At 70.1% G+C, this 57,124-nt stretch carries 44 protein-coding genes and 2 pseudogenes (1 of these 46 running past the window's edge); 21 read left to right on the forward strand and 25 right to left on the reverse strand.

The genetic code is table 11. The features are described 5' to 3' along the window. The 4 genes from ACWD4O_RS07255 to ACWD4O_RS07270 form a co-directional block, all read right to left on the reverse strand. A protein-coding gene (locus ACWD4O_RS07255) for a SpoIIE family protein phosphatase (protein ID WP_451278250.1) crosses the window boundary here: on the reverse strand, positions 1–1,458 show its 5' portion. It extends 195 nt beyond the left edge of the window; only the first 1,458 of its 1,653 coding nucleotides appear in the window; the start codon lies at positions 1,456–1,458; its stop codon lies off the left edge, out of view. Between the two features lie 85 nt (positions 1,459–1,543). Continuing rightward, a complete protein-coding gene (pulA, locus tag ACWD4O_RS07260) occupies positions 1,544–6,964 on the reverse strand; it encodes a pullulanase-type alpha-1,6-glucosidase (protein ID WP_451278252.1) in 5,421 nt (1,806 codons plus the stop codon). Between the two features lie 182 nt (positions 6,965–7,146). Further along, positions 7,147–8,523, reverse strand: coding sequence for an alpha-amylase (locus tag ACWD4O_RS07265; RefSeq protein ID WP_451278254.1), 1,377 nt, complete (start codon positions 8,521–8,523; stop codon positions 7,147–7,149). Positions 8,524–8,690: 167 nt separating this feature from the next. Beyond that, complete coding sequence (locus ACWD4O_RS07270) at positions 8,691–9,836, reverse strand: FHA domain-containing protein (protein ID WP_451278256.1); 1,146 nt, start codon at positions 9,834–9,836, stop codon at positions 8,691–8,693. Positions 9,837–10,142: 306 nt separating this feature from the next. On the opposite strand from ACWD4O_RS07270, the gene ACWD4O_RS07275 reads away from it, so the two are divergent. Next, positions 10,143–11,915, forward strand: a complete 1,773-nt coding sequence (locus ACWD4O_RS07275; protein WP_451278522.1) for a serine/threonine-protein kinase — start codon at positions 10,143–10,145, stop codon at positions 11,913–11,915. 103 nt (positions 11,916–12,018) lie between these two features. Here ACWD4O_RS07275 and ACWD4O_RS07280 read toward each other — a convergent pair whose 3' ends face one another. The 4 genes from ACWD4O_RS07280 to ACWD4O_RS07295 form a co-directional block, all read right to left on the reverse strand. Then, positions 12,019–13,695 (reverse strand): glycoside hydrolase family 13 protein, encoded by a 1,677-nt coding sequence (locus ACWD4O_RS07280; protein WP_451278258.1) that lies wholly within the window; start codon positions 13,693–13,695, stop codon positions 12,019–12,021. A gap of 233 nt (positions 13,696–13,928) precedes the next feature. Further along, positions 13,929–14,840 (reverse strand): sugar ABC transporter permease, encoded by a 912-nt coding sequence (locus ACWD4O_RS07285; protein ID WP_451278260.1) that lies wholly within the window; start codon positions 14,838–14,840, stop codon positions 13,929–13,931. A 13-nt stretch (positions 14,841–14,853) separates the two neighbouring features. Next, on the reverse strand, positions 14,854–15,858 hold the full coding sequence (locus tag ACWD4O_RS07290; RefSeq protein ID WP_451278261.1) for a carbohydrate ABC transporter permease: 1,005 nt from the start codon (positions 15,856–15,858) through the stop codon (positions 14,854–14,856). Positions 15,859–16,047: 189 nt separating this feature from the next. Further along, positions 16,048–17,322, reverse strand: coding sequence for an extracellular solute-binding protein (locus ACWD4O_RS07295; RefSeq protein ID WP_450946820.1), 1,275 nt, complete (start codon positions 17,320–17,322; stop codon positions 16,048–16,050). Positions 17,323–17,723: 401 nt separating this feature from the next. Here ACWD4O_RS07295 and ACWD4O_RS07300 point away from each other — a divergent pair, with 401 nt between their 5' ends. Together ACWD4O_RS07300 and ACWD4O_RS07305 are read left to right on the forward strand one after the other, a co-directional pair. Beyond that, the gene (locus ACWD4O_RS07300; protein ID WP_351914795.1) at positions 17,724–18,758 is read left to right on the forward strand and encodes a LacI family DNA-binding transcriptional regulator; all 1,035 of its coding nucleotides are present in this window, start codon (positions 17,724–17,726) and stop codon (positions 18,756–18,758) included. Between the two features lie 131 nt (positions 18,759–18,889). Continuing rightward, positions 18,890–19,756 (forward strand): phosphatase PAP2 family protein, encoded by an 867-nt coding sequence (locus tag ACWD4O_RS07305; RefSeq protein ID WP_451278264.1) that lies wholly within the window; start codon positions 18,890–18,892, stop codon positions 19,754–19,756. Positions 19,757–19,839: 83 nt separating this feature from the next. Here the strand turns inward: ACWD4O_RS07305 and ACWD4O_RS07310 are convergent, their stop codons facing one another. After that, positions 19,840–21,414, reverse strand: coding sequence for an amidohydrolase (locus ACWD4O_RS07310; protein WP_451278266.1), 1,575 nt, complete (start codon positions 21,412–21,414; stop codon positions 19,840–19,842). After that, positions 21,411–22,964 (reverse strand): APC family permease, encoded by a 1,554-nt coding sequence (locus ACWD4O_RS07315; RefSeq protein ID WP_451278268.1) that lies wholly within the window; start codon positions 22,962–22,964, stop codon positions 21,411–21,413. Before ACWD4O_RS07315 ends, ACWD4O_RS07310 begins: the two co-directional genes overlap by 4 nt. 188 nt (positions 22,965–23,152) lie before the next feature. On the opposite strand from ACWD4O_RS07315, the gene ACWD4O_RS07320 reads away from it, so the two are divergent. Next, positions 23,153–23,773, forward strand: a complete 621-nt coding sequence (locus ACWD4O_RS07320) for a TetR/AcrR family transcriptional regulator (protein ID WP_451278270.1) — start codon at positions 23,153–23,155, stop codon at positions 23,771–23,773. A gap of 94 nt (positions 23,774–23,867) precedes the next feature. On the opposite strand, the gene ACWD4O_RS07325 is transcribed toward ACWD4O_RS07320, so the two are convergent. Next, entirely contained in the window at positions 23,868–24,737 is an 870-nt protein-coding gene (locus tag ACWD4O_RS07325) for a LysR family transcriptional regulator (RefSeq protein ID WP_451278524.1), read from the reverse strand. Positions 24,738–24,827: 90 nt separating this feature from the next. On the opposite strand from ACWD4O_RS07325, the gene ACWD4O_RS07330 reads away from it, so the two are divergent. Further along, positions 24,828–25,769 (forward strand): DMT family transporter, encoded by a 942-nt coding sequence (locus ACWD4O_RS07330; protein ID WP_451278272.1) that lies wholly within the window; start codon positions 24,828–24,830, stop codon positions 25,767–25,769. Between the two features lie 218 nt (positions 25,770–25,987). Here the strand turns inward: ACWD4O_RS07330 and ACWD4O_RS07335 are convergent, their stop codons facing one another. Further along, positions 25,988–28,984, reverse strand: coding sequence for a bifunctional [glutamine synthetase] adenylyltransferase/[glutamine synthetase]-adenylyl-L-tyrosine phosphorylase (locus ACWD4O_RS07335; RefSeq protein WP_451278274.1), 2,997 nt, complete (start codon positions 28,982–28,984; stop codon positions 25,988–25,990). A gap of 156 nt (positions 28,985–29,140) precedes the next feature. Here ACWD4O_RS07335 and ACWD4O_RS07340 point away from each other — a divergent pair, with 156 nt between their 5' ends. After that, the gene (locus ACWD4O_RS07340; protein ID WP_451278526.1) at positions 29,141–29,575 is read left to right on the forward strand and encodes a VOC family protein; all 435 of its coding nucleotides are present in this window, start codon (positions 29,141–29,143) and stop codon (positions 29,573–29,575) included. Between the two features lie 114 nt (positions 29,576–29,689). Here the strand turns inward: ACWD4O_RS07340 and ACWD4O_RS07345 are convergent, their stop codons facing one another. Further along, the gene (locus ACWD4O_RS07345) at positions 29,690–31,051 is read right to left on the reverse strand and encodes a glutamine synthetase family protein (RefSeq protein ID WP_451278276.1); all 1,362 of its coding nucleotides are present in this window, start codon (positions 31,049–31,051) and stop codon (positions 29,690–29,692) included. 321 nt (positions 31,052–31,372) lie between these two features. Here ACWD4O_RS07345 and ACWD4O_RS07350 point away from each other — a divergent pair, with 321 nt between their 5' ends. After that, the gene (locus tag ACWD4O_RS07350; protein WP_451278278.1) at positions 31,373–32,560 is read left to right on the forward strand and encodes a globin domain-containing protein; all 1,188 of its coding nucleotides are present in this window, start codon (positions 31,373–31,375) and stop codon (positions 32,558–32,560) included. A 100-nt stretch (positions 32,561–32,660) separates the two neighbouring features. Here ACWD4O_RS07350 and ACWD4O_RS07355 read toward each other — a convergent pair whose 3' ends face one another. Further along, a complete protein-coding gene (locus tag ACWD4O_RS07355; protein ID WP_451278280.1) occupies positions 32,661–33,221 on the reverse strand; it encodes a hypothetical protein in 561 nt (186 codons plus the stop codon). Between the two features lie 78 nt (positions 33,222–33,299). Here ACWD4O_RS07355 and ACWD4O_RS07360 point away from each other — a divergent pair, with 78 nt between their 5' ends. Then, positions 33,300–33,734, forward strand: a complete 435-nt coding sequence (locus tag ACWD4O_RS07360; protein ID WP_451278282.1) for a VOC family protein — start codon at positions 33,300–33,302, stop codon at positions 33,732–33,734. A gap of 38 nt (positions 33,735–33,772) precedes the next feature. Here the strand turns inward: ACWD4O_RS07360 and ACWD4O_RS07365 are convergent, their stop codons facing one another. Then, positions 33,773–34,039: a DUF6959 family protein gene (locus ACWD4O_RS07365; RefSeq protein ID WP_451278284.1), complete on the reverse strand. Its 267-nt coding sequence runs from the start codon at positions 34,037–34,039 to the stop codon at positions 33,773–33,775. 62 nt (positions 34,040–34,101) lie between these two features. Here ACWD4O_RS07365 and ACWD4O_RS07370 point away from each other — a divergent pair, with 62 nt between their 5' ends. Further along, entirely contained in the window at positions 34,102–34,290 is a 189-nt protein-coding gene (locus ACWD4O_RS07370) for a hypothetical protein (protein ID WP_451278286.1), read from the forward strand. Here ACWD4O_RS07370 and ACWD4O_RS07375 read toward each other — a convergent pair. After that, complete coding sequence (locus ACWD4O_RS07375) at positions 34,250–34,720, reverse strand: RrF2 family transcriptional regulator (RefSeq protein ID WP_451278288.1); 471 nt, start codon at positions 34,718–34,720, stop codon at positions 34,250–34,252. The genes ACWD4O_RS07370 and ACWD4O_RS07375 overlap by 41 nt on opposite strands. Positions 34,721–34,896: 176 nt before the next feature. Here ACWD4O_RS07375 and ACWD4O_RS07380 point away from each other — a divergent pair, with 176 nt between their 5' ends. From ACWD4O_RS07380 to ACWD4O_RS07395, 4 genes are all read left to right on the forward strand, one after another. Continuing rightward, on the forward strand, positions 34,897–35,562 hold the full coding sequence (locus ACWD4O_RS07380; protein ID WP_451278290.1) for a DUF3105 domain-containing protein: 666 nt from the start codon (positions 34,897–34,899) through the stop codon (positions 35,560–35,562). 115 nt (positions 35,563–35,677) lie between these two features. Next, the gene (locus tag ACWD4O_RS07385) at positions 35,678–36,292 is read left to right on the forward strand and encodes a DUF305 domain-containing protein (RefSeq protein WP_451278292.1); all 615 of its coding nucleotides are present in this window, start codon (positions 35,678–35,680) and stop codon (positions 36,290–36,292) included. Between the two features lie 241 nt (positions 36,293–36,533). Next, entirely contained in the window at positions 36,534–38,483 is a 1,950-nt protein-coding gene (locus ACWD4O_RS07390; protein WP_451278294.1) for a S53 family peptidase, read from the forward strand. A gap of 128 nt (positions 38,484–38,611) precedes the next feature. Continuing rightward, positions 38,612–40,366: an NAD+ synthase gene (locus tag ACWD4O_RS07395; RefSeq protein ID WP_451278296.1), complete on the forward strand. Its 1,755-nt coding sequence runs from the start codon at positions 38,612–38,614 to the stop codon at positions 40,364–40,366. 88 nt (positions 40,367–40,454) lie between these two features. On the opposite strand, the gene ACWD4O_RS07400 is transcribed toward ACWD4O_RS07395, so the two are convergent. Together ACWD4O_RS07400 and ACWD4O_RS07405 are read right to left on the reverse strand one after the other, a co-directional pair. Further along, positions 40,455–40,673 (reverse strand): hypothetical protein, encoded by a 219-nt coding sequence (locus ACWD4O_RS07400; RefSeq protein WP_451278298.1) that lies wholly within the window; start codon positions 40,671–40,673, stop codon positions 40,455–40,457. A 33-nt stretch (positions 40,674–40,706) separates the two neighbouring features. Continuing rightward, positions 40,707–40,928, reverse strand: coding sequence for a hypothetical protein (locus tag ACWD4O_RS07405; RefSeq protein WP_451278300.1), 222 nt, complete (start codon positions 40,926–40,928; stop codon positions 40,707–40,709). Between the two features lie 271 nt (positions 40,929–41,199). On the opposite strand from ACWD4O_RS07405, the gene ACWD4O_RS07410 reads away from it, so the two are divergent. Then, positions 41,200–41,838, forward strand: coding sequence for an HAD family hydrolase (locus ACWD4O_RS07410; RefSeq protein WP_451278302.1), 639 nt, complete (start codon positions 41,200–41,202; stop codon positions 41,836–41,838). A 19-nt stretch (positions 41,839–41,857) separates the two neighbouring features. Here the strand turns inward: ACWD4O_RS07410 and ACWD4O_RS07415 are convergent, their stop codons facing one another. Continuing rightward, positions 41,858–42,373 (reverse strand): N-acetyltransferase family protein, encoded by a 516-nt coding sequence (locus tag ACWD4O_RS07415; RefSeq protein WP_451278304.1) that lies wholly within the window; start codon positions 42,371–42,373, stop codon positions 41,858–41,860. A 151-nt stretch (positions 42,374–42,524) separates the two neighbouring features. Between ACWD4O_RS07415 and ACWD4O_RS07420 the strand changes: the two genes are divergently transcribed. From ACWD4O_RS07420 to ACWD4O_RS07430, 3 genes are all read left to right on the forward strand, one after another. Next, a complete protein-coding gene (locus tag ACWD4O_RS07420; RefSeq protein ID WP_451278306.1) occupies positions 42,525–43,769 on the forward strand; it encodes a helix-turn-helix domain-containing protein in 1,245 nt (414 codons plus the stop codon). A gap of 587 nt (positions 43,770–44,356) precedes the next feature. After that, positions 44,357–45,256, forward strand: coding sequence for a radical SAM protein (locus ACWD4O_RS07425; protein ID WP_451278308.1), 900 nt, complete (start codon positions 44,357–44,359; stop codon positions 45,254–45,256). 27 nt (positions 45,257–45,283) lie between these two features. Beyond that, a complete protein-coding gene (locus tag ACWD4O_RS07430) occupies positions 45,284–45,631 on the forward strand; it encodes a hypothetical protein (RefSeq protein ID WP_451278310.1) in 348 nt (115 codons plus the stop codon). Positions 45,632–45,975: 344 nt separating this feature from the next. On the opposite strand, the pseudogene ACWD4O_RS07435 reads toward ACWD4O_RS07430, so the two are convergent. Continuing rightward, positions 45,976–46,356: pseudogene (locus ACWD4O_RS07435) on the reverse strand (VOC family protein); the annotation flags it as partial. A gap of 319 nt (positions 46,357–46,675) precedes the next feature. Here ACWD4O_RS07435 and ACWD4O_RS07440 point away from each other — a divergent pair. Continuing rightward, positions 46,676–46,966 (forward strand): SCO0607 family lipoprotein, encoded by a 291-nt coding sequence (locus ACWD4O_RS07440; protein WP_451278528.1) that lies wholly within the window; start codon positions 46,676–46,678, stop codon positions 46,964–46,966. 71 nt (positions 46,967–47,037) lie between these two features. Here the strand turns inward: ACWD4O_RS07440 and ACWD4O_RS07445 are convergent, their stop codons facing one another. The 4 genes from ACWD4O_RS07445 to ACWD4O_RS07460 all read right to left on the reverse strand — a co-directional run bounded on the left by ACWD4O_RS07445 (position 47,038) and on the right by ACWD4O_RS07460 (position 52,000). Then, positions 47,038–48,282 (reverse strand): MFS transporter, encoded by a 1,245-nt coding sequence (locus tag ACWD4O_RS07445; protein ID WP_451278312.1) that lies wholly within the window; start codon positions 48,280–48,282, stop codon positions 47,038–47,040. Positions 48,283–48,450: 168 nt separating this feature from the next. After that, the gene (locus ACWD4O_RS07450) at positions 48,451–49,509 is read right to left on the reverse strand and encodes an endonuclease/exonuclease/phosphatase family protein (protein ID WP_451278314.1); all 1,059 of its coding nucleotides are present in this window, start codon (positions 49,507–49,509) and stop codon (positions 48,451–48,453) included. A gap of 181 nt (positions 49,510–49,690) precedes the next feature. After that, positions 49,691–50,329: a TetR/AcrR family transcriptional regulator gene (locus tag ACWD4O_RS07455; RefSeq protein WP_451278316.1), complete on the reverse strand. Its 639-nt coding sequence runs from the start codon at positions 50,327–50,329 to the stop codon at positions 49,691–49,693. A gap of 84 nt (positions 50,330–50,413) precedes the next feature. Then, positions 50,414–52,000 (reverse strand): MFS transporter, encoded by a 1,587-nt coding sequence (locus ACWD4O_RS07460; RefSeq protein WP_451278318.1) that lies wholly within the window; start codon positions 51,998–52,000, stop codon positions 50,414–50,416. A 184-nt stretch (positions 52,001–52,184) separates the two neighbouring features. Between ACWD4O_RS07460 and panB the strand changes: the two genes are divergently transcribed. The 3 genes from panB to ACWD4O_RS07475 all read left to right on the forward strand — a co-directional run bounded on the left by panB (position 52,185) and on the right by ACWD4O_RS07475 (position 55,063). Then, complete coding sequence (gene panB, locus ACWD4O_RS07465; RefSeq protein ID WP_450946848.1) at positions 52,185–53,051, forward strand: 3-methyl-2-oxobutanoate hydroxymethyltransferase; 867 nt, start codon at positions 52,185–52,187, stop codon at positions 53,049–53,051. Between the two features lie 141 nt (positions 53,052–53,192). Continuing rightward, on the forward strand, positions 53,193–54,218 hold the full coding sequence (locus ACWD4O_RS07470) for an ATP-binding cassette domain-containing protein (RefSeq protein WP_451278320.1): 1,026 nt from the start codon (positions 53,193–53,195) through the stop codon (positions 54,216–54,218). A gap of 26 nt (positions 54,219–54,244) precedes the next feature. Further along, positions 54,245–55,063, forward strand: a complete 819-nt coding sequence (locus tag ACWD4O_RS07475; protein WP_451278530.1) for an ABC transporter permease — start codon at positions 54,245–54,247, stop codon at positions 55,061–55,063. Positions 55,064–55,114: 51 nt separating this feature from the next. Here the strand turns inward: ACWD4O_RS07475 and ACWD4O_RS07480 are convergent. Then, positions 55,115–57,124, reverse strand: a pseudogene (locus ACWD4O_RS07480) (hypothetical protein); the annotation flags it as partial.

Genomic DNA, 57,124 nt, shown 5'->3' on the forward strand with positions numbered 1-57,124 from the left:
CAGCCCGTCGGTGACCATGAGAAGCCGGTCGGTGGGTTCGAGGAACAGCTCGGTCGGCGCGGGGTGCGGCACGCCCAGACCGAGCAGCGGGCCGGCCGCCTTGACGTAGTCGGCGCTGCGCGTGTCCCGGACGATCAGCGGCGGGATGTGGCCCGCGTTGGCGATCCGGGTGCGCCCGGTGCCGGGGTCGATCAGGGCCAGGCAGACCGTCGCCGTGACCTCGGGATGGTAGAGCTGGAGCATCCGGTCGAGGCGTCCGGCGAGCACGGCCGGGTCGCTCTCGTCGACGCAGTAGGCGCGCAGCGCGTGCCGGATCTCGACCATCACGGTGGCCGCCTCCAGCGAGTGCCCGACGACGTCGCCGACCACGGCCAGCACCCCTTCCCCGGTGCGCAGGGCCGCGTAGAAGTCGCCGCCGATCTCCGTCTCCCGGGACGCGGGCACATAGCGGACGACGACGTCGACGCCCGGCAGCTCGGGCAGCCGGTGCGGCTGCGGCAGGAAGCTGTGCTGAAGGGTGAGGGCGACATGCCGCTCGATCTGGTACATCAGCAGCGGCTCGGCGGCGAGCACGGTGGCCTGGGCGAGCCGGGCCAGCAGGGACTCGTTCTCCGGGTCCACCCTGCGGACACCGCGGGTCGGGGTGGCCAGACACACCGCGGCCCTGCCGTCCTGGGTGGGCATCACCACCAGCCGGGCGTCGTGCTGCACACCGGGCCGGAAGAACCCGGCGGGCCACAACGGCGCGGGCACGGTGGTGATCCGCACCCCCGCCTGACCGCGGGCGAGCCGCCGCAGCAGCGCGGTCACCGTCCGATGGGCGCCCGCGTCCGGCAGCCCGAGCGAGGTGCGGCTGCGCGAGGTGCCACGGTAGAGCTCGTCGTCCGGTCCGAGAACGAAGACGGCGGCGGTGACGCCGGTGAGCCGCGCCGTGCCCTCGGCCGCCGCGTCGGCGAGCTCCTGCGGGGAACGCGCCGACTGGATGGTGACGATCGCCTCCGACAGCGACGCCAGCCGCCGCGCCGCCGCCTGGTCGTCGGCCCGCAGCCGCGCGGCCCGCACGGCCGCCCGGACCACCGCGTCGATCTCCTCGGGCTCGGCCGGCAGCGCCAGATGGGACTCGCCGCCCGCTTCCAGCCCCTGACCGAGGTCGCCCGGGGCGGCCTCGCCCGCCGAGAAGTGCACGACCGGCAGCCCGGACATGTGCGGCCGGGCCTTGAGCCGGCGGCACAGCTCGAAGCCGCTCATGTCCGCCAGCTCCACGTCGACGAGGGCCACGTCCGGCAGGGTGCCCTTGCGCAGCCGTACGTCCAGCTCGACAAGTGCCTCGTTGCCGGTGCCGACCGCGACGACCTGGTGACCGGCGCGCCGCAGCACACCGCCCAGGGCGAACCGGCCGGCCGCCGTGTGGTCCACGACCAACACGGTCAGGTCCGTCCGTCTGCTGTTGACGCTCATGTGTCAACCCTCGGACTCCCCGGTGGAGCAGACCGAGTTCTTGGCCTGCTCCACCAAGGTAATGCCCCTGTCCAGAGCGCCCCCGTCAGCGAGTCGTGCGGGCGAACACCGCCACGCTCCGGCCCGGGACGGCGAACGTGCCGGACACCGACTCGTAGGAGGAGGACCTCACGGTGGAGTCCTTCCCCGCCGCCTGCACCGGGTGCAGCCGGTATCCCGTCCCCGCGAGCGCGGAGACCGTCTGCCGCTGGGCGGTCGGCGTCGCGTTGAAGACCACGACCAGGTCACCCAGCTCCATGGTGATCACCCCGGGCGTCTCCTCCTTGCCGGACAGCGGGAAGGACAGCGCCGACTGCACCTGCGCGGCCGTCCCGAGGGAGAACGCCTTCTCCGTCGTACGGATCTTCAGCAGATCCTGGTAGGCGGCGGTGGCCGCGGTGATCTGCGGGCAGCCCACGCCCACCGTCGCGGCAGCCAACAGGGGCTTGGCGTAAGGCCACTTGGACGCGTTGTCGGCGGCCGGCGGCAGTCCCCGCCCGAAGCCGTTGCCGGCCGAGCAGTTCCAGTGGATCGCGTTGAACCAGTCGCCGCTGTCGAAGGAGTTGCGGTCGAGGGACTTGGAACGCAGCAGGTCGGTGCCGGCCTGGGACAGCGCCGGGCCCTGGGAGAGGGTCGCGGTCGCCATGGCGAGGACCTGCATCCGGGCGCGGTCGTCCGCACCGGTCGTGGCGGGCAGCTTGTACGTCAGCGCGTCGAACAGCGACTCGTTGTCGTGCGCGTCGGCGTAGGCGAGGGCGTCGCCGGGCGCTTCCGCGTATCCGGCGGGTTGGCCGTTGTAGTCGACCTCGGCGCCGGTGACCTCCTTGCCGTCGGTGTCGGTGAACGTGTACTTCGCGAGGTTGCCGCTCAGCCCGACCTTGATGACGTCCTGGTAGTGCAGCAGACGGGCCTTCTGCTCGGCCGTGCTGCCGTTGCTCTTCGAGGAGTTGGGGTCGGTGTAGAGCCCGGACGCGAAGCCCTGGACGCCGGGGTCCTCGTCGAAGGGGCCGCCGCCGCGCACCGCGTCCCGGGCCCGGTCGGAGAAGGTGGCGACACCGGTTCCGGCCATGTTCTTCTGCGTGGCCTGGACGAACCGGGCGTCGTCGGCGACCTCGCCGAAGTTCCAGCCCTCGCCGTACAGGATGATCTTCTTGCCGTCGACGCCGTCCTTGGCGAGGGTCAGCGCGTCCAGGGCCTTGCGCACGGCGAGGATGTTGGCCTTGGGGTGGTGGCCCATGAGGTCGAAGCGGAAGCCGTCGACCTTGTACTCCTTGGCCCAGGTGACGATCGAGTCGACGACCAGCTTGCCCATCATGGCGTTCTCGGGCGCCGTGTTGGAGCAGCAGGTGCTGGTGGCGACCGAGCCGTCTGCGAGCAGCCGCTGGTAGTAGCCGGGGACGACCTTGTCGAGGACGCTGGTGTCGGCCTGACCGCTCGACGTCGTGTGGTTGTAGACGACGTCCATGACGACCCGCAGGCCGTCCTCGTTCAGCGCCTTGACCATCTTGCGGAACTCGACCGTGCGCCCGGTGCCGTCGGGGTCGGTGGCGTACGAGCCCTCGGGAACCGTGTAGTGGTACGGGTCGTAGCCCCAGTTGTAGGCGTCCTTCGCGGCGGTCTTCGCGATGCACTCCTGCTGCTGGTCGGAGTCGGCCGCGTAGGAGGCGAGGTCGCAGTCGGCGGTCGCCTGGTCGGACTTCTTCTCGGGGATGGTGGCGATGTCGAAGGCGGGCAGGAGATGCACGTACGACGTGCCCGACTTCGCGAGCTCCTTCAGGTGCTGGGAGCCGTCGCTGTCCTTGTCGGTGAAGGCGAGGTAGGTGCCTGGGTCACTGGCCGTCTTGTCCGCGACGGAGAAGTCGCGGATGTGCAGCTCCTGGATCTGGGCGTCCTTGAGAGGGATGGCCTTCGGCTTGGTGTACGTCGACCAGCCGCTCGGGGCGAGGGACTTGTCGTCCAGGTCGACGACGAGGCTGCGCTCGGAGTCGGCGGTCAGGGCCACCGAGTAGGGGTCGGTGACCTTGTTGACGACGACCTTGCGGACGCTGGGCGCCCAGACCCTCACGACGTACCGGTACTCCTTGCCCCTCCACGATTTGGGGCCGGTGACGGACCAGACGCCGGTGGTGGCGTTCCGCTTCATCCTCACCGTGGAGCCGTCGAGCTCCAGCGAGACGCTCTGCGCGGTCGGCGCCCAGACGGCCAGCGTCGGACGGCCGCTCCTGTCGAACGTCGGGCCGAGGTCGGCCTTGGTCGCGGCCGGGTACAGATCGTCGAGTACGCCGGCGATCTGCACGCCGGTCGCGGCGAGCACGGCACCGTTCACGGCCCGCTGGGAGGCGACGAGCTGGCCCCCCAGGGCCTCGCGCACCCGGTCGCGGTCACGCGGGTCGACGGACCAGGCGGTGTAGTTCTTCAGGTGCGGGAACTTCTCCTTCTGGGCGTCGGTGAGGGTGGTCTTCGACAACCGGAGCCAGCGCTCGTCGTCGCTGGTCAGCGCGCCGTCCTTCGTGGCGATGGAGCCGTCGCGGCTGTACAGGAGCTGGGTGGAGACCGCGGCGTCGGAGCCGTTCCAGGCGACCGTGTCCCGGTCGATCCAGACCGCCTTGGAGGTGGTCAGGTCGAGGGCGACCGCGGAGCCCGCGGGCTGTGGGAGCAGGTACTTCTCCTGGCCGTTCACCAGCCACACCTCGTGGCCGTTGGCCGTGAGGTCGAGCGACTGGTCGCTGGGCAGGTCCTTCTCGTCGCCCTTGTGGAGGATGTAACTGAGACTGGTGGCCCCGTCGGTGAGGGGTACCTCGTAGACCGCGCCATAGGCGTCGGTCCTCACCGGCTGCAGCGGGTTCGACCAGTCGGTGGGGTTCGCGGCGCCCGTCCAGACGTGCAGGCCCCAGCCGTCGTAGTTCCCGTCGGCGCGGTGGTAGTGCAGGACGGCCTTGGTCTTGTCCTGCGCGGGATAGTCGGGCCGCTCGGTGACGACGTCCGTCTTGCCCTGCTCGATCCAGACCTCGCCGGTCTTGGTGACGTCGATCGTGCGGTCGGCGGAGACGTCCTTGTTGCCGTCCTTGTCGATGACGAGGAAGCCGACGCTGGAAGCCCCGGGCTTCAACTTGACGTAGGCGAAGGCGCCGTAGGCGTCGCGGCCGACGAAGGGGTGGCTGTCCGGCCAGTTCGTGGCCTCGCCGTCGGCGAGGTCGCCCCAGGCGTACAGGCCCCAGTTCGTGTAGTCGCCGTCGGTGCGCTTGTAGTGGACGACCGCGTAGTCGCGGGAGGAGGCGGTGGGGACCTCCTCGGCGGGCGGGGCGCCACTGACGCTTTCAGTGGTCGCACTCGCCGTACGCCTCGCCGAGTCGATGACGACCGCCTTGTAGCGCAGGGCGGTTCCGGCCGGTACGTCCTCGCCGATGATCTGCGTGACCTTGTACGGGGCGTGGTCGGCGGAGCCGAGGGTCTGCCACGTGCCGTTGCCGACCTGGGCGGCGAAGACGACCCGGTTCAGTTGTCCGCCCTCGACGTCGGCGGTGAGTTCGACGGTGCCGGTGGCTCCGGCGGCCGGGGCCTTGAGGGTGATCGTCGGCACGGCAGCGGGTGCGGCCGGCCTGCCGGCCGCCTTCAGCACGATCGCGGAGCCCGCCGGGACGGTCACGGTGATCTTCTTGTCGGCGTCGGACTTCGACGTGGCTTCGGTGCCGTAGATCCCCCGGTAGGTCATGTTCGCCGAGCCGGTCGCGAAGGTCGCCGACTTCGCCGTGTCGGCGTTGTTGAAGGCGACGACGTACTCGGTCGTGTCCTTGCCGGTCCCGTTGCGGGAGAAGGCGTAGACGCCGGCGCCGTCGGCCGCGTAGCGCTCGGTCTGGACGCCGTCGGTGAGGGCGGGGTTCGCCCTGCGGAGCTCGGCCAGCGCGGCGATCTGCCGGTACAGGGGCGCGTCGGTGTCGTACGCGTCGCTCGCGTGGGTGCGGTCGGTGCCGATCTCGTCGTCGTCGAGGTAGTCGGCGGTGCGGGAGGCGAACATCGTCTGGCGGGCGTCCTTGTCGCCGCCGGAGCCGGTGAAGCCCTGCTCGTCGCCGTAGTAGACGACCGGGTTGCCGCGGCTGAGGAACATCAGCTCGTTGGCGAGCTTGTCCTTCTTGAGCAGTTCGGCGTCGGTGGCCTTCGGGTTGTCCTGGTTCAGGAAGTAGCCGATGCGGCCCATGTCGTGGTTGCCGAGGAACGTGACCTGCTCATAGGCGTTGGCCTTGTCGGTCGTGTACTTGTAGTCGTCGCCGAAGACCGACGCGAGCTGCTGCGCGCTGCCGCCCTGGGAGGCGTACTGGCGGGCCGCCTCCTGGAAGGGGAAGTCGAGCGTGGCGTCGAGGCGGCCCTGGGTGACGTACGGAGAGGTGATCGACGTGTCGGCGGAGTAGACCTCGCCGAACATGAAGAAGTCGTCCCGGCCCTGCTTGGCCGCGTACGCGTCGAGGGCCGTCGCCCACTGGGTCCAGAACTCCATGTCGACGTGCTTCACGGTGTCGATCCGGAAGCCGTCAATGTCGAAGTCCCGCACCCACCGCTGGTAGATCCTCTCCATCCCGCTGACGACCTCGGGACGCTCGGTCCACAGGTCGTCGAGCCCGGAGAAGTCGCCCTGTTCGGAATTCTCGCCGGCGAAGGTGGAGTCACCGCGGTTGTGGTACATCGTCGGGTCGTTGAGCCACGACGGGACCTTGACGTCCGTTTTGGCGGCCGTCACGGTCGGCGTGCGCGGGAAGGAGTCGGCGTCGACGGACGGGAAGGCCTTGGTGCCGTCCGCGTAGTCGGCGTCGTCGAAGGGCTCGCCGTCCTTCGTCAGGTACGGGAACGCGCCCTTGGACAGGTAGCCGTAGGACTTCTCTTCATAGTCGACGACGTCCGCCGTGTGGTTGGTGATGACGTCGAAGAAGACCTTCATGCCCTTGGCGTGCGCCTTGGAGATCAGGGTCTCCAGGTCCTTGTTGCTGCCGAAGTGCGGGTCGACCTGGGTGAAGTCGGTGATCCAGTAGCCGTGGTAGCCGGCCGAGGCGTTGCTCCCCGTCCCCTGCACGGGCTGGTTCTTGAAGATCGGGGCCATCCAGATGGAGGTGGTGCCGAGGCCCTTGATGTAGTCGAGGCGCTGGGTCAGGCCCTTGAGGTCGCCGCCCTGGTAGAAGCCCTTGTCGGTGGGGTCGTAGCCGGTGCTCAGCCGGGAGCCCGTGAGCCCGCCGCGGTCGTTGGCGGTGCTGCCGTTGGCGAAGCGGTCCGGCATGACGAAGTAGAACTGCTCGCGGGTGTCGTCGTGCCGGGCGGGTGCGGCGGCGAGCTTCGCGTCGGACGGAGGCGGGGGCGGAGTGGCGGCGCGGGCGGCCAGGGGCTGGACGAGGGCCGCGGCGAGCGCGGCGACGGTGACGGTGGCGACCCGTCCGGCATGGGCGCTGCGGCGCGTCGGCGGCGCCGGCCATCTCGGTATCACAGGCGGGAACTCCTCGCGATTACGGCTCTGTTGGGTCCGACCCCGCGCGACCGTATCGCCGCCGCAAGGCTTACAGCAAGAGTCCTGCAACCCATGGAAAGGACTTTCAGTACGCCTCTGTGCGACCGCGCGTCGCCGGATGGGCCAACGCGCGGTCACAGGGAGGGCCGGAAGACGGTGGCTCAGCAGCTCGACTTGCCGGCGTAGATCGCCAGCGCCGTGTTCGAGCTCAGGGTGGCCGTGAACTGCCCGCTGGAGTTCACCGTCACGCTCGTGTTGTTCTGCACGTTGCAGTACGTGCCCGCGGCCAGTGACGTCTGGTACGTCCGGCTCAGGCTGCTCGACTCATGGTTGATCGCCACGTAGCCCTTCGCGCCCCGCCCGAAGGCGATCGCGTCGGCGCCGTTGTCCCACCAGTCGGTCATCGACTCGCCGCGGGTGGCGTTGCGGAAGGCGACCATGCGCAGGATCTCCGGCCAGGCGTGCTGGCACTTCCAGCCGTCCTGCCAACAGGCGGTCACCGCCCCGCTGTTGGGCGGTCCTGCGTCCGTGTCCGACCACTCGTAGCCGGAGTTGACGTCCGGCGCGCCGTAGGGGTAGGCGAGCATGAAGACGTTGGCGAGCGTGTAGTTCGCGCCGTCCTTGTAGTTGAGCGTGGAGCCGTTGCGCTCGGTGTCGTGGTTGTCGACGAACACGCCCGCGGCCGAGCTGCTCAGATACCCCCAGCCCTCGCCGTAGTTCTTCAGGTAGGCGAGGTTCTCGTTGTTGAAGACGCGCTTGAGGTCGTAGGCGTAGCGAAACTCCTGGACGTCGCCGTTGCCCGTGTACTCGGTGGGCTGGACGGCCTCGCCGGAGCCGTAGATGACCTCCTGCTTCCAGTACGCCGAGGAGTTGGTCAGCCGGGACTTGATGTTGGCCAGGTCGGCGGTGTCGATGTGCTTGGCGGCGTCGATGCGGAAGCCGTCGACGCCGAGGGTGAGGAGGTCGTTCATGTACCCGGCGATGGCCTTGCGGACGTACTCCTCGCCGGTGTCCAGGTCGGCGAGGCCGACGAGTTCGCAGTGCTGGACGTTCCAGCGGTCGGAGTAGTTGGTGACGTAGGAGGTGCAGTCGTCGAAGTCGTAGGAGGAGTACAGGCCGGGGTAGTTGTACTTCGTGTACGACGATCCACCCGTGCCCGTGCCGCTCCCGGCCGACATGTGGTTGATGACGGTGTCGACGACGACCTTCACGCCCGCCGTGTGGCAGGTGTTCACCATGCTCTGGAAGGCGGCCCGGTCGCCGAGCCGGCCCGCGATCTTGTAGCTGACCGGCTGGTACGACGTCCACCACTGCGAGCCCTGTATGTGCTCGGCGGGCGGGGAGACCTGCACGTAGCCGTAGCCGGCCGGGCCCAGCGTGTTGGTGCACTCCTTGGCGACCGAGGCGAAGTTCCACTCGAAGAGGACGGCGGTGACGTCCTTGGTGCCGGGCGGGGTGGCGGACGCGGCGGTGGGGGCCATGACGGCGGCCGCGGCGGCCAGGGCGAGGGCGCCTGAAAGGGGTCTGCTGCTTGCCATGTGGGGTGTCCTTCTCCGTTGAAGGCTCTTGCTGAAATATTTCAGCAAACTTGCGGTGACGCAGATGTTAAAGGCCCGTCGCCCGAAAGGGCAGCGGGCCGTGTGAAGTTGATGCGGAAACTTGGGCAGCGGAAATGCACGGAGGGGTACAGAGGGGTACGGAGGGGTCAGACCCGGCGGGTGGGCGCCGCCGCGGTCGGCGGGACCGGTGTCCGGGCGGCCTCGGCGCGCCAGGCGTCGGCGAGTTCGGCGGGGAAGCGCCGGCCGCTGCGGGTGAGGACGACGCCGGGGGCGAGTTCGAGTTCGTCACCGGGGCGGAACGGCCGGTCGGCGCCCGGCGGCAGCTTCTCCCAGGGGCCGGGTCCGCCCCGGCGGCCGGCGTGCCGCATCCGGGTGCCGTAGCTGCTGACGTCACGGCACAGGACCGTGCCGCCGCGCGCGGAGACGGCCACATGCCTGCGGCTGACCCGCGCGGCGATCTCCGGGGACAGCAGACTGTGCAGGGCGATGCCCTCCGGGCCGGGCAGCCGTCCGACGTACGCCTCGGAGCCCTCGTCGAGGGTGTACCGGGCCACGCAGCCGCCGTCGATGACGACCTTGAGCTGGGCGCCGGCCGGCCGCACGCCCACATCCGTGAGCGGGGTGCCGTGGAGCTCGCAGGTGGGGACGCCGCGCCGGATGCGGGGCAGCAGGACCCGGTCGCCCCGGTGGAGGTCGTAGAGCGTGCAGCGGGGTTCCGGGCAGCTCCAGGCCCGCATGATGACGTCGGTCAGCGGGGTCCGGGACGGGCCGAGGAGCCCCTGCTTCTTCAGGGCCGACAGCTCCATCCGCCGGGAGATCTCGGCCTCCGTGCGCACCCCCATGTCCATCGGCACGAGCGCGACCCTCTGGTCGGGGCGGGGTTCGGGGCGCAGAAACTGCCAGGTGTTGCCCTGGATCCACGGGTGTTCGCCGCGATGGTCGACGTACTGGTCGCCGGTGACGACCCGGGTTCCGGTCATCCGGGCCAGTTCGAGGATCCGCTCGTCGGCGTCGCCCACCTCCTCCACCAGGCCCTCGGCGACCCAGCGGCGCAGCCGGCGGACCTCGTCCGGGTCGCCGAACTCCCGGTGCCCGCCCAGCAGACTGGTGTCGGCGACCAGGTAGACGGACACGTCGGGGTCGCCGGTGAGTTCCATCAGGGCCCGCAGAACGAGCCCCAGGCGGCGCAGGGACCGGGGTCCGCGGGGGCCGATGGAGGTCTGGCGTACGACGTTGGACAGCTCGACCAGATAGTCGGCACGCTCCGCCGACGCCGCCAGATGATGTTCCATCAACGCCTCGCTGTCCGTGTTGTCCGAGCCGCCCGGTCCATCCGAGCCGCCCGGTCTGTCCGGGCTGTCCGACGGCGGAGGGCCTCACCATACGACCGCCCGCCGGGGCCGTGCCATCGGGAAAAATCCCGCCAACTCCCGTGTTTCCCCTTGATCTTCGCCGATTTTCCTTGATCTCCCCGGATGCCTCCCGCAGGCTGGGACGCCCCGGTACGATCGCGCTTCGCCGAGCGGAAGGTTGAAGTCTTGAACAGTGCTGGAACCGGTGACCCGCTGAGACCACTGGGCGACGACGACCCGCGGGAGCTGGCCGGTTACCGGCTGCTCGCCCGGATCGGCGAGGGCGGCATGGGGTCCGTCTACCTCTCCCGGACGCGCGGCAACCAGCCGGTCGCCCTGAAGGTGATCCGCCGGGACTACGCCCAGGACCAGGAGTTCCGTCGCCGCTTCGAGCAGGAGGCGACCTCCGCCCGCCGGGTGCAGGGCTACCACATCGTGCCCGTGGTCGACCACGACACCACCGGTCCCCAGCCGTGGCTGGCCACCGCCTACGTCCCCGGCCTCGCCCTGGACCAGGTGCTGACCGGGCACGGGCCGCTTCCGGTGTCCTCGGTGCTCCAGCTCACCGGTTGCGCCGCGGAGGCGCTGCACGCCGTGCACAAGGCGGGCGTGATCCACCGCGACATGAAGCCGAGCAACATCCTCATCGGCTCCGAGGGCCCCTGGATCATCGACTTCGGCATCGCGCGGGCCGCCGACGCCACCCAGCTCACCCGCAGCGGCGGTCTCATCGGCACCCCGCAGTTCATGTCGCCGGAGCATGCCAACGGCGCCGACCTCACCCCGGCGACCGACATCTTCTCGCTCGGCCTGATCGCCGCCGTCGCCGCGACCGGACGCCACCCCTACGGCGACTCCGGGGCCATCACCCTGGCCACCAAGATCGCCAACAGCGAGTTCCGTCCGCCGGACCTGACCGCGTATCCCGAGCCGCTGCGCACCGTCCTGCAACGCTGTCTGGCCGCCGACCCCACGGCCCGCCCCACACCGTCCGAACTGGCCGAACTCTGCCAGGAATTGGGCGAGCGGCAGCTGCGGGACTTCAGCGGCTGGCTGCCCGCGCCGCTTGCGGCGGACATCGCCCGCCGGGAGCAGCTCGCCCAGCAGTGGCCCGAGACCGAGCCCGCCCCCGAGCCCGGAGCGGACGCCGCGACCGTGCCGCCGGGCGCCACCGCACCCGGCGGGCACCCGCCCACCTACGTCCCCCGCCCGGACGAACCTGCCCACCACCCCCAGCCACCGCAGCAGCAGCCGGAGCCGCAGCCGCAGCCGCAGCCGCAGCCGCAGTACGCTCCGGCCCCGCCGGCGTCGCCGACCGGGTCCACCACCCCCGCCCCTCCGGGAGCACCGGCCGCCCGCCGCCGGACCTCGCTGACGGTCGGCGCCGTCGCGCTCGCCGTGGCAGTGATCGCGGCAGCCGCCTGGATCTTCACCAAGGACGACGACAAGAAATCCGAGGCCCGGGGCGGCGGCGCAACAGCGTCCTCGTCCGCGACCGGCGACTCCCAGGCCCCCGCCGACGCCCCGTCGAGCCCCTCGTCGGACAGCACCGCCCCCTCCACCGCGAGCACGCCGAGCGGCGGCGGCTACACGGTGGTCTTCAAGGACAAGCCCCTCACCCTGCGGGCGCAGTTCACCACGGGCCGCAGCTCGTACACCAACGTCGACCTGGACGCGCCGGAGATCGACACGCACGCCTCCAGCTCGACGAAGGGGGCGGAGCTGCAGTACGAGGAGTTCGGCGGCACCTACACCCTCCGCTTCGTGACGACGGTGGGCAAGAGCGCGGGCGTCACCCCCGAGCAGTGCGCCGAGGGCGCGGCGACGAACGCGCTCCCCTCCGAGCTCGCGGACGAGGGCCAGGAGAAGGAACTGACCAAGGACACGCTGCTGTGCACGGTCACCGACGAGGGCAATCTGGCGATGCTCAAGATCAAGGACGTCGTCGTCCAGGAGGACTCGGGCGGCTACAAGGCCCGTGACTACACGATGGAGTTGACGCTCTGGAAGGCGCCCTGATCACGAAGCCTCCCTGATCACGAAGGCTCCCTGATCACCCCCACGAAGGCCCGCCGCTCAGCCGAAGAGCCGGAGCGGCGGGCCCGGTGAGGGGGGACGACCGTCAGGCGGTCGTGAACCACACCGTCGTGTCCGCCGGGAGCTTGGCCTCGCCGTCGTTCGTCTCGGTCACCTCACCGCTCGCGAGCAGCACCCGCCCGTACGCCGGGGTCGTCACGGACTCCCCCGTCGTGTTGGCGACGCACACGAACTCCCCGCGCCGGAAGGCGAGTACGCCCTCCGGGGCCTTCAGCCACTCCACGGAGTCGCCGGCGCCCAGGTCGGACCGGGAGCGCCGGACGGCGAGGGCGCAGCGGTAGAGCTCCAGCGTCGAACCGGGCACGCCGGTCTGCGCCTCCACGCTCAGCTCGCCCCAGCCGGCGGGCTGCGGCAGCCAGCTGCCGCCGTCGCCGAAGCCGTACGACGAACCCTCGCGGGTCCATGGGATCGGCACCCGGCAGCCGTCGCGGAAGCCGTCCTGGCCGGCGCCGCGGAAGTACGCCGGGTCCTGGCGCACCTCGTCGGGCAGGTCGACGACGTCCGGGAGGCCGAGCTCCTCGCCCTGGTAGACGTACGCCGAGCCGGGGAGCGCCAGCATCAGCAGGGTGGCGGCGCGCGCCCGGCGCAGGCCGAGTTCGCGGTCGCCGGCGGTGCGGATCTGGGTGCCGAGGCCCGGCGGGTTGGCGAAGCGGGTGGCGTGCCGGGTCACGTCGTGGTTGGACAGCACCCAGGTGGCGGGGGCGCCGACCGGGCGCATCGACTCCAGGGTGCGGTCGATGACCTGGCGCAGCTCCTCCGCGTCCCATGCGGTGGCCAGGTACTGGAAGTTGAAGGCCTGGTGGAGTTCGTCGGGGCGGACGTAGTTCGCGGTGCGCTCGACCGTGGGGGTCCACGCCTCCGCCACGAAAATGCGCTCACCGGAGTACTCGTCGAGGATCAGCCGCCACTGGCGGTAGATCTCGTGGACGCCGTCCTGGTCGAAGAACGGCATGACATCGTTGCCCAGCAGCTTGAGTTGCTCGTGCGAGCCGAGGTCCGGGAGGCCCTCCGCCTTCACCAGCCCGTGGGCGACGTCGATACGGAAGCCGTCGACGCCCATGTCGAGCCAGAAGCGCAGGATCGAGCGGAACTCGTCGCCGACGGCCGGGTGTTCCCAGTTGAAGTCGGGCTGCTCGGGCGCGAAGAGGTGGAGGTACCAGTCTCCGTCCGCGACCCTCGTCCAGGCCGGGCCGCCGAAGATGGACTCCCAGTCGTTGGGCGGGAGTTCGCCGTTCTCGCCCTTCCCCGGGCGGAAGTGGTAGCGGTCGCGCAGCGGCGAGCCGGGGCCCTCCGCCACCGCCCGCTTGAACCACTCGTGCTGGTCGGAGGAATGGTTCGGGACGAGGTCGACGATGATCCGCAGACCCAGTTCACGGGCCTCGCGGATGAGCGCGTCGGCGTCCAGCAGGTTGCCGAACATCGGGTCGACGGCGCGGTAGTCGGCGACGTCGTAGCCGGCGTCGGCCTGCGGAGAGGCGTAGAAGGGGCTGAGCCACACGGCGTCCACGCCGAGGTCGCGCAGGTACGGCAGGCGGGAGCGTACGCCTTCCAGATCGCCCATGCCGTCGCCGTTGCTGTCGGCGAAGCTGCGCGGGTACACCTGGTAGATCACCGCGTCCCGCCACCAGTCACGGCGCTTGGCGACGGTGGCGACGGCCGAGGTGGGGGAGGGGGCCGGGGCTGCGGAGGGCTGCTGGCTCATGGCGTCCTTGGTACCTAACGGGGTCATGGGATCAGGTGAAGTAGGGGATGGGGGACGAGGCGGCCGCGGTGCTGGCGGGGTCGGATGAACACCACGACCGCCTCGAGTTCAGGGGACTGAGGAGCGCCCCATAGGGGCGCGGGGCTGTGTCGATATGCGGCTCCGCCGCGCGGGCGCGACCAGCCACGACGAAGCCGCGGACGAGCGACGGCCCCACGCGGCTCAACCGGCGGTCAGCCCTTTGTGCCGCCGGCCGTGAGCCCGGTGACGAGGTTCTTCTGCACGAGGTAGAAGAACACCGCGGCCGGTATGGCGATCAGCACGGCCGTCGCGGCCATCAGGTTGCGCTGGGCGTCATGCTCGCTGACGAACGACTGCAGACCGACCGCGAGCGTGTACTTGTCGTCGCTCAGCATGAACGTCGAAGCGAACGCGACCTCGCTGAAGGCGGTGAGGAAGTTGTAGAAGGCGGCTACCGCGAGGCCGGGCTTGGCGAGCGGGAGGATCAGCCGGAAGAAGGTGCCGAAGGGGGTGAGTCCGTCGACGCGTCCGGCCTCGTCGATCTCGAAGGGGATGGTGTCGAAGTACCCCTTGAGCAGCCAGGCGCTGTACGGGATGACCGTCGTGCAGTAGACGAGGATCAGACCGAAGTAGTTGTCGATGAGCTGCAGGTCGGACAGGATCTGGTACATCGGCACCATCAGCACGGCGACCGGGAACATCTGGGTGACCAGCAGCACCCACATGAACTTCTTGTAGCCGGGGAAGCGCATCCGGGAGACGGCGTAGCCGGTGGTGGCGGCGATGAGCACGCCGATGGCGGTCGTCCCGAGCGTGACGATGAGCGAGCTCTTCAACCAGTCGAAGAACTTGGTGTGCTCGAGGACGAACGTGTAGTTGTCGAACGTCATCTTGTCCCAGATGCCGCCCGGGTGGAGATAGTCGTCCTTGTCCGGGCCGAGGGACAGATAGACGAGCCAGCCGATCGGGAAGAGCGCGATCACGCTCGCGACGATCAGGACGGCGTGCGAGCCGATAGAGCCGGCGAGGCTGTTCTCGCCGCGTCGCCGGACCCGGCGCGGGGCCTTCGGGCGGCTCTGCTCTCCGGCGACCCGGGCGGAGGTCTCTGCTGTGGTGCTGCTCATGGGAACTCCTGCCTCAGATCGCGAGCTGCTGCTCGTTGCGGTTCAGCCAGCGGCGGTAGAACGAGGTGAAGACGATCAGGATGGCCAGCAGCAGGATGCCGTACGCGGCCGACTGGGCGAAGTCACGCGGCTGTTGTCCGAAGCCGAGGTAGTACGCCCAGGTGACGAGGATCTGCGCGTCCGGGGCGGTGTTGCCGAACAGCAGGAAGATCACCGCGAACTGGTTGAACGTCCAGATGATGCCCAGCAGGACGACGGTGGAGCTGACCGACCTCAGGCCCGGCAGGGTGACGTAGCGGAAGCGCTGCCAGGCGCTCGCTCCGTCCATCTCGGCGGCCTCGTAGAGGGAGCCGTCGATCGCCTGCAGGCCGCCGAGCAGCGAGATCATCATGAACGGCACACCGCACCAGGTGTTGACCATGATCGCGGCGAACCGCTGCCAGAAGGTGTCCTCCAGCCAGAGCGGCGCGGGCAGATGGAGGAAGTCGAGCGCGGAGTTGATGATGCCGCCGTCCGCGAGCATGAAACGCCAGCCGAAGACGGTGACGAACGTGGGCACCGCCCACGGGAGCACCAGGATCAGCCGGTACAGGGTGCGCCCGCGCAGCTTCTGGTTGAGGAGGAGGGCGAGGCCGAGGCCGATGCCGTAGTGCAGGGCGACACAGGTCGCCGTCCACACGATCGTCCAGAGGAAGTGCGACCAGAAGCGGTCGTACGCGGTCGGGCCCCACAGGATGTCGGCGTAGTTGTCGAGGCCGATGAACTTGTAGGTGGCGTCGATGTGGTTGACGCCGATCGTGCGCGCGGTGTTGAGGCTGTTGGCGTCGGTGAGGGTGAGGTAGAGGCCGTACGCCAGGGGGTAGAGCACGAGGACCCCGAGGACGACCGCCACCGGGGCGATCATGACGTAGGCGTACCAGTGTTTCTGATAGCCGCGCTTCAGGCGTCCGGCGCGGCCGGGCCCTGGCTCACGGTCACCGCGGCGCTTGCCGGTCGCGCGGTCGATGGCGACTGTCATGGTTCGACAACCCTCTCGAGGCTCTGCAGTTCAACGGGGTGCACGGGCGGGGTGCACGACGGGGTACGGCGGGGGTGGACGGCCGTGGTGCACGGCCGGGGTGTGTACGGCCGGGGTGTACGGCGTACAGGCCGGTGGCCGCCGGATCTCTCCCCCCATGAAGTGGGAGATCCGGCGGCCACGCGGGGCTTACTTACTGAAGTCCGGCACCAGCTTGGCGATGGCGAGCTCAGCGTTGCTCAGGCCCTTGTCGAGGCTCTCCTTGCCGCCCGCGATCTTGGGCAGTTCGGTGTCCAGCGGGCCCCAGAGCGAGCTGTACTCCGGCAGCGCCGGGCGCGGCTGGGCGGCGGACAGAACGGTCTGGTAGCCGGCGATGCCCGGGTCGGCCTTGACGGCGGCGGTGTAGGCGTCGTCGCGCGTCGGCAGCGTGGAGTTCTTCTGCGCGATGGTCGCCTGCGAGGTCGCGGAGGTCATGAAGTTGACGAACTTCAGCGCGGCGGCCTGGTGGGCCTTGTCGGAGCCGGCGTAGACCGAGAGGTTGTGGCCGCCGGTCGGGGCGCCCGCCTTGCCGGTGGAGCCGGCCGGGACGGTGGCGATGCCGAGGTTGGCCTTGTCCGTGAAGGCGCTGCCCTTGTAGAAGTTCGTGATCTCCCACGGGCCCTGGACGATCGCGGCGACCTTGCCGTTGACGAACGCGTCCTGGATGTGGGCGTAGGCGTCGGCGGTGGTGTCGGCCTTGTGCAGGCCCTTGCCGTCGAAGAGGCCGAGCCAGGTGCCGTACGCCTTCTTCGCCTCCGCCGAGTTCACGGTGATCTTCTTGGCGTCGGCGTCGACGGTGTCGGTGCCCTCGCCGTAGAGGAAGGACTGGGCGTAGTAGGCCTGGGTGGAGCCCCAGTAGCCGTCGACGCCGGTCTTGTCCTTGATGGTGGCGGCGGCGGTCTTCAGGTCGTCCCAGGTCTTGGGGGCCTCGGTGATGCCGGCCTTGGTGAAGAGGGCCTTGTTGTAGACCAGCGCGAGCGTGTCGGTGACGATCGGCACGCCGTACGTCTTGCCCTCGTACTTGGCCTGCTCGATCAGGTTCGACTTGAACTTGGCCTGGTCCTTGAGGGCGTCGGTGCCGTCCAGCGGCAGGAAGTAGCCCTTCTTGGCGAAGGCGGGGGTCCAGCCGACCTCGGAGCGCAGCACGTCCGGGGCGCCGGACGCGCCGGCGGCGGTGTCGAACTTGTTCTGCGCCTGGTCGAAGGGCACGTTGACGTACTTGACCTTGACGTCCTTGTTGGCGGCCTCGAACTGCTTGACCAGGGCCTGGTACGTCGGCGCCTCATTGGTGGCGTTGGAGGTGTCCCACCAGGTGATGGTGACCGGCCCGGACGAGTTGTCGCTGCCGCTGTCGTCCCCGCCGCAGGCCGTCGCCGCGAGGGCGAAGGACGCCACCAGCGCGGTGGCCGCTATGCCACGCCGCATGAGTTTCTCCTTGAGGGTGAGAGCCCGTTCAGCTACCGGAGGCGGTCCCGTCCGCCGCCCTGCCGACTCCGACCGCGCCGTTGCTGCCGTCGGGCGACGTGAACGTAACAGCGATGTAAGCGGCACGAAAGACCTTGCAGAAAAAAAGTGCAAGAGGCCTCCGAAGTTATCCGCACGTGACCCCTGCGTGACCTCCCCTCGACCGCCGTGAGACCGTAGTTGACGCGGTTGAGCGGCCTCACGACAGGGCACACGGCTGCTGTGCAAGACTCTGCAAGCTCTTGCCATCACTTTCACGAGGGAGCTCGATGACGCAGCAGCCCGGCGCGGGTCGTTCACCAGGCCGTCCGCGGCGTCCCATCGGTGTGCAAGCCGGCACCCGACCGGTACAGTCCACCCCTGTGACCACACGGCTTGCCGACATCGCTGCTCAGGCGGGGGTGAGCGAAGCGACCGTCAGCCGCGTCCTCAACGGCAAGCCTGGCGTCGCCGCCACCACCCGTCAGTCCGTGCTCGCCGCTCTGGACGTCCTGGGCTACGAGCGCCCGGTCCGGTTGCGTCAGCGCAGCGCGGGTCTGGTCGGCCTGATCACGCCGGAGCTGGAGAACCCGATATTCCCGGCCCTGGCCCAGGTCATCGGCCAGGCGCTGACCCGCCAGGGCTACACCCCGGTGCTCGCCACCCAGACCCCGGGCGGCTCAACGGAGGACGAGCTGACCGAGATGCTGGTCGACCGCGGGGTGGCCGGCATCATCTACGTCTCCGGGCTGCACGCGGACACCACGGCCGACATGCAGCGCTACGAGCAGCTGCGCGCGCAGGGCGTGCCCTTCGTCCTGGTGGACGGCTTCTCCCCGAAGGTCCAGGCGCCGTTCATCTCCCCCGACGACCGGGCGGCGATGACCCTGGCGGTCACCCACCTCGTCTCGCTCGGCCACACCCGGGTCGGGCTGGCCCTCGGCCCGAAGCGGTTCGTGCCGGTCCAGCGCAAGATCGAGGGCTTCGTACGGGCGATGCAGGAGCAGCTGCGGCTGAGCCCGGAGACGATCGAGACCGAGCTGGTCCAGCACTCCCTCTACACCCTGGAGGGCGGCCAGGCGGCGACCACGGCCCTGATCGACCGGGGCTGCACGGCCGTCGTCTGCGCGAGCGACATGATGGCCCTCGGCGCGATACGGGCGGCCCGCCAGCGCGGCCTCGCGGTCCCCCGGGACGTCTCGGTGGTCGGCTTCGACGACTCCCCGCTGATCGCCTTCACCGACCCGCCGCTGACGACCGTCCGCAAGCCGGTCCCGGCGATGGGCCAGGCCGCCGTCCGCACTCTCCTGGAGGAGATCGGCGGGACGCCTGCACCCCACAGCGAGTTCGTGTTCATGCCGGAACTGGTGGTGCGCGGTTCGACCGCTTCGGCCCCCGGGGACCGGAATCGTCCGTAAGGCGGAGACCTCAGGGTCTCCCCCAGTGCGTCAGTAGCAGACGAAGGCGTCCTCCCGCCGTAGAACGTGCGGGGCGAACCCGACCGAGGGATGATCGGGCGGAGGGGGCTTTTCTGGCAGACTTTATGTCCATGGGTGAATCGACTGTGACGCCACTGGAAGGCCGTGACCAGGCCGTTCCGCAGCCTGTCACGGCCGGGACCCGGCGCCGCCGGCTGGACCGCCTGCGCACCCCCCGCCGCCCCCGCCTCTGGTTCGAGATCCTGCTCGTCGCGGTGAGTTACTGGACGTACTCACTGGTGCGCAACGCGGTCCCGGAGCAACGGGCCGAGGCACTGCGCAACGCGGACTGGATCTGGCGGATGGAGCACCACCTCGGCCTGGCCGTGGAGGAGTCGGTCAACCACGCGGTGAACTCGGTGACCTGGCTCATCGTGGGCATGAACTACTACTACGCGACCCTGCACTTCATCGTCACCCTGACCGTCCTGGTCTGGCTCTACCGCAGCCATCCGGGCCGCTACGCGGCGACGCGCCTCGTGCTCTTCGCCACCACGGCGGTGGCCCTGGTGGGCTACTACCTGTATCCGCTGGCGCCGCCGCGCCTGATGCCGGGCGGCGACTTCGTCGACACGGTGATGGTCCACCAGACGTGGGGCTCGATGGCCTCCGGCGACCTCAAACACATGTCGAACCAGTACGCGGCGATGCCGTCCATGCACATCGGCTGGTCCCTGTGGTGCGGTCTGACGATCTTCGCGCTCGCGTCGGTCCCGTGGGTACGGGTCCTGGGCCTGCTGTACCCGGCGGCGACCCTGGTGGTCATCGTCGCCACCGCCAACCACTTCTGGCTGGACGCGGTCGGCGGCGTCGTCTGCCTGGCCTTCGGCTTCACGGTGGCCCGCGTCTGGTACGGAGCGCTGCCGTACTCCCTGCCACGGCCGGCCCCGCCGAGGACGAAGCGGCGGGGCAGGCCGCTGTTGCCCACCAAGGCGTGAGCCTCGGCCGTCCCGCGATGCACTCAGCCGTCCCGCGATGCGCTCAGCCGTCCCCCGATGCGCTCAGCCGTCCCGCGATGCGCTCAGCAGTCCCCGCGATGCGCCACCCGCCCTCCGGTCACCGTCAGCAGCACCGGCGCCTGCGCCAGCTCGTCCGCCGGGGCCTCGACCGGGTCCAGTCCCAGCACCGTGAGATCGGCGCGCAGACCGACGGCGATACGTCCCGCCGAGTCGTCCTCCCCCGCGGCCCGGGCGGCGTGCGTGGTGCACCCCTCCAGAGCCTCCATTCCCGTGAGCCCCGCCCGTGCCGAAGCCGCACCGCGCGGCGCCCGCGCGTCGGCCAGCACACCGCGTACGTCATAGGGGGCGATGGGCCAGTCCGAGCCCAGGGCGACCGTCGCGCCGGCGTCCCGCAGATCCCGTAGCCGCCAGGCGCGCCCGGCCCGGTCGGCGCCGAGCCGACGGGACCACTCGTCGGTGCCGTCGGCCCGTGTGTAGGCGGTGTGCGGCGGCTGCATGGACGCCGCCACCCCCAGCTCGGCGAACCGCGGCAGCAGAGCGTCGGGCACGCTCTCGAGGTGCTCGACCCGATGCCGCCCCCGGGCCCTCTCCCCCAGCCCGGCCACCACATCGAGCACATGCCGCACGGCCGCGTCCCCGATGGCATGGGTGACGGTACGCACGCCGTCCGCGTGCAGCGACCGCACCGCCTCGGCATAGGCCCCGGGATCCGGCCAGAAGGCGGCGGTCCCCTGTCCATGGCAGTCGGCATGCTCCAGCCACGCGGTCCCTCCCTCCACGGTCCCGTCCATGAAGAACTTCACCCCGTCGACGACCCAGTGCCGTCCGCCCCGCCCCTGCCGCGCGACCAGCTCCCGCAGCCCGGCCTCGTCCACGCCCGGCATGCACCAGGGCGCGAACCGCAGCCGCACCGGCAGCACGGTCTCCCGGGCCACCTCCGCGACCAGCTCCGGATCCCCCGCGTCCATGACGTGCGCCCCGGTCAGCCCGGTGGCCGCCATCGCGGAGAGCAGCGAGACGAGCCGCTCCCGCCGGGCGGCGTACGAGGGCCGGGGCGCGACCGCCGCCACCAGCTCCATGGCGGCGTGCTCGACGAGATGCCCGGTGGGCCGCCCGGCGCCGTCGCAGACCACCTCCGACCGCTGGGCGAAGACGCGCGCCCCGGTCACGCCCGCCGCGGCGAGCGCCGCGCCGTCGGCGAGCGCGGAGTGCCCGTCGTACAGCCGCAGAAAGGCCGGCGCGCCGCCGAGGACGTCCTCCACGAGCGCCCGGTCTACGGCCCGCCCCTCGAACGCGTTGTGATCGAGCCCGAACCCGACCACCCACCCGTCGATCCGCTCGGCGCCCGCCAGGGCCTGCCGCAGCCCCGCCAGATCGGCCACCCCCGACAGATCCACGCCGGTCGCCATGTCCAGCCCCCACACGGGGTGGCTGTGCGCGTCGACGAGCCCGGGCACGAGGTGGGCGCCCGCCAGGGGCACGACCTCGGTGCCCGGCCCGCGCCAGTCGCGTACGTCGCTCTCGTCGCCGACGGCCGCGATGACCCCGTCGCGCACGGCGACGGCGGTGGCGTACGGCCGGGCGGGGTCGAGAGTGCGCACCTTGGCGCCGGCGAGGATCAGGTCGGGGACGGTCACGAGGTGAACTCCTCTGCGGGCTCGGCCGGCTCGGCAGGTTCTACGGGTTCTACGGCTTCGGCGGGCTCGGCGGGCTCGGCCGGCTCTACGGGTTCTACGGCTTCGGCGGGCTCGGCGGCGAAGTTCGCGTACACGAGGGGCCGCTCGCGGCGCAGCCACCAGGCCAGGCCGAGGCCCGCGACGAAGACGGCGGGCGCCAGGGCGATCAGCAGGGTGTTCACGGCGTCGGAAGCCCCGGTGAACAGGTCGATATGGGTGACCACGAGCCCTATCGCACCGGCCAGCAGCACGGCGGCGACGACGGGGGCGACCACCGTCCGCAGCACGCCCTCCTGGTGCGACACCCGCCGGAAGTAGCAGGGCACGGCGATCGCGGCGAGCAGTTGGAGCACGAACAGCCCGATCATGCCCGGGGTGTTGACCCACAGCAGGAGCTGTCCGTAGGGATCGGCCCCCGCCGCCCAGAACCCGAGCACGACCACCGCGCCGAGGACGGTCTGCGCGAGCCCGGCCGCATACGGCGACCGGTGCCGCGGATGGACCCGTCCCAGCGCCCTGGGCAGCACCCCCTCCTCCGCGAGGGCGAGGGTGTACCGGTTGATGGCGTTGTGAAAGGCGAGCAGCGAAGCGAGAACGCTGGTGACGATGAAGACGTGCATCAGGTCGGCCGCCCAGCCCCCGACGTAGGTCGTGATGGCGGAGAAGAAGAGCCCACCGGGATCCTTGGCGGCCGCCGCGATCACACCGGCGTCCCCGAAGGCCTGGATGACGATCCAGACGACGAAGGCGTAGAAGAGCCCGAGGAACCCGATGGCCGCGTAGGTGGCGCGGGGCACCGTCCGCCCCGGGTCACGGGCCTCGCGCCGGTAGATGACGGTCGACTCGAACCCGGTGAAGGCGGCGAAGGCGAAGGCGAGCACGACGCCCGTGCCGGACACCAGCACGTTGTCCGGCGCGAAGGACGCCCCGGACAACCCGTGCGCACCCCCCTTGACCAGCACGCCGGCCGCGAGCAGCAGCAGGATCCCGGTCTCGGCGACGAGCAGGACGCCCAGCACCTTGGCGCCGAAGTCGATAGATCGATAACCGCCGTACCAGATGACGCCCAGCCCCACCAGCGCGATGGGCAGCCAGGGAACATCGGCGCCGAACAGAGCCTGGAAGGTGTCGCGCCCGGCGGACCCCAGCAGCCCGTAGACGCCGATCTCCATGCCGACGTAGCCGATCAGCGCGAGCAGGGCGGCGCCGATGCCCACCGGCCGGCCGAGGCCGCGGGTGATGTACGCGTAGAAGGCGCCGCCGCTCTTCACATGCCGGCTCATGGTGGTGAAGCCGACGGCGAAGACGGCGAGGGTGAGGCCGGCGATGAGGTATCCGGCGGGGGCGCCGATGCCGCCGAGCAGGATGGCGAGCGGGGCGACGCCGGCCATGACGGTGAGCGGGGCGGCGGCGGAGACGACGAAGAAGGCGATGTCGGCGGTGCCGAGCGAACCGGAGCGGAGGGTCGCCGCGGCGGGCGGCGTTCTCTGCTCACGGGCGGTGTCGGACATGGGGAAGCCCTTCGAGCGCGGCGGGAATGGAGGTTTCCGGGCGTGCGGGATGGCCGGCGTTCCCCGGGGCGGACGAAGCACTGCGACCGCCCCGGGCCCGTAAATCTAAAGGCTTTCGGTTTCGGCAATGTAGCCTCCTCCTGGGCATCCGGGAAGCCCTTCTCAGACTTCAGGGGGAGACCGCACACATGGGACGGCCGCGCACACCGCTCCTCGACCGCGAGCGCATCACCACGACCGCGCTGCAACTCGTCGACGAGCAGGGCGACTTCAGCGTCCCGCAGATCGCGAAGCGGCTGGGCGTCCAGACCGGCTCGGTCTACCACCACGTGGACGGCCGGGACGGCATAATCGAACTACTGCGCGAACGAGTGGCGTCCGCGATCGACCCGAAGACCCTGGACGCCACCGCACCCTGGGACACGGCCCTGGAAGCCTGGGCCCGCTCCTACCGGGCCGCGTTCGCCGCCCACCCCAGGGCCATCCCGCTCCTCATGACCTCACCCGTACGAGCCCCCCGGGTCCTGGAACAGTACGAACGCGCGGTGACCCTGCTGCTGGAGGCAGGCTTCGCACCCCGCGCGGTGATGCCCCTGCTCATCGCGCTCGAGAACCTGATCCTGGGCTCGGCCCTGGACCTGGCGGCCCCCGAGACGATGTGGGAACTGACGGACGACGCCCCCACCCCCCACCTGGCCGAGGCCCTGGCAGCGGTGCCGGAGGGCAGAGCGGACCAGGCGTTCGAAGTGGCCCTGAGGGCCGTCATGACCCAGGCAAGAACGGAACGCGAGCACCCCACACAGGCTTGACGACGCCAGACGTCAGGCGCCTGACGTCAGGCGCCGCGTGCCGGGCGCCGCGTGCCGGGCGCCGCGTGCCGGGCGCAGCGTGCTGGGTGTCGGGTTACGCGGCCGCGCGCAACGCATCGATGAACGCATCCAGAGCGGGCTGCGCAGGCGCCGTCTCCCGAACCACCGCACAGATCCCCCGCACCGGCACCGGATCACGCACCTCCCGCACCACCACCCCCGGATGCCGACTCCCCAGCCCCAGCCGGGGCACCAGACTCACACCCAGCCCCGCGGCGACAAACCCCTGGGCGGTCACGTAGTCCTCGCTCTCGACGACGAACCGGGGCCGGAACCCGACGGCGGCACAGGCATCGAGCTGGGCGTCGAGACAGGGGCCGGGCCACTCACTCCCGACGAACGCCTCGTCGGCCAACTCCACCAGCCGCAGGCTCCGCCGCCCGGCAAGCCGATGCCCGCGAGGCAGCACGGCGAGGTAGGGATCGTCCAGCAGCGGAAAGACCCGCACGCCGCTCCCCGCCCCGTCCGTTCCCTTCACCAGCAGGGCCAGATCGGCACGCCCCTCCCGCACCGCGGCCAGCGAGTCCCCGGGGTCGGCGGTCAGCTTCAGATCGATCTGCACCCCGGGATGCCCCGCCCGCAGCCGGGCCACGGCCGGCGCGACCAGCCCGGCCCCCGCCGTGGCGAAGTACCGCACCGAGAGCCGCCCCGTACGCCCGGCCAGCAGATCGGCGAGAGCAGCCTCGGCCTCGGCGACCTGCCGCCCGATGGAGTCCGCGTACTCGGTGAGCAACAACCCGGCAGCGGTGGGCCGCACCCCCCGCCCCACCCGCTCCAGCAGCACAGCCCCCGCCTCCTTCTCCAGGGCAGCGATCTGCTGACTGACGGCGGACGGCGTATACCCGAGCACACCCGCAGCCCCCGTGACAGACCCACTCCCCACGACCGCCCGCAACACCTGCATCCGCCGCACATCAAGCATGCAGACCAGCTTAACGAACCATCAAGAACATTTCACTTGTCCTCACACATCGCAGAGCCGACCGTAGAGAGCATGTCCTCCGCCCTCCGCATGGCAGCACTGGCCCTCTTCTGGGGCTCCGGCTTCCTCTGGATCAAGCTGGCCCTGACCCACGGCCTGACGCCCGCCCAGATCACGATCATCCGCTGCGCCCTCGGCACCGCCGTACTCCTCCTCCTGGCCCACCGCGCAGGCCAAGGACTCCCCCGCTCCAGAACCGTCTGGCGCCACCTGGCCGTGGCCGCCCTGTTCTGCAACGCGATCCCGTTCGCCCTCTTCGCCGTGGGAGAACAGCACCTCGACTCGGGCCTGGCCGGCGTCCTCAACGCCACGACCCCCCTCTGGTCCCTGCTCATCGGCATCACGCTGGGCACGGACCGCACGACCCACCCGGCCCGCCTGACCGGCCTCTTCCTGGGCTTCGCCGGCACGGTCCTGATCTTCGCCCCCTGGCACCACGAGGGCCTGCTCACCTGGCCCGCCCTGGCCCTCCTGGCCGCGGCGGCCAGCTACGCCGTGGCGTTCGCCTACATGGCCCGCCACCTGACGACCCAGGACGCCCCGCTGGCCATGTCGGCAGCCCAACTCCTGGCCGCCACGGCCTGGACCACCCTGGCCCTCCCCACGGCCACCGCCTTCCACCCCGACATCACCGCCCTCCTGGCGGTCACGGCCCTGGGCGTGCTGGGCACAGGAGTCACCTTCTACCTCAACTACCGCCTGATAGCGGACGAGGGCCCCACCACCGCGGCAACGGTCGGCTACCTGCTCCCGGTGGTCTCCATAGCCCTGGGCGCGGCAATCCTGGACGAACACATCGGCCCCCGGGTCCTGGCAGGCATGGCGGTAGTACTCCTGGGCGTGGCACTGACCCGCGCAAAGGAACGCACGCACCCGAAAGGGGCTGCCCCTACGGCGCTCACCGGCAAGACGACGGGAGCGGGCCGTGGCGGTGCGTCGCAGCCCGTCGCTTAGCTCGTCACAGCCAAGTCCCACTGTGGCAACGGGCAGCAGTACGCCCAACACGCGACGGGCTCGACGCACCGCCACGGCCCCGACCCACCCACCGCCGTTCGCCGAGCCGGCGGAGCCATCCACCGCAGAAGAGCCGGCGGAGCCACCCACCGCAGAAGAGCCGGCGGAGCCACCCACCGCAGCAGAGCCAGCGGAGCCACCCACCGCAGAAGAGCCGGCTACCCCCCGTAGAAGAGCTCGTCGACAACCCCCCGAGCCCGCCGAGCGGTACGCCGATAGTCGTCGAGCATGTCCCCCACCCGCCCAGGCCCGTACCCCAAGTACCGCCCCACCGCGACCAGTTCACGAACGCCCGAAGGGAACGTGTCCCCGGCCCGCCCCCGCACCAGCATCACCGCGTTACGCACCCGAGTGGCCAGCACCCAGGCCTCGTCCAGCGTCGCGGCGTCCTCCTCCCCGATGAGCCCGGCCGCGCGCGCAGCGGCCAGCGCGTCACGCGTCCGGGTGGTCCGCAACCCCGGATGCGTGGCACCGTGCCGCATCTGAACCAACTGAACGGTCCACTCCACATCGGACAGCCCACCCGGCCCGAGCTTGGTGTGCAGCTTGGGATCAGCCCCCCGGGGCAGCCGCTCCGACTCCATCCGGGCCTTCAGCCGCCGGATCTCCCGCACGGCGTCCTCGGAGAGCCCGTCCGCCGGATACCGCAGCGGATCGACGACGGCGATGAACCGCCGCCCCAACTCCTCGTCACCGGCGACGACTTCGGCCCGCAGCAGCGCCTGCGACTCCCAGACCAGCGACCACCGCCGGTAGTAGGCCTCGTAGGACTTCAACGTCCGCACGAGCGGCCCGGACTTCCCCTCCGGACGCAGGTCGGCATCGATCAGCAGCGGCGGATCGGCGCTGGGAACCTGCAGCAGCCGCCGCATCTCGGAGACGACCTTGTTGGCGGCCTCCGAGGCCTCCCGCTCGTCGACCCCGTCCCGAGGCTCGTGCACGAACAGCACATCCGCATCGGACCCGTAGCCCAGCTCATGGCCGCCGAAACGCCCCATCCCCACCACCGCGAACCGCGTGGGCAGGGTGTCCCCCCAACCGTCCCGCACCACAGCCCGCAAGGTCCCGGCCAGCGTGGCGGCGGTGAGGTCCGAGACCGCGCCCCCCACCAGATCCACGAGCGCACCCTGATCGGCCTCGACGGGATGCGACTCGGTCCCGTAGGAGGCGACGATGTCCGCGGCGGCCGTACGGAACAGCTCACGCCGACGGACCCCGCGCGCCGCGGTGACCGCCTGCACGGCGCCCTCGGCCCGCCCCACCGCGGCCAGCGTCTCCTGCTCCAACTGGTCCCGCCCGCGAGGCTCGAGCCCCCCGCCGTCGCCGTCGCCGAGCAGCGCGACGGCCTCCGGGGCGCGCATGAGCAGATCGGGGGCGAGCCGCCCGGCGGACAGCACGCGCGCGAGATTCTCCGCCGCGGCCCCTTCGTCCCTCAACAGGCGCAGATACCAAGGCGTCTTGCCGAGCGCGTCCGACACCTTCCGGAAGTTGAGGAGCCCGGCGTCGGGATCGGCGGAGTCCGCGAACCAGCCCAACAGCACGGGCAGCAGCGTGCGTTGGATGGCGGCCTTACGGGTGACGCCGGAGGCGAGCGCCTCGATGTGCCGCAACGCACTCGCAGGATCGGCGTACCCGAGCGCCACCAGCCGCTCCCGGGCGGCCTTCGGACTCAACCGGGCTTCCCCGGGCGCGAGTTGGGCGACCGCGTCGAGCAACGGCCGGTAGAACAGCTTCTCGTGCAGCCGCCGCACCACCGCGGCATGCCGCTTCCACTCACGGGTCAGTTCGACGACCGGGTCGGTGCGCAGCCCGAGAGAGCGGCCGAGCCGCCGCAGGTCGGCCTCGCTCTCCGGGACCAGATGGGTGCGCCGCAGCCGGTACAGCTGGATCCGGTGCTCCATGGACCGCAGAAACCGGTAGGCGACGTCGAGCTGCTCGGCGTCGGCGCGCCCGACGTACCCGCCCGCGACCAGCGCCTGCAACGCATCCAGCGTCGTACCGCTCCGCAACGAGACATCGGCCCGCCCGTGCACCAGTTGCAACAACTGCACGGCGAACTCGACGTCGCGCAACCCCCCGGGCCCGAGCTTCAGTTCCCGCTCGACCTCGGCGACCGGGATGTTCTCGACGACCCGCCGCCGCATCCGCTGTACGTCGACGACGAAGTTCTCCCGCTCGGCGGCCTTCCACACCAGGGGCTCGACGGCGGCGACGTACTCGGCCCCCAGCTCCAGGTCCCCGGCCACCGGCCGCGCCTTCAACAGGGCCTGGAACTCCCAGGTCTTGGCCCACCGCTGGTAGTAGGCGAGATGGCTGCTGAGCGTCCGCACGAGCGGGCCGTTGCGCCCCTCGGGCCGCAGGTTGGCGTCGACGGGCCAGATGGACCCTTCCACGGTGGTCTCGGAGCAGATCCGCATCATGTGCGAGGCGAGCTTCGTGGCGGCCCGCAGCGCCTTGCCCTCGTCGGCCCCGTCCACGGACTCCCCGACGAAGATCACATCGACGTCGGACACGTAGTTGAGCTCATGGCCCCCGCACTTGCCCATCGCGATGACGGCAAGCCGGCACAACGCGGCATCCGCGGGCGCGGCAGCCTGTGCCAGACCAAGGGCAGCCCGCAGGGTGGCCGTGGCGAGATCGGCGAGCTCGGCGGCGGTCTCGGCGAGATCGGTCGTCCCGCACACATCACGTGCCGCGATGGACAGCAGGCACCGCCGGTAGGCGACCCGCAGCATCACCGGATCGGTGGCCTCGGCGAGCCCCCGCTCGAACTCCTCGACTCCCGGATGCAGATCCCGGGGCTCGTACGTGACCAGCGCCTCCCAGTCCCGCGGATGCCGGGCCAGGTGATCGGCGAGCGCGGCGGACGCCCCCAGGACCCCGAGCAGCCGGTCCCGCAGCGGCTTGGCCGCTATCAACGTGTCGAGCAGTTCCCGTCGCGCGGTGTGACCGGACTGCGCTTCCAGCAGCCGGACCAGGCCGTGCAGCGCGAGATCGGGATCGGCGGTGCCCCCCAGGGCCTCCAGCAGAAAGGGATCGTCGCGCACCGGGGACAGCTCGGGCCCGTCCAGGAGCCGCTCGGCGGCGGAGGGGTCGGTGAAACCGTGCCGCAGCAGTCGGGTGAAGGTGCTGCTCCTGCGCCCCGGCGCCATCATCACAGGCCTCCTCGTGCGATCAAGGTCGTGCGATCAAGGTCGTCCGGTCGAGCGTAACCCGCACCTCAGGGTGGCGCGCCGGCCCGGCTTCGGGTTCTGTGGGCTGGGTACGTGCAGTTCGCGACGAAGGAGTCCCGCATGACCCCCAAGAACGCCATGAACATGACCCTCGAAGTGATCCTGCTGCCGGTGTCGGACGTGGACCGCGCCAAGGAGTTCTACCGGGACAAGGTCGGCTTCCACGTCGATCTCGACGGCGAGGTGATGGAAGGCGTACGGATCGTGCAGCTCACGCCGCCGGGATCGGGCTGTTCGATCGCCCTGGTGGACGGCCTCCAGGTCCCGACGGGAACCCCGCAGCCGGGCACGTACCACGGCATGCAACTCTGCGTGACGGACGCGAAGGCGGCGCACGCAGAGCTGACCGCCCGAGGCCTGGAGGTCACCGAACCCATGCAGTTCTCCCCCCGGGACGGTGCGACCTTCATGTACTTCAAGGACCCGGACGGCAACGGCTGGGCGATCCAGGAGTACAAGCGCAGGGAGACAGAGCCCCTGCACCAACTCCTCGCCGACCTGGCAGCCCGGTAACGCACCGCAGGGGCGCGGGGTTCGGTGTGGCGACCAGCCCCCACCGGGACCAACCGCCACACCGAACCCCAACGCCCCTACGGCAAGCCCTTCAGCCCCTGACGCCCCGAGGCCTCACAGCACAGGCAGGTTCTTCCGCAGCTCGAACGCGGTCACCTCGGACCGGTACTCGTGCCACTCGGCGCGCTTGTTGCGCAGGAAGAAGTCGAAGACGTGCTCGCCGAGCGTCTCGGCGACGAGGTCGCTGCGCTCCATCAGCGACAGCGCCTCGCCGAGGTTCTGCGGCAGCGGCTCGATGCCCATGGCGCGGCGCTCCGCGTCCGACAGCGCCCAGACGTCGTCCTCGGCGCCCGGCGGAAGCTCGTAGCCCTCCTCGACGCCCTTGAGGCCGGCGGCGAGCAGCATGGCGTAGGCCAGGTACGGGTTGGCGCCGGAGTCGAGGGAGCGGACCTCGATGCGCGCGGAGCCGGTCTTGCCGGGCTTGTACATGGGGACGCGGACCAGGGCCGAGCGGTTGTTGTGGCCCCAGCAGATGTACGAGGGGGCCTCGCCGCCCGCGCCGGCCGTGCGCTCGGAGCCGCCCCAGATGCGCTTGTAGGAGTTGACCCACTGGTTGGTGACGGCGGCGATCTCGGCGGCGTGCTTCAGCAGACCGGCGATGAACGACCGGCCGACCTTCGACAGCTGGTACTCGGAGCCCGACTCGTAGAACGCGTTGCGGTCGCCCTCGAAGAGGGAGAGGTGCGTGTGCATGCCGCTGCCGGGGTGCTCGCTGAACGGCTTCGGCATGAACGTCGCCTGGACGCCCTGTTCCAGCGCGACCTGCTTCATGACCAGGCGGAACGTCATGATGTTGTCGGCCGTGGAGAGCGCGTCGGCGTAGCGCAGGTCGATCTCCTGCTGGCCGGGGGCGCCCTCGTGGTGGGAGAACTCGACCGAGATGCCCATGGACTCGAGCATGGTGATCGCCTGGCGGCGGAAGTCCATGCCGACGTTGTGCGGGGTGTGGTCGAAGTAGCCGGAGTTGTCGGCCGGGGTCGGGCGCGAGCCGTCGGTCGGCTTGTCCTTCAGCAGGAAGAACTCGATCTCCGGGTGGGTGTAGAAGGTGAAGCCCAGGTCGGAGGCGCGGGCGAGGGCCCGCTTGAGGACGTAGCGCGGGTCCGCGAAGGACGGGGAGCCGTCCGGCATGAGGATGTCGCAGAACATGCGGGCGGTGCCGGGAGCCTCCGCGCGCCAGGGCAGCACCTGGAAGGTGGACGGGTCCGGCTTGGCGATCATGTCGGACTCGTAGACCCGGGCGAAGCCCTCGATCGCGGAGCCGTCGAAGCCGATGCCCTCGTCGAACGCCTGCTCGAGCTCGGCCGGGGCCACGGCGACGGACTTGAGGAAGCCCAGGACGTCCGTGAACCACAGCCGTACGAACCGGATGTCGCGCTCCTCCAACGTCCGGAGCACGAACTCCTGCTGCTTGTCCATCTTCCGCTTCCCCATCCTTGCTGGTCAGGCCGCCTGTCTCTCGTCCCGCGGAGAGGCGGTCGGGCACCTGAGCATCACACCACAACACCATTTCGTGCGCGTTGCCGACCATGATCGCCTCGGCGACCGGGGCCTGAACGCCTCACGTCGGGCAGGTGTACTGCTCTGCCGCCCATCTTGCCTGCTCGGACCGACATCCGTAATGCCCGACCCCCTCCGTCTCACCCCGCCCACTTAATTTGCATCTCAAATGCAAGTTTAGCTAGTGTGCCGGACAGAGCGCCGGCCCGGGTAAGGCCGGCGATGCCAGAGGAGGCCCTGATGCTGTCCGAGCAGTCCGCAGCCACCGTCCGCGCCACGCTCCCCGCCGTGGGCGCCGCGATCGGCGAGATCACGGAACGCTTCTACGCCGACCTGTTCACCGCCCACCCGGAACTGCTGCGCGACGTCTTCAACCGCGGCAACCAGGCCGCCGGCACCCAGCGCCAGGCGCTGGCGGGATCCTTCGCCGCCTTCGCGGCCCACACCGTGGAGCACCCGGACGACCGGCCCGACGCGCTGCTCGGCCGCATCGCCCACAAGCACGCCTCCCTGGGCATAGCCCCCGAGCAGTACGCGATCGTCCACCAGCACCTCTTCGGCGCCATCGCCGCGGTGCTCGGCGACGCGGTCACGCCCGAGGTGGCGGCCGCCTGGACCGAGGTCTACTGGCTGATGGCGAACGCGCTGATCGCGATCGAGAAGCGGCTGTACGAGGAGAGCGGGGGCGGCGCCCGACGGGAGTGGCAGGTCGTGGAACGCGTCCCGGAGACCCCGGACGTCGTCACCTTCCGGCTGCGCCCGCTCGACGGCGCCCCGGTCCGGGACTTCCGCGCGGGCCAGTACGTGTCCGTCCGCGTCGAACTCCCGGACGGCGCCCGCCAGACCCGCCAGTACAGCCTCTCCGGCGCACCGGGTTCGAACCTGCGCCAGATCAGCGTCAAGCGGGAGCCCGGCAGCCCGACGACCCCGGAGGGCGAGGTCTCCAACCACCTCCACGCGCGCGTGGAGGAGGGCAGCGTCCTGGAGCTCTCCGAGCCGTACGGCGACCTGGTGCTCGACAGCGGCGAGGACACGCCTCTGCTGCTGGCCTCGGCCGGCATCGGCGTGACGCCGATGGTCGCGATGCTGGCGCACCTGGCGACGACGGGCCACCGGGCCCCGGTCACGGTCGTCCACGCGGACCGCTCCCCCGCGGCCCACGCCCTGCGCGCCGACCACGAGACCTATGCGGAGAAGCTGCCGGACGCCTCCCTGCACCTCTGGTACGAGCAGGAGGCCCCCGAGGGCGCCGGCACGGGGCTCGCCGACCTCACCGACGTCCCCGTCGCGCCGGGCACGCGCGCGTACCTGTGCGGTCCGCTGCCGTTCATGCGGGCGGTGCGGGCCCAGCTGATCGAGAAGGGGGTCGCCCCGGCGGACGTGCACTACGAGGTGTTCGGGCCGGATCTGTGGCTGGCGCGAGCCTGAGACAGGCTCGTCAGAACGGCCGTCCCGGTCTCAGGTCTCAGGTCTCAGAGCTCAAAGCTCAAAGCTCAGAGCTCAGAGCTCAGGTCTCAGGTCTCAGGGCTCAGGGCTCGATGGGCAGGCCCGGCGGCCGGGCGGGATCGTAGTGGGCGCGGGCGAAGGCGTCGTCCGCGCGGTGGACGACGTCCGGCTCGGGCGGGGCGGGCCACACGCTCAGGAAGTGCTCCTCGACGGGCTCGTCACCCGGGTCCTCGCTCGGGCGCGCGCCCGCGTCCCGGCCGCGCGCCCTGGCACGGACCCGGTACCACCCTGCTCCGGCCGTGGCGAAGTTCCCGGCCTCCGCCTCGACGTCCCCGCCCCACCGGGACAGCCACAGCAGCCCGCTGGTGCTGCAGATGCTCACGTCGACGACGGTCTCCCACTCCTCGGCACCGGTCGACGGCGGCTCCTGCGCGCACTGTTCGGTCGTCAGCCGGATCCGTCCGGTGTGCGTGCCGGCGAACAGCGTGAGGTGCTCCGGTCCGCCGGCCGCCAGGCTGTTGCCCGCGAAGATCCGCTCGACGGTGTCGGAGTCGTCGTACTCGGTGAGGAACTCGTCGCCCTGGAGGTAGTACTGGCAGTACGAGACGAACATGCGGTCGGATGTCCAACGTAGGTAGCGCATCCGCCAGATGATGCCCCGGCCCACTGACACCCCCTCCGCGTCCGCAGCTCCGGCCGCCGCTCGCGGCACAGTGGACGCATGAGCTCGAACACGACAGCCGACAGCACCCCGCTGACCCGGTCCCGGGCGGCGACCAGGCTCCCCGCCCAGGACCTGGAGCGGGCGCGACGTTTCTACGCGGAGCGGCTCGGCCTGCACCCCGTCGACGAACGCCCGGGCGGGCTGCTGTACCGGTGCGGGGGCGCGGAGTTCGTGCTGTTCCGCTCGACGGGAGCCGCAACCGGCGCGTTCACCCAGATGGCTTTCGAGGTCGACGACATCGAGGCCGCGGTGGCGGAGCTCCGGCGGCGCGGGGTGGAGTTCGAGGACGTCGACGTGCCCGGCTTCCGGACCGTCGGCGGCATCGCCGAGATCGACGGCAACTACCCGAGCAAGGGCGCCCGGGGCGAACGCGGAGCCTGGTTCCGGGACAGCGAGGGCAATCTCCTGGGCGTCGGCCAGCCGCTGCTCTGAGCCGTCTCGACGACTCCGGTCCTGTCAGGACGGTCCCGTCAGTACGGTCGCGCTATCTCGTGCTCGGCCAACGCCGTCGCATAGCGATCCAGCAGCGCGTCGAGGCCGGCCAGGAGCAGCTCGGCGCCGTCGCGGGCGTCGGCCAGGTCGCCGCGTTCGCACGCCTCCACCAGCTCGGCCACATCGGTGCGGAGGATGTGCAGCGAGTCCCCCTGCACCAGAACCCCGGGAAACCGCCGATCCGGCAGTCGGACCACGGCGTTGTTGCCACCGTCGGTGAACAGCTCTGCTTCGATGCGTTCCATGGGGGCATCCAATCCGGCATGACCGGCTGCGATCAATGGTGATGTCAGGGGGAAACGGGGCGATGAGCAGGAGACGTTACGTCGCCAGGGGCGTGCCCGGGGGTTACCGGATCTGGGACAACCGGGGACGTCGATGGTGGGGAGATCTCTACGAGCTGTGCCCGGACGGTCTTCTGGACGAACTCAACGGCCAGGCGGATCCGGAGCGGATCACCGCGCTGATGAAGCACTACCGGGCCCGGAAACGGTAGGGATCCCCAGCAGCAGGGGTCCCGTAGGGTCCGCCACGATGTCCGCGAGGGTGATCGGGTCCAGGGAGGCGAAGAACGCCTCCTGGGCGCGGCGCAGCGCGCCCCGCAGACGGCAGGCGGAGTTCAGGGGGCAGGGGGTGGCTCCCTCGCAGTCGACGACGTCGCCGTCGCCCTCGAAGGCGCGGACCAGACCGCCCACGGACGCCGTGCGGCCCTTCTCCGTGAGCGCCAGGCCGCCACCCCTGCCGCGGCGGGCCTCCAGCAGACCCATGTGCTGGAGCTCGGCCACGACCTTGGCCGCGTGCGTGTAGGGGACCTCCATCGCGGCGGCCACGTCACGGGTCGTCGGGGTGGTCTCCGGGGAGTCGCCCGCCACCGCGAGTCTCATCAGAACGCGCAGGGCGAGGTCGGTGGATCGCAGCAGCCGCATGAGAAGAAGGGTAGATAATACGCATCTGTACTTCAAATTATCCCTGAGTCACCCCTCGGTCAGCCCTTGGCTGTGACCTGTCTACGAAATCCCCCGACTCCCCTATTACGATCAGCGGACTCGTATGCCCTCATGCCTCCACCGTCCCGCCCCTTTCCCCCAGAAGGACAGGCCTCATGGGTTCCGCCGACCAGACCAGCACCGCGACGCGCAAGGCGCGAATAGAGGAGATGCGGCGGGCCGAGCAGGCCCGTGAGCGGCGTAACCGGTTTCTCGCGATCGGGGGCAGCGTCGTCGCCGTCGTCGCGCTCGTCGCCGGTGGCGTGTTCGTCGTGAAGGCGCAGTCCGGCGACGACGACACCGCCGCCGCCGACTCCAAGTCCTCCGGGAAGTTCGTCACCGGCTCGGACGGGGTCAAGACGTGGAAGGGCACCCTGGGGCGCACGCACGTCGCCAAGACGGTGAAGTACCCGACCGAGCCTCCCGTCGGCGGCAATCACAACCAGGTCTGGATGAACTGCAACGGCGACGTCTACACCAAGGCGCTGAACAACATGAACGCCGTGCACTCGCTCGAGCACGGCGCGGTCTGGGTGACGTACAACAGCAAGGCGAGCAAGGCCGACGTCACCGCCCTCGCCGCCAAGGTCAAGAAGACGCCGTACACCTTCATGAGCCCGGACGACGCCCAGGCCGACCCGATCATGCTCACCGCGTGGGGCAACCAGCGCACGGTGACGAGCGCGAGCGACGCGAACGTCGACGCGTTCTTCGAGAAGTTCGTGCAGGGCGAGCAGACGCCCGAGCCGGGCGCGGCCTGCACGGGCGGTCTGCCGCAGTGAGGTCGGTTCGGTCGAGGTCCGTTAGGTCAAGGTCTGCTAGGTCAAGGTCTGCTAGGTCGAGGTCTGTTCAGTTGAAGTCCGTCCAGTCGAGGTCGGTCCGGTCGAGGTCGGTTCGGTGAGGTACGCGGGAGTGGCGGTCGCCGTCGCCGGAGTGCTGGTCGCCGCCGGGGCCATCACCTACTCGGTCGCCGAGGACGGCGGGGCGGGTGTCACACCCCCCGCCGCCGACTCCGCCGACGCCGGGTTCGCCCGGGACATGGCGGTGCACCACCAGCAGGCCGTCGAGATGTCGTACATCGTGCGGGACCGCACGACCGACGAGGAGGTGCGCCGGCTCGCCTACGACATCGCGCAGACCCAGGCCAACCAGCGCGGCATGCTGCTCGGGTGGCTGGATCTGTGGGCGCTGCCGAAGGTGTCGTCCGACGGGCCCATGAGCTGGATGGGCATGGGCGGGATGAGCGACGGCGAGGACGGCGCGCTCATGCCGGGGATGGCCACCGACACCGAACTCAAGAAACTCGGGACGCTGAACGGCAAGGCGGCCGAGGTGTTCTTCCTGCAGCTCATGACCGCACACCACAAGGGCGGCATCCATATGGCCGAGGGCTGTGTGGAGAAGTGCACGGTGGGTGTGGAGAAGCGACTGGCGCAGGGCATGGTCGATGCGCAGCAGTCGGAAATCGACCTGATGACAGGCATGTTGAAGGCCCGAGGAGCCAAGCCATGACCTCGCCGGAGGGCAAGCCATAACCCTGCCGGAAGCCGAGCGATGACCCTGCCGGAGGGCAACCCATAGGGTTTTCCCTCGATTTCATGGACGTATCCGTCAAATCGGCCCAGCAAGCGGTCACTTGGGGTCTTCTTGGCGTTCGCATTCCCCTGGCATGAACGGTTCATCGCAAGAGTGGCCAGCACGTCGAGTGATCTTCTCGCGTCGAAACACATACAGGCCACATACAGGGGGTCCTATGAGATCCAACCGCGCCGCGCTGCGCGCCGGAGCGAGCATGGCAGCGACACTGCCCATGATCGCCGGCGCGCTGGCGCTCGGCATACCCGCGGCGCACGCCGCGGAGAGCCCCACCCGTGACACGCTGGCCGGGACCAAACCCGCGTGGGCCACGACCAAGACGGACAAGGGCTCGACCTCGGACAAAGCCCAGGTCACCGCCCGGGTCTACCTCGCAGGACGGGACGCCGCCGGTCTCGCGCAGTACGCGAAGTCGGTCTCCGACCCGAGCTCCGCCGCCTACGGCAAGTACCTCTCCGCCGCGCAGGCGCAGACCCGCTTCGGCGCGACCGAGGCCCAGGTCGCCGCGGTCAGGTCGTGGCTGACGGCGGCCGGTCTGAAGGTCACCGGCACGACCGCGCACTACGTCTCCGTCAGCGGTGACGTGGCCGCCGCCGAGAAGGCGTTCGGCACACAGCTGCACAACTACGCCAAGGGCACGAAGACCTACCGCGCGCCCGCGCAGACGGCCTCGGCCCCCGCGAGCCTCGACGGCGCGGTGCTGACCGTCACCGGCCTGGACAACGCGCCGCACAAGGCCGCATCCAAGGATCAACTCCCGCCGCCGGACGCGGTGTTCAAGAACGCGGGGCCGTTCTCCTCGTACTACGGCTCCACCACGGCGAGCACCCTCCCGGCCGCGTACGGCAAGAAGATCCCGTACGCGGTCCAGGGCTACACCGGCAAGCAGCTGCGGGCCGCGTACGGGGCCGGGAAGTACACCGGCAAGGGCGTGCGCATCGCCATCACCGACGCGTACGCCTCGCCGACGATCGCCTTCGACGCGGCCACCTATGCGAAGGCGCACGGCGACGCGCGCTGGAAGACCGGCCAGCTGACCCAGGTGCTGCCCTCGGACTACACGAAGACCGAGGAGTGCGGGGCGGCCGGCTGGTACGGCGAGGAGACCCTCGACGTCGAGGCCGTGCACGCGGTCGCGCCGGACGCGAACGTCACCTACCTGGGTGCGGCGTCCTGCTACGACGACGATCTCCTCGACTCGCTCAGCAAGGTCGTCGACAACCATCTGGCCGACATCGTCTCCAACTCCTGGGGCGACATCGAGGCCAACCAGACGCCGGATCTCGCGGCCGCCTACGACCAGGTCTTCCAGTTCGGCGCGGTCGAGGGAATCGGTTTCTACTTCTCCTCCGGCGACAACGGCGACGAGGTCGCGAACACCGGCGTCAAGCAGGTGGACACGCCGGCCAACTCGGCGTGGGTGACGGCGGTCGGCGGCACCTCGCTGGCGGTCGGCAAGGGCGACAAGTATCTGTGGGAGACCGGCTGGGGCACCGAGAAGGCGTCCCTGTCGGCCGACGGCAAGAGCTGGACGGCGTTCCCGGGGGCGTTCACCTCCGGCGCGGGCGGCGGCACCAGCAAGACGGTCGCGCAGCCGTACTACCAGAAGGGCGTCGTCCCGAACGCGCTGGCCACGGCCAACAGCGCGGCCGGCAACCGCGTCGTCCCGGACATCTCGGCGATCGCGGACCCGAACACCGGCTTCCGGGTCGGTCAGACCCAGACCTTCCCGGACGGCTCGCAGCAGTACAGCGAGTACCGCATCGGCGGCACCTCGCTGGCCGCGCCGGTCATCGCGGCCGTGCAGGCGCTGGCCCAGGAGGCGCGCGGCGGCGGCGCGATCGGCTTCGCCAACCCGTCGATCTACTCCGCCTACTCGAAGTTCGGCTCGCGGGTCTACCACGACGTCACGGACAACCCCACGGGCTCCGGGCTCGCGGTCGCCCGTGTCGACTTCACCAACGGGTACGACGCGACGGACGGTCTGCTGACCTCCGTCCGCAGCCTCGGCAAGGACAGCTCGCTGTCCGCGGTAAAGGGTTACGACGACGTCACCGGCGTGGGAACGCCGGCAAACGGTTACATCGAGTCGTACCGCAGGCACTGAGGAAACGCTGGGGAAACGCTGAAACGCGGTTACCGGCTGAGAAACGGTTACCGACAGATGGGGTGAGCGTGAGGTGGACGACACCGCACGCCACCCCATCGCGTCGCTCTGACGATTACACTGGACCCGTGCCTCAACTTCGTCTCGCTCTGAACCAGATCGACTCGCGCGTCGGCGACCTCGTCGGCAACACCGAAACGATCCTCCGCTGGACCCGGCACTCCGCCGAGCAGGGAGCGCATCTCGTGGCGTTCCCGGAGATGGCGCTGACCGGGTATCCCGTCGAGGACCTCGCCCTGCGCTCGTCCTTCGTCGACGCCTCCCGCGCGGGGCTGACCACGCTCGCCGCGCGCCTCGCCGAGGAGGGCTTCGGCGAGCTGCCCGTGGTCGTCGGCTACCTCGACCGGTCCGAGAGCGGCCGGCCCAGGTTCGGCCGCCCGGCCGGTTCCCCGCGCAACGCGGCGGCGGTACTGCACGGCGGCGAGGTGGTCCTGTCCTTCGCCAAGCACCACCTGCCGAACTACGGCGTCTTCGACGAGTTCCGCTACTTCGTGCCCGGCGACACCATGCCGGTGCTGCGTGTGCACGGGGTCGACGTGGCCCTCGCGATCTGCGAGGACCTCTGGCAGGACGGCGGCCGGGTGCCCGCGGCGCGCTCCGCCGAGGCCGGGCTGCTGCTCTCCATCAACGCCTCGCCCTACGAGCGCGACAAGGACGACACCCGGCTGGAGCTGGTCCGCAAGCGGGCCCAGGAGGCCGGCTGCACCACCGCCTACCTCGCGATGATCGGCGGTCAGGACGAGCTGGTGTTCGACGGCGACTCGATCGTCGTCGACAAGGACGGCGAGGTGATCGCCCGTGCGCCCCAGTTCTCCGAAGGCAGTGTGATCCTGGACCTCGACCTGCCCGCGGCCTCGGCGAACGCGCCGACCGGTGTCGTGGACGACGGTCTGCGCATCGACCGGGTGGTCCTGTCCGAGGAGCCGCTGCCGGCGTACGAGCCCGAGCTGGCCGGCGGGTACGCGGAGCGGCTGGACGACGCCGAGGAGGTCTACTCGGCGCTGGTCGTGGGCCTGCGGGCCTATGTCGCGAAGAACGGCTTCAAGTCGGTCCTGATCGGCCTGTCCGGCGGTATCGACTCGGCGCTCGTCGCGGCGCTCGCGTGCGACGCGATCGGCGCGCAGAACGTGTACGGCGTGTCGATGCCGTCGAAGTACTCCTCGGACCACTCCAAGGGCGACGCGGCGGAGCTGGCGCGCCGCACCGGCCTGAACTTCCGCACGGTGCCGATCGAGCCGATGTTCGACGCGTACATGGGCTCACTCGGCCTGACCGGCCTGGCGGAGGAGAACCTCCAGTCCCGTCTGCGCGGCACGATGCTGATGGCGATCTCCAACCAGGAGGGTCACATCGTCCTGGCCCCCGGCAACAAGTCGGAGCTGGCGGTCGGGTACTCCACTCTCTACGGCGACTCGGTCGGGGCCTACGGCCCCATCAAGGACGTCTACAAGACGTGGATCTTCCGGCTGGCGGAGTGGCGCAACCGGGCCGCGGCCGAGCGGGGCCGGACCCCGCCGATCCCGGAGAACTCGATCACCAAGCCGCCGAGCGCCGAACTGCGCCCCGGCCAGGTCGACACGGACTCGCTCCCGGACTACCCCGTCCTGGACGGCATCCTCGACCTGTACGTCGACCGCGACCAGGGCGCGGACGCGATCGTCGCGGCGGGCTACGACCGTGAGCTGGTCGTCAAGACCCTGCGCATGGTCGACACGGCCGAGTACAAGCGCCGCCAGTACCCGCCGGGCACGAAGATCTCCGCCAAGGGCTTCGGCAAGGACCGCCGCCTCCCGATCACCAACGCCTGGCGCGAGTCGATCTGACCAACCCTCTCGCCCCACCCTCTCGGCCCACCCACCCACCCGACTCGGTGGGCCGAGAGGTGCCCCTCCCCGATCGACCCGGCGGGCTCTAGTCGCCCGAGAAGCCGAAGATGCCCAGGTGGGTGGGCCTGTCATCGGAGTAGAGGACGACGTAATAGCCGGTCCACCGCATCCGACACTCGCCGAGCAGGCTCCGCAGGTGCTCCTCGTGGCTCGGAGCCTCATCGGCAGCAGCGACAAGCCCCTCGTACTGCTCGACCGTGGGGCGATCGGTAGCGAAGTGGTGAACCACTCGGCTGAGTGCCATCGGGCGCAGGGTGCCGTAGTCAGAGGCACGAGACTAAACCGGCGGGTCATCTGTGGCAACGACCCTGTCGATGTCGAGGATCGAATGAGTGCCCTCTGCCCCCATGAACTCCTCATCCGCGTACAGGTCCTCGAGGCTGCGGTAGCTCGCGCCGTCGCCGTACTCCTCCTGAAACACACTGGCGTGCAGATTCGCCAAAGCCGCCTCGACGTCCCCGTCGAACCTGGTGACGTAGTCCCACCCACTGGCGCCCATCGAGCCGCCCTCCCCTGGAGATCACGAACGGCCGAACGGTAGCGGCGGGCACTGACATCGGGGGCTTCCGGTCGGGGACGGGAGTGAGGACGGCTCCGAGAGGCGCGGGCACCGCCCGGTACTCGGCAGATGCCAGGTGTGGAAGCGGCGGCCTACACTCCAACCGGGCCGCCACTACCAGTGATTGCGCATGCTCTCGGGATCACATCAGGCAGAGGCTGCTCCTGGCGAGAGCGTGAAAGGGCGCGCAAAACCGTAGGCTCCCGATGTGATGGAAACCATCGTGTTCGACGTCGGCGAGACGATCACACGGGACGATCGGTACTGGGGCTCCTGGGCCGACTGGCTGAACATCCCCCGCCACACCCTGTCCGCCCTGGTCGGCGCAGTCGTCGCTGAGGGACGGGACAACGCCGATGCCCTGCGGCTTGCGCAGCCCGGCATCGATGTAGGAGCCGAATACCGCGCACGTGAAGCCGCCGGACGCGGCGAGCATCTCGACGAAAGCGACCTCTACGACGACGTCCGGCCGTCCCTCGCGGCACTCCGCGCCGCTGGACTGCGCGTCGTCGTCGCAGGCAACCAGACCGCGCGCGCAGGTGAGTTGCTGCGGGATCTGGCCCTCCCGGCGGACCTGATCGTGACGTCAGGCGAGTGGGGAGTCGCGAAGCCCCGGCCGGCGTTCTTCGAGCGGGTGCTGGAGGTCGCCCAGGCCCCGCCGGACAGAACCCTCTATGTGGGCGACCACCCGGCCAACGATGTCTTCCCGGCGAAGGCGGCGGGCCTGCGCACCGCACACCTCCGGCGTGGGCCGTGGGGGTGTCTGTGGGCCGACGACCCGAAGGTCGTGGCCGCCGCGGACTGGCGGATCGACAGCCTCTCTCAGCTGGTCACCATCGCAGGCCGCTGACCGAGAGGGCATCAACCGGTCAGTCGTCGGGGGCGGCGTAGCAGATGGCCTCGATGCTCTGGCCCGCACCGTAGTGGTGCGTGGTCCGCCCTGTGTCGAGCCAGCCGAGGCGCTCATAAAGACGTATGGCCGCCTGGTCCTTGACCATCACGTCGAGGACCAGGCGGCGGCTGTGGCTCACCCCGTAGTCCATGGCCGTCCGGACCAACTCCGCGCCCACGGCTCGCTTGCGTGCGTCCTTGACGACGAAGAGGCGGGCCAGCACCCCGATATGGCGCTCGTCCGCCGCGCTCTGTTCGACCCACAGGGACACGGCGCTCTCGCCGCGTGGCCGCATCACCGCGACGTTTCCGACGATCCTTCGCTCGACCTCGGCGACCCAGGAGGCCAGTACGTCGTCGGACCGCAGCCAGTCCTCCGGGCGGGCGACTCCCTCGACCGGGTAGCCGTCGGTGGCGTATACGTCGGTCAGTGCCGCCGCGGCACCGGGGAGATCGGCGTCTTGGAAGGGACGGATGACAGTGCGGCTCTGCATGCCTGGCTCCTCGGCTACTCGGGGGCAGTCGGTCTGCTTCTCTCGACCCTTGGCTGGAAGGGCACCAGATGATCTGCCCATGGTCTCGGCCTTGACCAACCCGCGTTGCTCCGCTAAGGCCGGGGCATACGCTTGACGTGAGGTGGTGCTGATGTCCACAGGGCTGGCAGACAACGTCAGGAAGTACCGGCGCACGGCGGGACTGAGCCAAGAGGGGTTGGCGGATGCCGCTGACCTGTCACTCAGCACGGTCCGCAAGGCGGAGCAAGGCGGCCACGTCAGCATGGACACCCTTGCCGCCCTTGCCGGTGCGCTGGGGGTGTCCACCTCCGACCTATTCGCGAGCGAAGCGCCCAGGTCAGTGGTGGGTGCGCGGGATGAAGCCAACCGCCGGTACCTCGCCGAGCTGAGGCGCGCCCTCATGCCCCCCATCGGGCTTGCTGCGCCACTGCTGGAGCCTGGTGACGCCCCGGAAGAACCGTCTGCCATTCGGCGGGGCGTACAGGACAGCCACGCGCTTTACCAGGCCGACCGATACGGAGCCGTGGCAAAGCGCCTCCCGTTGCTGTTGCGTAGCTCCGAGGCTGCCGTGTCTGCGTTTGAGGGCGAGGAGCAACAGCACGCCCGAATTGCGCGATCTCATTCGTTGCTCCTCGCGGGCAAGTACCTGACTCAGGTCAGGCAGTACGACATGGCCTACTACGCACTCGCTGAGGCAATCCGACTTGCCCGCGAGACAGGCCAGACGCAGCTGGCAGCTACGGGGGTGGTGGGCTTGTGCTGGCTCCTGCTGAGGCAGGACCGCTTTGACGAAAGCGAACAACTCGCAGCGCAGACGGCGGCGGAGATCGAACCACGCATGTCTCAGGCGAGTCCCGCACAGCTTGCCGTCTGGGGTGAACTGTGGCTCAGGGTTGCGGCTGCCGCACGGAGGAACAACCGGCCGGATGTGGCGAATCACGCCCGCCGCATGGCTGCTACCGCTGGCGGCGCACTGGAACGGGAACACACGGATTTCCCGACTCATTGGAGCGCGTTCGGCCCCGTGACTGCGGAGGCGAAAGCCGTTGAAGACCTTTCCCTTGTGGGTGACGCCCGGGGTGTTCTCCGTCGAGCCGATGAAGGCCCCCTCAGCGTCAAGGCAATTAGGAACTTCGGCCGGTTGAACACGAATAATTGGGGTCGCCACCGGCTCGACGTTGCCCGCGCCCACTCCCTGCTGGGGTCTCACCAGGACGCCATGGACGAACTTGTCAACCTCCGCGAAACCGCTGACGTCTGGCTCACTCATCAGCCGATGGCGCGACGCGTGATGACGGAAATCCTCAACACACGTAAGCGGACACTGACGGAAGACATGCGCAGCATGGCAGCTCACCTCGGCATCGCCGGTTAAGCACTGCGGAACGTGGTAGTTCCCTGCATGACGTCACTGAACTACGCATACACGCACCTGGATTGGATCGCTGGCAGTTCGTAGTTTTCCTCTATCGGCAAGCAGCAGAGGAGACCGAATGGCAGCGAGCGGAGCACTCAAGGATGAGGTCGAGGCGACCGCGACGGAGTACGTGACGTACGCCCCTGATGGGTCGTTGTGCGCCGACTGCAAGCGGAGAATCAAACAGCTTGACCCCTGCCGCCGCTCCACCATAGAGCGAAAATCGGGCTCGCCCGCCGCTATCTATCGCCATTTCGAGTGCCCCCGGTGACACACTCCGGGAAGGGCATCAACGCCCGACTCCTGAACGCCTTGTCAGCCCTCAATCCAGTGGGCGTCGGTACTGACCTGCACACTCCCCGCCCGGGGTTGGTTGATGCTCTAACGTGCCTCGTCTGCAAGGGACTTCGAGCGAGTCTTGCTTTGGCGCTGGCCGAGCAAGACCCCGCTTCGGCTGTGACAACCGTGCACAGCATGCAAACTCACATGATCCACGGACACCCGAACGATCCTCGCAACATGACTAATCCGCAAGGGGGACCGGAATGTGTGTTGCCGAAAATCCGTTGAAGTTCGCATGGTTGGAGGTCACGGGTTTCTGTAACGAGTTCTGCGACCATTGTTACGCGGACTCGTCCCCCAAAGGCGCGCACGGATCCATGACCGTCCAGGACTGGCAGCGCGTGATCGATGAGATCACCGAGATGGGCGCGCCCGACATCCAGTTCATCGGCGGGGAACCGACGCTGTACCCGAACTTGCCTGAGCTGATCCGGCATGCCCACGGGCGCGGGCTGACTGTCGAGGTATTCTCCAACCTGACCCACATTCGGGACGTTTTATGGGAGACCTTCATCGAGTGTGGCGTCCGGATCGCAACGTCGTACTACTCCGACAACCCCGAGAACCATGACGCTGTCACCAACCTTCGGGGCTCCCACAAGCGCACGCGTACCAACATCGAGAAGGCACTGAGCCTCCGCATTCCGGTTCGAGGCGGGGTTGTCGCGGTGCGCTCCGGGCAGCGCGCTTTCGAGGCGACACAAGATCTTCTGGGTCTCGGCGTCGAACAGGTCGGCGGAGACCGTACGCGGGCCTTCGGGCGAGGCAGCTCCGGGGCGGCGCCGGCCATCGCCGATCTCTGCGGGCACTGCGCGCACGAGAAATGCGCGATCGGTCCGGACGGCAACGTATGGCCTTGTGTTCTCGGCCGGTTCCTGAACATCGGGAACGTGAAGGAAGCGCCACTCGCGGAAATCTGGGGCGGGCTGCGCATGGGTGAGGTACTGGCCGATATCCGGGCGGTACTCGGAGACGGGGCGCAGTCGTGCACGCCCCCTCAATTCCTGCCCATGTGCGGTCCGTGCAGCCCGTGTGTTCCGGCTGTGGCGCACTGTGACCCCAGCGAGGCGGACAGCGCGGCTACGATCGGCGCACGGTCTTAGTCCACTGCGATGATCAGGAGCGCACACATGGACGATCATGGGGACGACTTCGGCGCGTGGGGTTGGGAAGGCACCAGCAACACCGCACAGCGGAGCGACGAAGAATGGGCCACGATCGCTCGCTACGTCCGGCATACGGCGAACAAGCTCGGGCCGCAGCTCCCGTTGTGTCTCCCCGGCGAGCCCCAGGAATGCGGGCGGCCCGCTCAACAGCACGTGTTGGCCTGGGCCGCACACCTCAAAGCCGTCGCCCATCACCTGATCGAGCAGTCCACCCCCAGCGAGGCAAGAGGGGTGTTCGTCGCCGGCCCCTTGTACCAGCGGCGATTGGCCGAGCTGAGGGAAAGGAGCGTCCCTGAGCACGCTCCGCGCTGAGGAGGGCACCGTCCAGCAACCCACGGCGCTTCTGGTCAGCGCCACTCCGGCGGAATGTTCGCCAGCTGCTGCGACAGGTTCCAGCCCCGAAGCTTCTGCTTGCGTTCCTCCCGGGGGCTGTCCCACGGGGCACCGCGGCCCACCCAGTAGCCACGGTAGTTGCGCAGGCCCATGACGCCGGCGTCGCCCACGTCGGACTCGTTGCCGCAGCAGGGGCAGACGGCCGCCGTCGGCCAGCCGCCCTCCCAGAACACCTCGCCGTCGTAACCGCAGACCCGGCAGACGGTCTCGACCTCCTCCTCCATGCTCGCCTCGACCGGCTCGCGAACCGCCGGAAGCTCGGCGCTGTCGGTGGCCGCGCGGTCGGACTCGCTGCGCAGCACGCAGAATTCGTTGCCTTCGGGGTCGGCGAGGATTGCCCAGCCTGAACCGTCGGGGTTCCGGTGATCGGCGACGAAGGCGGCGCCCAGGCCCAGCAGGCGGTCCACCTCCTGATCGCGCGAGGACTCAGGGCGCAGACACACATGGATCCGGTTCTTGACCGTCTTGGGCTCGGGCACCTGGTTGAAGTACAGCACCGGGCCCTCCGCCAGCGGCACCTGCGTCTCCCGGTCGCCCGGACCGGCCTCCGGATGCAGCGGACGGCCTGTCACGCTGCTCCAGAACCGAGCCAGTTCGTAGGCATCCGCACAGTCGATCGCCACATTCTGCAATACCGAGGCCATGCGCGCGAGCCTTCCCGATCTCCGCGCCGAACGCCACCGAGTTGCGCTCACGTCGACCGGCGCGCGCCGCGGTGCGTGTGAAGTCTCCCTGGGGTGCGGCGAGTTGAGCATGCGCGCAAGCGCGGCTGAGTACGCGTACTCAGGGATCGGCGGTCGTCCGCGGCGAGAGTAGGGGCACATCAAGCACGTCGAACGATATCGAGCGCCGTCGAGTGACATCGAGTGACATCGAGTGACATCGAGCGACCTACTCCAGGAGACCATCGTGGCCGCCTACCGCAGGAACCACCGCCCCATCGCCGCCTCCCGGCCCGGCAGGATCCGGCTCGCCGCCGCTGCCGCCGTCATGAGCGTGGCGGCGGTCGCGGCGCTCACCGGCTGTTCCTTCGCGTACGTGGAGGCCATCTGCTCGAACGGCGAGTATCCCGTCCTGGCGGTGGGCGGCACCGGGGGCTCGTGCGTCAAGAACGGTGAGGAGCCGCCCGCGGGTACGACGCGGTACCCGGAGGGCAAGGTGCCGAAGCAGGTCGACGACAAGTGGGACCTGTACTGGACCACTCACACGCTCGACGAGAACGGCAACACCGTCGACGCGCCCGACGCCGGCTGACAGCGCCCGACAGAGGCTGAAGGCACCCGACAGAGGCTGACAGCACCCGACGCCGGCTGACGGCGACCGCCTCAGCGGCGCACCGCCGTCGCTGTCCCCTCCGCCGCCTCCGCCGCCTGCGGCACATGCGTGGCCACGATCCGTTCCCGGCCGAAGCCCTCCGGAGCGCGTCGTCGGTCGACCCCGTACGCGACGCCCGCCACGCCGAGGCCCAGCGCCGCGAGCCCCGCCCCCGCGACCGCCGGGGACGTCACGCCGAAGCCGGCTGCCAGGGCCAGGCCGCCGATCCACGCGCCGCCGGCGTTGGCGAGGTTGAAGGCGGCCTGGTTGGCGGAGGAGGCCAGGGAGGGGGCCGTGGACGCCTTCTCCATGACCATCAGGTTGAGCGGGGTGCCCGCGACGAACGCCGCCACGCCGAGGAGGACGACCGCCAGGGCCCCGCTCCACTGGGTGCGCATCAGGAGCGGGAAGAGCGCCAGGACGACCGCCAGGGACGTCAGCCCGCCGAACAGGGTGCGTCGCATCGCGTGGTCGGCGAGGCGGCCGCCCAGCAGGTTGCCGATCGTGGCCCCTACGCCGAACAGCGCCAGCAGCAGCGTCACGCTGGAGTCGGCGTAGCCCGCCGAGTCCGTCAGCATCGACGTGATGTAGCTGTACGCCGAGAAGAGCGCGCCGAAGCCCGCGACCGTCGTCCCCAGTGCCAGCCAGACCGGAAGCGAGCGCAGCGCCGCGAGTTCGCCGCGCAGGCCGGTGGCGGGCGTCGCCCCGGGCAGGGTCCGCGGGACGAGGAGCGCGAGCGACGCGATCGCGGCGAGGCCGATCGCGCTCACGCCGAGGAAGGTGGCCCGCCAGCCCAGGTTCTGGCCCATCAGCGTGGCCGCCGGGACGCCCGCGATGTTGGCGACGGTCAGGCCGAGGAACATCAGCGACACCGAGCGGGCCTTGCGCTCCGGCGCGACCATGCTCGTGGCCACCACCGCGCCGACCCCGAAGAACGCGCCGTGCGGGAGGCCGCTGAGGAAGCGGGCGGCCAGGAGCGAGTCGTAGCCGGGGGCGAAGGCGGAGAGGGCGTTGCCGACTATGAACAGGGCCATCAACAGCATCAGCACGGTTCTGCGCGGCATCCGTGCCGTCATGGCGGCCAGCAGCGGTGCGCCGATGACCACGCCCAGCGCGTACGCCGAGACCAGGTGTCCGGCCGTCGGGATCGAGATGTTCAGGTCGGCCGCGACGTCGGGCAGCAGGCCCATCATCACGAACTCGGTGGTGCCGATGCCGAAGGCACCCACGGCCAGGGCGAGCAGGGCCAGGGGCATGGGGGACTTGCCTTTCCGGGGAGGAGGGGAGAGCGGGGTCTCGTTCATCATACGTTTCGTATGTTCACGAACGGAACAAAGTCTCTCCCGGGCGTTATTCCCCGGCGTTCCAACGCGGTGAACCGTCGATTAAGACGTGGTGGCCTACGTGGTGGCCTGTGTGGTGGCCTACGTGGTGACCTTCACGCTCGCCGCCACCGGCAGATGGTCGCTGGCCGTCTGCGGCAGGGTCCACGAGGTGACCGGCTCCACGCCCTTCACCATGATCTGGTCGATCCGCGCCATCGGGAACGACGCGGGCCAGCTGAAGCCGAAGCCGCTGCCCGCCGCGCCCTGCGTGGAGCGCATCTGGGAGGTCACGGCGTTCAGCGAGCGGTCGTTCATGGTGCCGTTGAGGTCGCCGAGCAGGATCACCCGGGTCAGCGGCTCGTGGGAGATCGCCTCGCCCAGCGCGTCCGCGCTCTTGTCGCGCTGCCGGGCGGTGAACCCGGCCTGCAGCTTCACCCGCACCGAGGGGAGATGGGCGACGTAGACGGCGACCTGACCCTCGGGGGTCGCCACGGTCGCACGCATCGCGCGCGTCCAGCCCAGCTTGATGTCGACGGCCGCCACCGCGCTCAGCGGGTACTTGCTCCACAGCCCGACGGTGCCCTGCACCGAGTGGTACTTGTACGTCGCCGCCAGCGCCTTCTCGTACACCGGCACCGCCGAGGTGGTCAGTTCCTCCAGGGCGACGACGTCCGCGCCGGACGCCGCCACATCACGGGCGGTGCCCTCGGGGTCGGGGTTGTCGGCGTTGACGTTGTGGGTGGCGACGGTGAGATCGCCGCCGCTGCCGGTCTTGTCGCCGAGCAGCCCGCCGAAGAGGTTCAGCCAGACCCCGGCCGTCAGGACGACGGCGATCAGCGCGGTCGCCGACTTGCGCACCAGCGCGAGCACCAGCAGCACCGGGACGAAGACGCCGATCCAGGGCAGGAACGTCTCCGTCAGACTGCCGAGGTTGCCGTACCGGTTGGGGATGCGCGAGTGCACCGACATCACCAGGGCGAGCGCCAGCGCGAGGCCGGCGACGACCAGGCCGCGCCGCCAGACGCGCGGATCACCGCGCCAGCCTGTGGTCAGCCGGCCGATCAGGCGTCCGATCAGGCGGCGAAGCCGAACTCCCCGAGGCTCGGGTCCCGAACCTCCGTTGTCGTCCGTCTCCGTCATGTACGCCTGCTGCGCCATACCGTCGCCTCACTGCCTGCCGTGCTCACCGTCCGTCCCCCGAGTACGACCCTAGGGGATGATCGGCTGTCTTCTCGCCGTCCCGTGACGACCGTACGGGCACGAGGACGAACGGGTGCTGCTCAGGGGTTGCGAGCCTGCGACACACGGACCGGTCTGTGACGAAACGAGCACATTCGGGCTACGCGACGGGCGAACTGACAGGACGTAGCCCGGCGAGCAGCGTGTCGACTATGCGTTCCGCGAGGTCGTCGGGGAGTTCGGCGTCCGGGTGCAGGATGGCGCGGACCAGCATGGGGCCGACGACTATGTCGTTCACCAGTTCCACATCGAGGTCGGCGCGGAGTTCGCCGTTCTGCTGACCGCGGCGCAGGACTTCGATGCCCATCCTGCGCCGGGGCGCTATGACCGAGTTGTGGTACGCCGCCCAGATCTTCGGGCTGCTCTTCATCTGGGCGTGGACGTTGTGCAGGATGGCCGAGTCCCGGTTGGCCAGGCCCCGCTGCCGCAGCGATTCCAGCAGCACGATGAGGTCGTCGCGCATGGACGTGCCCGGGAGGCGCTCGGGGTCCTCGGGCTCGGCGGCGCGCAGGACGTCGACGAAGAGCTCCTCCTTGCCGCTCCAGCGGCGGTAGATGGTGGCCTTGCCGACGCCTGCGGTGCGGGCGATGCGCTCGATGGAGATCTCGGCGAGCGGGACGCCGTCCTCCAGGAGTTTCATCGTGCCCTCGATGATGGCCCGTTCCACGGCCTCGCTGCGGGGCCGGCCCCGGGCGGGCGGCTCCACGGCGATCCCCTTGCCGGCCAGGCTCACGGTCATCGGTCCCTTCGTCGTACCGTCGTACCAGTCGCATTCGTCGTACCGGGAAGTCCTCCAGCCTAGGTCAGCGGGCCGGGACGGCGGTTACGACTCCGTTCCCACCAACTCCTCCTCCGGGGCGCCCTCCTGGGGCGTCTTCGTTCTGCGCGGCAGGAACAGGCCCACCACGACCGCGCCGGCCAGCGACACCCCGGCCCCGCACAGCGCGGTGACGTGCATGGCGTGCAGGAACGCGTCGTTGGCGGGTCCGACGAGGTCCGGGTCGCCGAGCTTCGCGGCGACCCCGAGCGTCGCCTCGATGGACTCGCCGGCCGTGTCCCGCAGTCCGGCCGGCAGGCCGCCGAGGCTGCCCTCGATGCCGTTGCGGTAGGCCGTGGAGAGCACCGAGCCGAGGACGGCGATGCCGAGCGCGCCGCCGAGCTGGCGGAAGGTGTTGCTGAGCGCGGAGGCGGAGCCGGCCTTCTCGCGGGGCAGGGACTGCATGATGACCACGCTGGTGGGCGTCATGACGTGGGCCATCCCGGCGCCCATGAAGAAGAAGACGATCTCCATGAGCCAGATCGGGGTGTCCGCGTCCAGCGCGGCGAACGCGACCAGGGTCGCGGTGAGGACGAGCATCGCCCCGGTGGTCGTGGCCCGTACCCCGAAGCGGTCGACGACCAGCCGGGCGCGCGGCGCGAAGATCAGCTGGGCGGCGGCCAGCGGGAGCAGCAGCAGACCGGACTGCAGCGGCGAGTAGCCGCGCACGCTCTGGGTGTAGAAGACGGCGAAGAACGTCACGCCCATCAGCGCGAAGAACACCAGGGTGATGACGGCCATGGCGGCCGAGAACACCTTGTTCTTGAAGTAGGTGACGTCTATCGACGGATGGTCGCTGCGCTTCTCGAACACCACGAACGCGGTGAGGACGACCAGACCGGAGACGATGGCCGCCACCACCGTCGGGTCGGTGAAGTCGGCCAGCTCGCCGCCCTTGATGATGCCGTAGACGAGCAGGACGAGGCCGACGACGGACAGGACCACGCCGACCGGGTCGATCCGCCCGGGGTCGGGGTCGCGGGAGTCGGGGACCAGCCACAGCATCAGCGCGAACGCGATGATCACGATCGGCACGTTGACCAGGAAGACCGAGCCCCACCAGAAGTGGTCGAGGAGGAGACCGCCGGTGATCGGCCCTATGGCGATGGCCAGACCCACGCCGCCGGCCCAGATGCCGATCGCCTTGGGCTGCTCGTCGCGCTCGAAGACGTTCATCAGGACGGCGAGAGTGGCCGGCATCACGAACGCGGCACCGACGGCCATCAGCCCGCGGAAGACGATGAGCTGCGCGGGCGAGCCGGACTCGGCGGCCAGCGCGGAGCCGATGCCGAACACGGCCAGCCCGCCGAGCAGGACCTTCTTGCGGCCGAGGCGGTCGCCGAGCAGGCCCGCGGTGAACAGCAGTCCCGCGAAGACGAGCGTGTAGGAGTTGATGGCCCACTCCAGCTCGCTCTGCGTCGCGCCGAGGCCGACCGGGGCCGGGGTGGAGATGGTCTTGATCGCGACGTTCAGGATCGAGTTGTCCAGGACCACGATCAGCAGGCTCAACATCAGCACGCCGAGTATCGCCCAGCGGCGCCGGTGGACGGCTTCCGGCACCCGGGGACGGGCGGGGACGGCAGGAGTAGTCATGGGGTCGAGGGTAGAGCCTTTTCGATACGAGACCGTCTCGTATCTGAATCTCTTACTGAGCTTTTACCCACGAGGTTTTCCCCACAGGGGGCGCTCTGGCCCTCCCTGGCACGAAGTGCCACCATGGGGAGTGGTCCGGGGACGCCGTGAGGGCGCCCCGAGATGACAACAAGGAGCCGTTGCAATGACGCAGCTTCCGGCTGCCCCTACGAAGTCCACCGACGGCAGCAACGCGCTGTACGGGGGCAAGGGCACACGCCGAATCACCGTCCGCGACATCGCCCTCGCCAAGGAGCGCGGCGAGAAGTGGCCCATGCTCACCGCCTACGACGCGATGACCGCGTCCGTCTTCGACGAGGCCGGGATCCCCGTGATGCTCGTCGGCGACTCGGCGGGCAACTGCCACCTGGGGTACGAGAGCACCGTGCCCGTCACCCTCGACGAGATGACCATGCTCTCGGCGGCCGTCGTCCGGGGCACCAGCCGTGCCCTGATCGTCGGCGACCTGCCCTTCGGGTCGTACCAGGAAGGGCCCGTGCAGGCGCTGCGCAGCGCCACCCGGCTGGTCAAGGAGGCCGGGGTCGGGGCCGTGAAGCTGGAGGGCGGCGAGCGCTCGCACCGGCAGATCGAGCTCCTCGTCGAGTCCGGCATCCCGGTCATGGCGCACATCGGCCTGACCCCGCAGTCGGTGAACGCGATGGGCTACCGCGTGCAGGGCCGGGGCGAGGAGGCCGCCCAGCAGCTGCTGCGGGACGCGAAGGCCGTGCAGGACGCGGGCGCGTTCGCGGTGGTCCTCGAGCTGGTTCCGGCGGAGCTGGCGGCCGAGGTCACCCGCGTGCTGCACATCCCGACCGTCGGCATCGGCGCCGGTCCGGAGACGGACGCGCAGGTACTGGTGTGGACCGACATGCTCGGGCTCACCGGCGGGCGGGTCCCGAAGTTCGTCAAGCAGTACGCGAACCTGCGCGAGGTCATGGGCGACGCCGCCAAGGCGTTCGCGGAGGACGTCGTCGGCGGGACGTTCCCGCTGGAGCAGCACAGCGTCCACTGAGCCATCTCCGCACCACGAACCGCCCGCCGATGTTCCCCCCATCGGCGGGCGGTCGCGTTCCCGGGGGCTGCCGACCTGCCGACATACCCCTGTCGGCGGGATGTCGGTCGTTTGTCGGCAGGGGGTGTCAGCGTTCCTCTCATGACGCGAATCGACATGAACCCCAGTGGCGCGGGAAGCGCTGTGACCGTTCGGGGGTTGGTCAAGCACTACGGCGAGACCAAGGCACTGGACGGCGTCGACCTGGATGTACGCGAGGGGACCGTGATGGGGGTGCTCGGGCCCAACGGCGCCGGGAAGACCACCCTCGTGCGGATCCTGTCCACCCTGCTGGCTCCCGACAGCGGGCACGCGACCGTCGTCGGCTACGACGTCGTCCGGCAGCCCCGCCAGCTGCGGCGGGTGATCGGGCTCACCGGGCAGTACGCCTCGGTCGACGAGAAGCTCCCCGGGTGGGAGAACCTGTACATGATCGGACGGCTGCTCGACCTGCCCCGCAAGGAGGCCCGGGCGCGGGCCGACGAGCTGCTGGAGCGGTTCTCGCTCACCGACGCGGCGAAGCGGCCGGCCTCCACGTACTCCGGCGGTATGCGCCGCCGGCTGGACCTCGCCGCGTCGCTGATCGGGCGGCCGCGCGTGCTGTTCCTGGACGAGCCGACCACCGGTCTGGACCCCCGTACCCGCAACGAGGTGTGGGGCGAGGTCAAGACGATGGTCGGGGAGGGGGTCACCGTGCTGCTGACCACCCAGTACATGGAGGAGGCCGAGCAGCTCGCCCATGAGCTGACCGTCGTCGACCGGGGCAAGGTCATCGCGAACGGCGGCATCGACGAGCTGAAGTCCCGGGTCGGCGGCCGGGCGCTGCGGATACGCCCCGCCGACCCGCTGCAGCTGCGGCCGCTGGCGAGCTGGCTCGACGAACTCGGCATCACCGGGCTCGCCGCCACCGTCGTGGACGCCGAGCGCGGCTCGGTGCTGGTGCCGGTGCTCAGCGACGAGCAGCTGACCGCCGTGATCGGCGCGGTCAGCGCGCGCGGCATCACCCTCACCTCCCTCACCACCGAACTGCCCAGCCTGGACGAGGTGTTCCTGTCCCTCACGGGCCACCGCGCCGGAACCGCACAGAACGCCCTTCCCACCGACACCCGCGAGGAGGTCGCCGTATGAGCGCGGCCACGATGGACACCGGCACGATGGACACCGGCACGATCGACGCCGGCACGCTCACCGACGCGCGGATCCCGTTGCGCAGCCACCTCCGGCACACCGGCGCGCTGGTCCGCCGCAACCTGCTGTGGATCCGGCAGGACCCCGAGTCGATGTTCGACGCCCTGCTCATGCCGGTCGTCTTCACCCTGCTGTTCGTGTACGTCTTCGGCGGCTCGATCGGGCAGGCCCTGGGCGGCGGGCAGGACGGGTATGTGCAGTACGTGATCCCGGGCATGATCGCGATGATGAGCATGTCGCTGTCCCAGGGCGTCGGCACCGGCTTCAGCCAGGACTTCAACTCCGGGGTCATGGACCGCTTCCGGTCCCTGCCGATCGGGCGCGGCTCGGTGCTGTTCGCGAAGATCTCGGTCGAGCTCGTGCGGATGCTGTTCGCGACGACCGTGCTGATGATCGTCGCCGTGCTCGTGGGGTTCGAGATCAACGACTGGCCCGGTCTGTTCGCGGCCGTGGGGCTGGCCGCGGTGTTCGCCTCGTCGATCATGTGGGTGTTCCTCACCCTGGGCGTGGTGCTGAAGAACGCGCAGTCCGTGCAGGCGATGGGCTTCCTGGTGCTGTTCCCGCTCCAGTTCGGCTCGTCGATCTTCGCGCCGACGAACTCGATGCCGGGCTGGCTCCAGGCCTTCACCGACTACAACCCGCTGTCCACGCTCGCGGACGCGGCGCGCGGTCTGATGGTGGGCGGCCCGGTCGCGCACGATCTGTGGGTGACGCTGGGCTGGTCGGTGGCGATCACCGCGGTGATGGCGCCGATCGCGATCCACAAGTTCCGCACCAAGAGCTGATCCGGCTCGAATCCGGCTCGGATCCGGCTCGAATCCGGCTCGGACAGCGCTCTACACCAGGGCGGCGGCCTCCTCGTAGGAGAGGCCGCCGCCCTCGGCGTATGCCGTCTCGAAGTCCCGCTCGGAGAGCGCGGCGCGGATCCTGGCCACGGCCAGGTCGCGCACCTCGCGCTCCATGCGCGGGGACACATGGCGCGGCGGCTGCAGACGGTCCGCGGCTCCCAGGCAGCGGGCGCCGTCGGCGGCCCGGCTGCCGTCGTCCACCCCGCCGAGGGCGGTCGCGGCGATGAAGAGGTAGAAGGACCGCAGGTGCGGGGCGACGGCGATGGGCAGCGGGTCCGTGGCGCGTTCCAGGGCGACGCGGATGCGGGGCAACGCCTCCTCGTCGCGGTCGTCGATCGCGTCCAGGCAGGCCTCCGCGCTCAGGATGAAGGCGTCGAAGAGGATGCCGCGCCCGCGGGTGAAGTCCGCGCGCAGCAAACGGAGTTGCTCGCGTGCCTCGACCCGGCGCCCGCTGATGCCGAGCCAGCCGGCCAGGAAGAGACGGGCGGCGGGGACGGCCTCGGTTCCGGCGTGGTCCGGCCCGTCGACCACGCCGCGCAGCAGGCGCTCGGCCCGCTCCTCCTCGCCGACCTCCACCAGCACGCTGCCCAACCGGGCGGCGAGGACCGCCGACTGGGCGCGCGCTCCGAGCCGTTCGGCGTACTCCATGGCGTCCTGGTAGTCGTCGGCGGCCTTGCGGTAGGCGCCCACCCGCTCGTGCGCCTCGGCACGGGCGGAGAGTGCCTCGGCGGTGCCCCAATCGTCGCCGAGGCGCCGGAAGATCTCCAGACACTCGTCCGCGTCACGGAATGCGTTCTCCGCCCAGTCGGCGCGGTTGGCGAGGATGTTGGCGCGCATCTGCAGACAGGCGGCGAGCTCCCACTCATGGCCGGGCGTCCGGCGGCAGGTGTCGACGTTGGCGTCGACGATGGTGCGGATGCGGCCGAGGTCGGTCATCATCACGGCGAAGAACCAGTACAGCCCGGGCACCCGGCAGGTCTGCGGGAGACCGGGCTCGTACGTCTCGGCGATCAGCCGCATCTTGGCCTGCGCGGCCGGCGTCTGCCAGGTGTCCAACTCGGTTTCCATACAGGCGAGATGGGTCAGGTGGACACCTCGGCGGGCCTCCGCGAGGGCCTCGCCGGTGAGCGGCGGCGGGGCGGCGGTGAGGGGCTGCCACACCGGGGCGGCCCGCCGCAGGGGCTCGGTGAAGGGGTCGGGGCCGAGGGCCATGACCTCCTGGCACCAGGATCCGGCCTCGATGCGCAGGTCGCGCATCTGCCAGTACCAGACGAGGGACAGGGTCAGGCTGAGCGCCTCCTGTTCGTCGCGTGCGGCGACGGCGCGGCGCAGCGCGGTGCGCAGGTTCTCGTACTCCAGCTGGAAGCGGTCGATGGCGGCGCGCTGGCCTGGGCCGCGCAGCAACGGCTCGGTGGTACGGGCGAGTTCGCGGTAGTGGACGAGATGCGCGCGCTCGGCGGCCGCCCGCCGGCCCGACTCGTCGAGCCGCTCGCCCGCGTACTCGGCGACGGTCTCCAGCAGCCGGTAGCGCATGTCGCCGTCGGGGGCGGGCGCGGCGACGACGAGCGACTTGTCGACCAGCGAGGCGAGGGAGTCGAGGGCGCTGCGCGCAGGCGGACGACCACGCGCCCCGAGGACACTGCCGCCACCCCACCCGCTGTCGGCGTCCCGGCCACTGCGAGCGTCCCAGCCACTGCCGGTGTCCCGGCCACTGCGAGCGTCCCGGGAACTGCCGCCGTCCCCGACACCGCCGGCGTTCCCGCCACTGCGAGCGTCCCAGCCACTGCCGGCGTCCCGGCCACTGCGAGCGTCCCGCGAACTGCCGCCGTCCCGGCCAAGGCCGACGTCCCCGACACCGCCGGCGTTCCCGCCACTGCGAGCGTCCCAGCCACTGCCGGTGCCCCGGCCACTGCGAGCGTCCCGCGAACTGCCGCCGTCCCGGCCAAGGCCGACGTCCCCGACACCGCCGGCGTTCCCGCCACTGCGAGCGTCCCAGCC

This window comes from Streptomyces sp. NPDC002623 (assembly GCF_053592635.1).

Excerpts from the sequence above, each read along its gene's own strand:
- ACWD4O_RS07265 (WP_451278254.1), bottom strand. The coding sequence starts at position 8,523 with ATGGCAAGCAGCAGACCCCTTTCAGGCGCCCTCGCCCTGGCCGCCGCG.
- ACWD4O_RS07270 (WP_451278256.1), bottom strand. The coding sequence starts at position 9,836 with ATGGAACATCATCTGGCGGCGTCGGCGGAGCGTGCCGACTATCTGGTC.
- ACWD4O_RS07280 (WP_451278258.1), bottom strand. The coding sequence starts at position 13,695 with ATGAGCCAGCAGCCCTCCGCAGCCCCGGCCCCCTCCCCCACCTCGGCC.
- ACWD4O_RS07285 (WP_451278260.1), bottom strand. The coding sequence starts at position 14,840 with ATGAGCAGCACCACAGCAGAGACCTCCGCCCGGGTCGCCGGAGAGCAG.
- ACWD4O_RS07290 (WP_451278261.1), bottom strand. The coding sequence starts at position 15,858 with ATGACAGTCGCCATCGACCGCGCGACCGGCAAGCGCCGCGGTGACCGT.
- ACWD4O_RS07295 (WP_450946820.1), bottom strand. The coding sequence starts at position 17,322 with ATGCGGCGTGGCATAGCGGCCACCGCGCTGGTGGCGTCCTTCGCCCTC.
- ACWD4O_RS07305 (WP_451278264.1), top strand. The coding sequence starts at position 18,890 with ATGGGTGAATCGACTGTGACGCCACTGGAAGGCCGTGACCAGGCCGTT.
- ACWD4O_RS07315 (WP_451278268.1), bottom strand. The coding sequence starts at position 22,964 with ATGTCCGACACCGCCCGTGAGCAGAGAACGCCGCCCGCCGCGGCGACC.
- ACWD4O_RS07320 (WP_451278270.1), top strand. The coding sequence starts at position 23,153 with ATGGGACGGCCGCGCACACCGCTCCTCGACCGCGAGCGCATCACCACG.
- ACWD4O_RS07325 (WP_451278524.1), bottom strand. The coding sequence starts at position 24,737 with ATGCAGGTGTTGCGGGCGGTCGTGGGGAGTGGGTCTGTCACGGGGGCT.
- ACWD4O_RS07330 (WP_451278272.1), top strand. The coding sequence starts at position 24,828 with ATGTCCTCCGCCCTCCGCATGGCAGCACTGGCCCTCTTCTGGGGCTCC.
- ACWD4O_RS07335 (WP_451278274.1), bottom strand. The coding sequence starts at position 28,984 with ATGATGGCGCCGGGGCGCAGGAGCAGCACCTTCACCCGACTGCTGCGG.
- ACWD4O_RS07340 (WP_451278526.1), top strand. The coding sequence starts at position 29,141 with ATGAACATGACCCTCGAAGTGATCCTGCTGCCGGTGTCGGACGTGGAC.
- ACWD4O_RS07345 (WP_451278276.1), bottom strand. The coding sequence starts at position 31,051 with ATGGACAAGCAGCAGGAGTTCGTGCTCCGGACGTTGGAGGAGCGCGAC.
- ACWD4O_RS07350 (WP_451278278.1), top strand. The coding sequence starts at position 31,373 with ATGCTGTCCGAGCAGTCCGCAGCCACCGTCCGCGCCACGCTCCCCGCC.
- ACWD4O_RS07355 (WP_451278280.1), bottom strand. The coding sequence starts at position 33,221 with ATGCGCTACCTACGTTGGACATCCGACCGCATGTTCGTCTCGTACTGC.
- ACWD4O_RS07360 (WP_451278282.1), top strand. The coding sequence starts at position 33,300 with ATGAGCTCGAACACGACAGCCGACAGCACCCCGCTGACCCGGTCCCGG.
- ACWD4O_RS07365 (WP_451278284.1), bottom strand. The coding sequence starts at position 34,039 with ATGGAACGCATCGAAGCAGAGCTGTTCACCGACGGTGGCAACAACGCC.
- ACWD4O_RS07370 (WP_451278286.1), top strand. The coding sequence starts at position 34,102 with ATGAGCAGGAGACGTTACGTCGCCAGGGGCGTGCCCGGGGGTTACCGG.
- ACWD4O_RS07375 (WP_451278288.1), bottom strand. The coding sequence starts at position 34,720 with ATGCGGCTGCTGCGATCCACCGACCTCGCCCTGCGCGTTCTGATGAGA.
- ACWD4O_RS07380 (WP_451278290.1), top strand. The coding sequence starts at position 34,897 with ATGGGTTCCGCCGACCAGACCAGCACCGCGACGCGCAAGGCGCGAATA.
- ACWD4O_RS07390 (WP_451278294.1), top strand. The coding sequence starts at position 36,534 with ATGAGATCCAACCGCGCCGCGCTGCGCGCCGGAGCGAGCATGGCAGCG.
- ACWD4O_RS07400 (WP_451278298.1), bottom strand. The coding sequence starts at position 40,673 with ATGGCACTCAGCCGAGTGGTTCACCACTTCGCTACCGATCGCCCCACG.
- ACWD4O_RS07405 (WP_451278300.1), bottom strand. The coding sequence starts at position 40,928 with ATGGGCGCCAGTGGGTGGGACTACGTCACCAGGTTCGACGGGGACGTC.
- ACWD4O_RS07410 (WP_451278302.1), top strand. The coding sequence starts at position 41,200 with ATGGAAACCATCGTGTTCGACGTCGGCGAGACGATCACACGGGACGAT.
- ACWD4O_RS07415 (WP_451278304.1), bottom strand. The coding sequence starts at position 42,373 with ATGCAGAGCCGCACTGTCATCCGTCCCTTCCAAGACGCCGATCTCCCC.
- ACWD4O_RS07420 (WP_451278306.1), top strand. The coding sequence starts at position 42,525 with ATGTCCACAGGGCTGGCAGACAACGTCAGGAAGTACCGGCGCACGGCG.
- ACWD4O_RS07425 (WP_451278308.1), top strand. The coding sequence starts at position 44,357 with ATGTGTGTTGCCGAAAATCCGTTGAAGTTCGCATGGTTGGAGGTCACG.
- ACWD4O_RS07430 (WP_451278310.1), top strand. The coding sequence starts at position 45,284 with ATGGACGATCATGGGGACGACTTCGGCGCGTGGGGTTGGGAAGGCACC.
- ACWD4O_RS07445 (WP_451278312.1), bottom strand. The coding sequence starts at position 48,282 with ATGCCCCTGGCCCTGCTCGCCCTGGCCGTGGGTGCCTTCGGCATCGGC.
- ACWD4O_RS07450 (WP_451278314.1), bottom strand. The coding sequence starts at position 49,509 with ATGGCGCAGCAGGCGTACATGACGGAGACGGACGACAACGGAGGTTCG.
- ACWD4O_RS07455 (WP_451278316.1), bottom strand. The coding sequence starts at position 50,329 with ATGACCGTGAGCCTGGCCGGCAAGGGGATCGCCGTGGAGCCGCCCGCC.
- ACWD4O_RS07460 (WP_451278318.1), bottom strand. The coding sequence starts at position 52,000 with ATGACTACTCCTGCCGTCCCCGCCCGTCCCCGGGTGCCGGAAGCCGTC.
- panB (WP_450946848.1), top strand. The coding sequence starts at position 52,185 with ATGACGCAGCTTCCGGCTGCCCCTACGAAGTCCACCGACGGCAGCAAC.
- ACWD4O_RS07470 (WP_451278320.1), top strand. The coding sequence starts at position 53,193 with ATGACGCGAATCGACATGAACCCCAGTGGCGCGGGAAGCGCTGTGACC.
- ACWD4O_RS07475 (WP_451278530.1), top strand. The coding sequence starts at position 54,245 with ATGGACACCGGCACGATCGACGCCGGCACGCTCACCGACGCGCGGATC.